Raw genomic sequence first — 57,671 nt, 5'->3', positions numbered from 1 at the left:
GCGACGCCATCCAGCAATTCTTTGGCATGCGAATTCAGCTCGGCAGAATCGTATTCGAAGTGTTGGCCTTTAAGGATCAACCTGACCGCGCACCCCTTTGAATCGACCAAAGCACCTTTGACGGTACCGGGACAGGTATCCAAACAATCGTTGACTCCGTCGGCATCCGCATCGAGCTTGCTGCAATCCATCTTTACCGGGGCCGGCGGCATGCGGGTTTCGGACTTAGCCACGTATTTAGGTTTGTCGCCAAACGGAATCACCACGCCCAAATTGACGGTCATATCGTGAAATTCGTCGGTACCCGCTTGGACCTGAGCGTTGAGATTATTGTTGTAGCGATAACGCACGTCGCTGCGTATCAACAGGTGCTCGTTGACTTCATAACTTGCCCCGGCGCCGGCTTCGCCGATGAAACCGACACCGCAATTGGCGGACGCGCAGGTATTCATTCCGCCCAAACCCAGCACCGCATAAGGCGAGAACTTGTCGCGAAAAAGGTAATATTGCACATCTGCCGTACCGCCTGCTAAATCCCAGGGCCCGTTATCGCCGCCGAAACCTTGATAAAAGCCTTTCAATTCGACGTTGAAATGCTCGTCGATCATTTTGCCGACACCAACCCCGCCGCCCCAGCCGTCGGCGGCACGCCTATCGCCGCCGGTATTCACAAACGACGCGAAAGGCGCGACGTACCAGCGAGTATCATCCAATTGGTCTGCGGCCTGTACGAACGGCAACCAACCAGCGCCGACTATCGATACCAGGACCCATTGTTTCTGTTTCAGCATAATGCTTACCTTTGGTTAAATGTAAAAATCGAAATCCTCGCGTCAGATCCTCGGATCGCCAGACCCAACAAACACGCTCGTCTAATTGGGGCAACAGTGACCCGCCCTCAGCATGCGGGCTGCGGAAAAAGCAAGAAATGTTGTTACAAAATCTCGGATGTAGCTTAACGGCAACATAAAAACTGCGTCGGTGCGTTACCGCACATAGCCAAAAACTTCGCGCTCACCCGGTGCTTATACGAGTATGTTCGCTAACGTACCGACGAACTTCGGCGTTGCAGTTAGAGTACCCCACAAAGAATCTAGCAAACCGTTGATTCCGCGCAGGGCTTGACAAGCCCAACGATGCGGGAAGCAACCATTTGCTGTTCATCGCCCCCTCTGCACGGTGGAGGCCGTCGTAAGACTCAATCAGCGATTTCTCAATCGGAGAGCTAATCATGAAACAATTCAGCAAAACGTTAACCGCATTCATTGTGACCCTCGCATTAATCACCGCTGCGGGCTGCGCTTCAACATCTAAGCAAGAGGGAGCCGGCGAATACGTCGATGACAGCGTCATCACTACCAAAGTGAAAGCAATGTTATTCGATGAGCCCAACTTGAGATCGGGTCAGATCAATGTCGAAACCTTCAAAGGTGTCGTGCAATTGAGCGGCTTCGTCAGCTCGCGAGGAGACATCAATCGTGCTGTGGAGATTGCTCGCAGCATCAAAGGTGTAGCGTCGGTCAAAAACGACATGCGACTAAAATAACCCAGGAACCCATTATGGAAACCGTAGATAAAGCATCTAATTTTGCGCATGAGGCGGTCGATAAAATCGCCAGCGCATCCAATCAAGCCGCGGACGCGCTGGAAGAAAAAGGCCAACAGCTGAAAAATGCCGAACAGCGTTTGATGAAAAATTGCCAGGTTTACATCCGCGACAATCCCGTGACTTCTTTGGGTATCGCAGTAGCCGCCGGCTTTGTTCTGAGCCGTTTATTGAGCAGTCGGTAACACCGAACCTTATGCATCCGGATCGCGCCGTCGGCGATGATCGATCTGCAGACGATCCGCCCAGCGAGTTAGGCGGACTCGAGGATATGCAGGCTTTCTGGCAAGAGTTGAGAGGTTTAAGCCACGACCGCCTGCGACTCGCCGCTCTGGAAACGCAACGGGCGGGTTTGAGATTGGTGGACATGCTGGTCGCGGGCGTTATGGCTGCCGCGCTGTTATTCGCTGCCTGGCTGGGATTGTCAGCCGCGGCCGTCTTAAGATTGATCGAAAACGGCATGGAGACAAGCAGCGCCTTGCTGCTAGCCGTTGCCGGCAATTTACTATTGGTATTGATTCTGGCCGCCGCGATCCGGCGTAACAGTTGCTACCTCGCTTTTCCCGCACTCCTCCGCAGTATTCAGACGCCACCGCCGGTTCGAAATCGGTGAGGAAATCGCCATGAAAACAGCCTTCTCTCCCCTAAACCTGAGTAAAACCGCATCGTTGAACGGGCAAATCCGCCATGCTGAGCAGCAATTGTTACGCCGGCAACGGCAACTTGCGAAGGCTTCCGCTAAGTTGGGCAGTACCATCCATCGCCTAATGACTAAACCTACCAGCTTGCTGTTAGCGAGCGGAACCGGATTTATCATCGGCGAATTGACCAAATCCCAAGCGCCGCTAAATCGCGATGCCGCCACCGGCGCAGCTGAAGTTGCCGCCACTTCGACACCGTTGATGGCTCTGCTCAGTCTAACGGCCTCGGTGCATACCCTGTGCACGGCATTGCCGCTGGCCTGGATGATCAAGTCGTTCTATCAACACGCGCCTTCCTCAACCCATCCAACTAGCGACGGTTAGCAACGAATGCGGGCACAGCCAACCAAAAATATATCAAAAATTGTTACCGAAAATTTTCCTTTAGCGACGATGCCATAGTAATCAATGTCCAACCTCGAAAACCAATATCAACGCTCAACGAAAATGCAATAAACCATAGCGACTCGGGGGAAACGGCCCAGATAATTATTCCAAGCAGTATTGAAACAAATCCCGTTACTTTATTAGATAATGGATTAGGAATTTCTGCGACGGATAAAAGAATATTTCTATAAATACCCTGTGTTAGCAAATACCCTACAATTAGCATATTTAAACTACTGCTAGAATTAGTATTACTGGACGCGACAAGCATGCCTGTAATGAAATCCAACACGCCTCCTTGCATATTGAATAGAAATCCTTGAGCATTTTCGGAAGATATCCCATCGATACACCTTAACGCGCCGATAAACACCAAGATTATACCAATAGCGGGCCCCCAGGATGCATCGTTGCTAATCATATACACATTGGGCGAAATGATGCATAACACCGCAATAATAATCCCAACCGCAATCATTGCAAAGCCCTGGATAGTGTACCACCAGGGCCTTGCAGTAAACTGAATCAATTCGGCAGTAATTTTTGACTTAATCATTTGTTAAATACCCATCAAATGCTTGCTTCCTCGAAAATATCCTGTTTGATTTTATCTATTAAAGACAACGATATCCGAGGATATCTTTACTGACGGCTTTTTAACTTACTCTGTTGTCGATTGCTTTGCCATCGGTCAACGCATACCAACCGATTGCAATCCTATATAGCATCCATACTACCGTTATGATCAAAACAAATATGCCGGCTCCCAAAGTAAAGGTAAGCCCGGCTAACGCAAATCCAGCCAATGCCACCCAAGTGGTTTTTATTTGCCACTCGAAATGCGACTCCAGCCACGTACCCTGAACGTCGTTTTTCTTCAAGAAATTTATGGCCACTCCTAACAGCAACGGCAGGCCCGCCAGCATAAAGGTTAATATCTGGCATAGATAGACCGATGCCGTCATTCTTTTTAGGAATTGCATTTTTTCGTCATTTGATTTTTGAATAGACACGTCGCTCATAAATTACCTTCACTTAGATACTCTAGGTTAATCAACATAAAATAGCACTCCATATAAATTAGAGAACCACGAATAACTTAATAACCATCGTAAATTCCGGCGATTAAGACAACCGCAGCTTCGATAAATGCTTCTGGGAGAACGATAGCCGCCAAGTCGAGCTTAGTCTGTACGCCGGCGTACATAATCAGTTTTTAAGGGTTTCCAAGATTAAGCGCTAAGGAACCTCTGATTAATTCGGTATCGCGTATTTCAGGGTCAATTAAATCAATGGCTTGCGCTTCTGTTGATCTTGAAAAACTGAATTAATCAGAGGTTCCCTAAAACAAAATATAGTCAATTCAACTATCGTCATCCGGTTGAATCATAACTATCATGCCAGCCCATTTGTCTGTATCGGTTATGCGTGAATCTGACGTAAACACACATAAACAATAGGTTCAGACAGCCACATAACTTTATTTTGACAATTTGTCGGCGGTATTTCCAAAAAATACAGCGGGAAAAACCCGCTGCAGTTTTTACTATTACTCGAAGCGTCTCTATTGTGCAGATTTCAAGTGCACCACTGCCTCTTCAGCCGCTTTTTTGGCTAAGTCGGCATGGCCTTGCTTACCATGCTCGACCGCTTGATCCAGACTGGCAGAACCCGCATCTAGATGTTCCATCGACTTTTTGACATGCGTTTTTGCTGCCTCGGCATGCTCGGCAATGGTATTTCCATCGGCAGCTTTGGCGGCTGCTTCTGCGTGTTTTAATGCTTGAGCCATGTGCCTTTCGCTTTCAGCTGCAAACGTACCTAATGAACTCAGCGTCAACACGATGCCGGCAAATAAACCTGTAAATTGAGCCATTTTAATTGTCATAATTACCCCTGCGTGGATGTTTTAGATAGCCAACTTTGCAACCTGGAGCGATTAAACAGCCAGACTACCTAGTAAGGCCGGATTAGCGCGCATTTTTTATATCGTCTTTAAGGTCGGCATAACGCGCCCTTACCTTGCCGTCGTTCTTTCGCACCTTTTCTACCATTTCCATACTTTCATCCTCCCAAATTTTACCGACGACATCATTGGTGTTGCCTAAAACCAGTTCCAATCTGCCTTTCAGTTGATTTTTTTTCATATTGCTCTCCAGGTACTGCATAGATCATGACCAAATTAGTCTTGACCGGTATCGGGAAGAATATTGTTTCATCCGATATTAGAAACAGCATATGCTTAAACTGAGTCCTGGTCGGTACGGCAGCGTACATATAGGCTCCAGGGAGTGAAACTCTTAGACTGAGGAATCCGCAACGGCGGGGCCAAGCAAAAGCCGTATCTTGTGCAATTGGCCATCGTCGCTCAGTGCGACGCTGCCAGTGTCTAACTGGCTGAAGCCATCCAGTTCCAGCACTGCGATCCCATGTGTATATCCATCAGGGTTTTCGACGCAAATTTCATAACGGGAATTTCCGTGGTGATAAACCATGCTGTAACTGCGCCAAGCACTGGGAATACACGGATCGAACAACAATCGGTCGGCGCGAACTTGCAGCCCCAACACCCATTCCAGTCCGGCCCGGTAAAACCAACCGGCCGCGCCGGTGTACCAAGTCCAACCCGCACGCCGGGCATGCGGGGCTTCTGCATAGATGTCAGCCGCCAACACATAGGGTTCGCCCTTGTAGGCGAACATGCCGGTGCGGCTGGCGGTGCGCTTAATCGGATTCAGCATGCGCAGCAATTCCCCCGCTTGATCGCCTTCGCCTAGCATGGCGTAAGCAATCACCGACCAAATAGCGGCATGGGTGTATTGGCCGCCGTTTTCGCGAATGCCGGGCGGATAACTTTTGATATAGCCGGGATCGCGTTCGGTCTTGTCGAACGGCGGCGTGAACAATAACAGCAGATCGTCGCCGTGGCGCACCAGATACTCGTGCACCGACGCCATCGCCCGTCGCGCCCGTTCAGGGTCGGCGGCGCCGGAAATGACGCCCCAACTCTGCGCAATCGCATCGATGCGGCACTCGGCGTTGCTTGCCGAACCCAGCGGCGAGCCATCGTCGAAGTAGGCGCGCCGGTACCAAGCACCGTCCCAGCCTTCAGCCTCCACAGCTGCTGTCAGGCGCGCAGCATGCACGCGCCAGCGTCCGGCGCGCTCGGTCTCGCCCAGCCGCTCGGCGACCTCGGCAAATTCGTTCAAGACCGCAATCAGAAACCAGGCCAGCCAAACACTCTCGCCCTGCCCCCGATTGCCGACCCGGTTCATGCCGTCGTTCCAGTCCCCGCATCCCATCAACGGCAAGCCATGGGCACCGGTGGCCAAGCTTAGGTCCAATGCCCGCGCACAATGCTCGAATAAAGTGGCTTGTGCGGTCGATTCGCCGGGATGGAAGTAAGCATCGTCCTGCTCCGTACCCAACTCCGGGCCTTCTAGAAACGGCAGCAATTCAGCCAGCACCCCGGTATCGCCGCTAACCTTCAGGTAATGCGCCACCGCGTAAGGCAGCCAAACCCGATCATCGGAAAAGCGGGTACGCACCCCACGTCCGGTAGGCGGGTGCCACCAATGCTGCACGTCGCCCAGCTCGAACTGGCGAGCGGCGGCTCGTAATAGATGAGCCCGTGCCAGGTCCGGTCTGGACACCACCAACGCCATGCTGTCTTGCAGTTGATCGCGAAAACCAAATGCTCCGCCAACCTGATAGAAAGCCGCTCGCGCCCACATTCGGCAACTCAAGGTTTGATACAACAACCAGCCGTTTAACAGCAAGTCCAGTTCCCGGTCCGGCGTGTTTACTTGCACCGTAGCCAGTACTTGCCACCACGACTGTTTGACTCGCTTAAACAAGCCGGCTACGTCGGTGGCACGATAACGCCGGATCAACTCCACGGCCTGAGCCCGGTCTTGCCCCTGGCCCAATAAACAGACAATCTCGATTCGTTCGTTCGGGGCTAGCTCGATCGCCGTTTGCAGCGCGGCGCAAGGGTCGAGCCCGGCACCCGCTCGGCTTTTCAGCGGTTTGCGGCTTAACAAAGCGGCCGGCGCATCCAAGCTACCGTTGCGGCCGATGAATTCGGTGCGGTTGGCGGTGAAACTCGTCTGCCGCCCGGCTAGATCGGCGAAGGCGATACGGCTGCCGAACTCTTGATCCCAAGGATTGGACGCCAACAAGGCGCCGGTTTCCGGGTCCAGTTCGGTAATGATATGCGGCGCGGTGACGCTACGCGATGCACCTAACACCCATTCCAAATAGGCTGTCAGCGTCAGCCGCCGATTGCGGCCCGAGACATTCGATAAGGTAAGCAGTGATATTTTGACGGGATCGTCCGGGCCGACAAATTGCAACAATTCGCTGTGAATGCCATGGGAAGCATGCTCGAAACGGCTATAGCCTTTGCCGTGCCGTATCAGATAACTGGAATTTTCCACCCGGATCGGCAGCGCTGTCGGCGTCCACAGCTCATAACTTTCGTCGTCGCGCAGGTAAAATACTTCGCCGGGCGCATCGGCCACTGGATCGTTAGACCAAGGCGTTAACTGATTCTCGCGGCTGTTCCCGCACCAAGTACACCCGCTGCCAGACTCGGAAACCATGAAACCGAATTCCGGGTTGGCGACCACGTTGACCCAAGGTGCTGGCGTCCACTGGCCCTTATCCAGCATGATTACGTATTCGCTGCCGTCCTCGCCGAAACCGCCTAGGCCGTTGAAAAACTCAAGCGAAGGCAGCGCCAAGGCCGGCACCTGAGTTTGGCGGACAGACAAGGCTTGCGGGGCGATGAATGCCGATTGCGGGCGGGGGTGCCGCAATAACTGCTCGGCCAAGGTACCCCGATTACTGACCAGCATCACCCTCGCCGCCGTTTGCAAGAAGCGCCGCTCGTCCATAGACAACCGGCCGACCGGCAATACAAAAACCGCCCCCCGGTTTTCATTCTCTTGGGCGGCGCACCGCGCCTGATTCTCCCGAATCATAGTTTCCAGCATGCTTTGCAAGTCCTCGACGTAAGAAGACTCCTTGTCGTTGAGAATCAGCAAATCGGCGGCGAGTCCCTTGATGCTCCAATATTCATGAGCGCGCAACAGCTGTTCGACGAAGCCTCTATCTTCCGGTTCGCTGACTCGCAACAACAGCATCGGCCTATCCCCGGAAATTCCGTAGCGCCAAAGCGCGGCGACACTCAGGGTATTCATTTGTATCCATTTGCCGCCCGGACGCAGCGACGAATCGGCAAAAATCAAGCGATTAGCCAACATCTGAAACAATTGTGCCTCTTCCGGCTTGGTCCGCAAGTGATGCAATTGCACGTGAGCATGGGTCCAGGCCAAGGCGGATACCCGCTCCCAAGCGGTAACGCTGTGATACTTGTCGGCCAGGTCCGCCGCCAACTGACGAGACGCGGCCACCAAAGTGGTGAAGGTCAAATGTTCGGTCGCGCCAGCGGCCACCTTGATTCGGGTGCGCAGGCTGAAGATGGGGTCCAGTACCGAACCCACGGTGTTGCTCAACGGCCGCCCATCCATGACTGCGATCGGCGTTCGCAAACTTTGTCCGCGGCCAACAAAGCGCGCCCTATCGGTTTCGTATTGCAAACCGTCGCCGGTTTGCCGATCGGCCAGCACATGCGCCGCCCACAGTTGCGGATCTCCCGTCGAACGTTGGCGGCGATGCGCCAGCAAGGACCGAGTTTGCGGCAAGTATTCCGTTTGCACGAACAGATTGGAAAACGCCGGATGGGCGATGTCGGCGGCCGGCGGCGCCAATACGATCTCGGCATAGGAGGTGACATCGATTTCGCGCTCGCGCGTACCGTTATTGGTCAGGCTCAGGCGACGGATTTCCGCGTCGTCTTCCGGCGACACCACAATTTCCAAGGTTGTGACGATGGCGCCATCGGTGCGGGTAATCCGCGCGCGATCTTCGACGAATACCACGTCATACTGCTCCGGTTTGGCCACCGTCGGTTGGTAGCCGGCCGACCAGACCTCGCCGGTTTCGCCATCGCGCAGATATAAGTAACTGCCCCAGGCATCCCGCGTCACGTCCTCGCGCCAGCGTGTGACCGCCAGATTCCGCCACAGGCTATAGCCGGATCCGGCGGCGGTAATCATCACCGAATAACGGCCGTTGGCCAGCAGGTGCGAGGACGGCACTGTCGACATCGGCGACGGAACGCGCCGCACCGGCGGTTGCACGGTGTCCTTCATGTCCGACAAGGTTTGCAGCAGCGGCAAGGTTTCAGTATCCGCACCGTGCGGCACACGCTCCTGCAGCAATAAATCTGCCGACTGAATCAATGCGGTACGATGAAAACGGTGCCGCATAATGCCGTCATGCACCACATTGGCAAACGCCACCAGCGACATCCCCTGATGATGCGCCATATAACAGCGCACCAGCGCCACCTTTTGCCCTTCCGCCAAACGGATAGGCGTGTAATCCAGCGCTTCGTAGAAACCGTAACGCCCCAGCGCGCCTTCCCTTTCCAGACTGGCGAAATTTTTCAGCGCGGCATGCGGCAAATACATGGCTGCCAAGGCCGTGGCGTAAGGCGCAATCACCAATTCCTCGCCCAAACCGCGTTTCATTCCCAGCCCGGGCACGCCAAATGCCGAATATTGGTACGTCATGTTCAAATCGCGGCCATTGAACGCGGATTCGGACACGCCCCAAGGGACGTCCCGCTCCTGGCCGTATGCGATCTGCCGCTTCACCACCAACCGGCAAGTCTGATCGATCAGGCTATACCGCGGAGTAAAGGTGACTAAAGACGGCATTAAATATTCGAACATCGATCCCGACCAGGACAGCAACACCGTGCCATGAGCGGCGCGGGTGACCCGACGGCCGAGATGGAACCAATGCATGCTGGGCACGTCGCGCTTGGCTACGGCGATAAAACTGGACAGGCGAGCCTCGGAGGCCAACAAGTCGTAATAACTGGAATCGATGACCCCTTCCGCCACCCGGTAACCAATGGCAAACATATGGCGGTCGGCGTCGAACAGAAAGCGAAAATCCATGTCCCGGAATAGCCTCTCCAGTTGCGCGGCCATACTTTCCAGGCGATCGCTCAACTTTGCAGCCAAATCTCCGGCCTTGCGCAGGCCTATCACCGCGGCTTTCAGGTCGGCAGCCGCTATCTCGCCCGCAGAACACTGCACTTGCTCGGCACAATCCCTGTAACTGGCGGCAAGATCGCACAACGGTCTAGCGACCGATATTTGTTGCTTTAATTTAGCAATCGCAGGCGGCGTCTCCTCAGAAGCCGAGCTTGATTGAGCACTGACGGAGAAATGCAGCCACGGCATCAGACCAGCCACATCCTTGGCATGCGAGCTTATGTCCTCGCACAGCAGTCCGGCCCACGCTAGCACCTCGTTGTCGACGCTGTCGCCGCGTTCGGCAGCGTAGGCATTGGCCAGATCGTAAAGCACACCGGCACAAACGTCGAGTTGCCGCCACAGACCGGTCCATTCCTCAGCGCCGTCGGGACGCTGTTTCAGCAACTCGCCCAAGACCAAGCTTTTTTGCCGCAATTCGGTCAAAGTAACCGTCAGAGTGCGCGATTCGTCGTCGAGATGACGCAACGCACTTAACAATAAATGGTAGGTGTCGGCCACGCCGGTGAGCGCTATGTTTAAATCCAGCGGCCTTTCCCGCATTTCCCGGCACGCTTGCGCTAAGGTCAACAGATGGCCTGCCAGGTTGCCGCTATCCACGGTCGACAGGTAACGCGGTTCCAGCATGTGCAGATCGCGGGTGTCGTACCAATTGTAAAAATGGCCGTGTAACCTAGGTAGCGCCGATAAAGTCGATAATGTGGCTTCCAATCGTTCAACGCTATCAAGCAACCCCAACCAGCCGAAATCCCGCGCCGCCGCCACCGACAATAAATAAAGTCCGAAGTTTGTCGGTGAACTGCGATGGGCGACCACCGGTTCAGGATCTTCCTGAAAATTATCCGGCGGCAGATAGTGGTCCTCCGCCGTGACAAAAGTGGAAAAAAAACGCCAGATCCGTCTGCCGTATAGGCGTAGTTGCACACTATCTTCGGGAGTCAGGCTTTCCGCTTTGTCCAGCCTGGGCGGCAAACTCAAGGCACGGGCAACAACCGGCGCCAGCCACCACAACAATAAAAATGGCCAAGCGTATCCTATCGCGACCGGATTGCACAGCAACACCAGCGCCGCAGCCGCCATCACCACCGAGGACGAATGACTGAGCGGCCGGATCAAATTTTTAAGTGCATACCCCGCGCCGGCTTTTGCCTGCAAGGCGGTGACCCATTTCAATAGTTTACGGCGGGTGATAAACAAACGCACCAGCGTGGTCGCAATCGCGTCGGCCATCAGCCAAGCTTGTTGCGCCAGCAAAGTCAGAGCCACCAAACTGTTGCCGCAAGCCCAAAGCACGTTTTCCCCAGCTCCGCGCAGATGCGTGCTTAAAGAGATACCGCGCCGGGGCACGCTGCAACAACCTGCTACCGCTAAAATTGCCGGAAATGCCAATGCGGCCAACACAAATCCTACAAGCGGCCATAACGGCGCATCCGGTATAGCCCAACTCGCCACCAGAGCGGTGAAGGCAGCCGGTGCCGATAACGAACGGCGCAAATTGTCCAGCATCTTCCAGCGGCCGATCATCGGCATCCCTTGCCCGGACGCACCAAAAATCCAGGGAAGCAGCTGCCAATCGCCCCTCACCCAGCGGTGTTGCCGCGACGCCGCCACTTGGGTGTGGGACGGAAATTCCTCGAAAAACTCGATATCGCTGACCAGTCCGCAGCGCACGTAAACGCTCTCGAATAAATCGTGGCTGAGCTGGGTATTGTCCGGCACTCTGCCGGCCAATGCCGTTTCGAAACTGTCGACATGGTACAAGCCCTTGCCGCTATAGGTGCCCAAGGAGAACAAATCCTGATACAACTCGGATACCGAACTGGAGTAGGCATCGGTACCGGAAGCGCCGGCAAAAATCTGATGAAACAGCGAGCGTTCCTGGCGTTGCGGCAGGGTCGGCGTGACCCGCGGCTGCAGAATGCCGTACCCTTGCACGACGGTCCGGCTGACGGGATCGAACACCGGCCGATTGAGCGGGTGCGCCGCCACCCCAACCAGTTGGCTGACGACCCCCATCGGCAGTTTGGTATCGGCATCCAGGGTAATCACATAACACACGCCGGATGGAACGCTTGCCGGTTGACCGGCTGCCGGTAAAAACGAGGTATCGGTCGCACCGCGGAGCAAGCGGTTAAATTCATGCAATTTGCCGCGCTTGCGCTCCCAGCCCATCCACTTGCCCTCGCTGGCATTCCACAAGCGTTTTCGGTGGAATACAAAAAATCGCTGTTTAGCGTATTTGGCGTTCAATGCTTCCACACCGGCCAGGGCTACGGCCAACAGCCGTTCGTCGCCGTCTAGCTGCTCCCGATCGGCATCGACCCAATCCGACAACAATGCAAATCGCACCTCGCCCTCCGGATTGGCCAGATAACGAATTTCCATTTGCTCGATTTGCTGCCGCACCCCGTCCTCGCTGACGAACATCGTCGGCACAACCACAAAAGTGCTTAACGCCTCAGGGACGCCGTCGGATAATTCGAAGCGCGGCATATGGCTGGGCGGCAGCCAGGCAACGATGAGTTGATTCATCACCCCGATTGCGATATCCGAGGCCGGAAATGCAAAAACCAGAGCCAGCAAACTCAAACTCCAGCCAGGCAGACCGGCCGCAATTGCCGCGCTGATCGGCAATGTCAGCAGCAAAAAGGTCAGCAACGCCAAGCTACCGATATAAGCCAAGCCAGCGTGCGCAACATAGCGGCGTAACAAGTGTTGCTTAAACGTTGGCTGATATTCGACGTCCATTTCGAAACCGTAGCGCCCGGCGCCTATCAGGTAATAACCGGGTTCCAGTCGGCGTTCGTCATCCGCACCTTGTGCCGCCGCCACCTGAATCTTGTCCATCACCCGGCGCGCAATCTCCACTTCTGAACGCGGCGAATGTTTGGCCAGTTCTTCAACCGCATGCCGGTAGCGATCGCGGGTCAAAAAATCCATCGTCGCGTATCCTTCGTGGCCGCGCAAACAAACATCGACCAAACTGACTTCCTCGACGAACCTGGGCCAATCGAAGGCGGAGATGCCGCGCATGCTGGTAATGATGTTGCGAACGGTCAGGTTATCGGCAATCTGCGCCGCATGCTCGCGATGCACGATGTCGTCTAGACTGACGTTCTGCAGCTTGAGCCAGTCATCCAGAAAATCCAGAGAAATCGACACAGAAGGATGCGGATCGTGCGAACGCAGCAGCAATTGCACCGCAAACGCTTGGCGCAGGGACTCGACCGGCAGTTCTGCGGAAGGAATGGGCGGATCGGGCCGGTCGCTGTGAGCGAGAAGATTTTCCACATAATCGACGAATTCGTCCGCCAAGCGCCGACCGTGTTGCGACCGCATGATACTAACGGCCAAACGGCGCAGATTCTCGACCAGCAATACTCGCAAGGTAATCGGTATGGCCCACAGCTCGCCGAGCGTGAGCGGCTCGACGCCTTGATAGGCCCTGACAAACAGCGTCAGCAATTCCGGCGTAAAACGGCTGTCGGTGTGAGCCACCAACGCCCAAGCGATGCCATAGACCCGCGGATAGCCGGCTAGCACGCCTTCCGCCAGCTTCGGTAGTTCCCGCGCATAGCTTTCCGGCAAATCGACATGAATGTCGCTGACCTGCTCTTCGATGACATGAAAATTATCCAACAACCATTCTGCGGCAGGCGTGATGGCACGTTGCTCGCGTACCGCTCTAGCCACCGATTCATAAGCCTCCAACAAGACCTGGGCATTCTCGCGTACCCGTGGAATCAATTTTCGGCCGTTTTTCAGACTGGTGATTTTTTGCGCTCGCGCGAGGCTCACCGCATGTTGCTGCAAACGCTCGGTATTGAACACCTCGAAACGAATCGGCGTTTCTTCGCCGCCCGGATGCTCGCTTCTAACATACCGTCTTTGCTCTCGCCGTTTGGCCATCGCTTGATTCTCCGCATCTAAATCGTTCTATTGCATCGGAATTAACGGCGTCCGGATTTCGGCGCCTCGATTGAAGGCGTCAAGACCTACAAAGCCGGCTGGCTTGACTGCCGTCAAGCGTAGCCATTGGAAACACAACCCGGTAGAGCCTAAATCTTGCCTAGCACTAGCAAAATCAATACAACGATCAACACCAGCCCCAAACCGTTAGTAGGCCCGTAACCCCAGGCACGGCTATGCGGCCATACCGGAATAACACCGAGCAACATCAGGACAAGAATTACCAGCAAAATAGTGCCAATTGACATCATGGATCTCCATTGAAAACAAAAAGAAAAAAGCCGATCCCCCAAACTCCAGCGTTGGTTTTTGGCAGGTTGCCCCTTCAACGATGGATGAGTCCCAAAATACCCACAACGATCAAATACACCGCCACGAAATAATTCAAAAAACGGGGAATCAGCAGGATTAACACACCTATCACCAAAGCCAGTAAGGGTTCTATCGCTAGATTCATGAGATATTCTCCTTAACAAAAACACGGTCAGAGCTTAGCCGCTGGCGACTATTAGGTCTGTACGCTAGCGCTCACACGTCCTCTAAACCGACAGTCTGAATCGCGTGTTTGCAGCCTGATCAGAATCCTTAGTTCTTTAGCCTGTTAACACGGCATCACTTCAAGGCCTTGATCAAGGCCTCGAACTGCGCGCGCAACGATTGATCGTGCGGTGAGACCGGCGGAATGACTCGATCGATTTTCAGCAACTGATAAACCGCGGTTTGCGCCGCTCGCACCGAATACTCCACGGTAAACACCACATCCTCTGCAATTTCGACATACTGGCTGATGAAGCCGAGATTCTTTGAGCCGCGCGGCACCGGCAGCGGTCTATCGTTGTGGCTGCGGGGCATGAACATGCTGGTGATGTAAGGCATACGACAGGGAATGCAAATGGCGGTGGTGAAAATTTCCAAATCGAAGCGCAGATGGCCGCAAAGTTCCAGCAGGATTTCCCCGCCGCTGCAGTCAGCCATGGGCCTGGCGACAAAATTCCCTATGCGGTCCGGAAATAGTGCGTAACCCCAGAACACCTGCACATTAGGCGGCTGATTCGGAAAATGCGGTTGATGGGCTAGCACAACCGACATCAGCCAGTTCGAATCCTTGAAGGTCACTAGGCCGCCGGTGCCGGGTTCGTTAGCGGTGAACTGTTGCATCAGTGCGAAGAAGTCCGGATTCTTCAACGTAACGGTGAACGATGCCCAGCAAGATTGGGCAATACAGCTATTGAACGCCTCCGGGTTACCGAACTGCGGCCGGCCTTTTGCCAGTTTTTCCCAGAGCGTCCAACCTCCGCTATCGGCCTTGGTCAATTGCCTGGGCGGGTTAGTCATTGAACCCACGGAGGAAGCGTCGGTCATCGAACCGTTTTGCAGGAAAACAATATCGCCGTTCTTCACGGCAATGAGTTCACGCTTGCCGTGGCGCAGGCTGTGTATGCCGGTAACGATGAATTCATCGTCTTCGGTCTTGTGGTCGAGATCGATTACTAGGCAATCGGGATAAAACCGCACCCCATGGTTTTTCAGCCAGGACTGCAACGGCGCCACCAGCGAATCGAATTGGTTATATACGGTGCGTTTGACGCCGGCCAAGGTTTCGATGCGGGTGAATTCCAGCATGAAACGGTGCAGATAGCGTCTGAATTCGACAGCGCTGTGCCAAGGCTGGAAAGCGAAGGTTGTGGACCACATATACCAGAATTCGGTTTCGAAAAAGCCGGGCGAAAGCCAATCGGTAATGCAGGTCGCCGCCAATGCCTCCTCGTTAGCTTGGCTGAGTTTCAACAGTTCGATACGATCCTGCATCGAGAAGCCCATAGATGAGACCGGCACTTTGGCTCGATGCTTATCGACCAGTCTTGCCATCGAATGCGCCGCGTGTTTTTCGTTGAATTCAACGGTTTCGTCGAACACCGCCTTGTCGGCCTGGTTCAGCGAGGGAATCGATTTAAAGAGATCCCAGGTACACTCGTAATTGTCGGTGGTCAACATCCGGCCACCCCGCATGGAATACCCCTTAACCGGATTGCCGGCGCCATCGAGACTCCCGCCCAGCTCGGACCCGGCTTCGAGAACGGCGATATTGCCGCCGGGTAGCTTGGCGTCGCGAATCATGAAAGCGGCGGCGGCCAACGAGCCGATGCCGCCGCCGACCAGGTAGGCCTTAACGTTGCCGTGCATAGTTTCTAGTTCCTTAATTGAGGAGGGTTACAGCGCGTCTGCGGTTCAATCGCAGCATGTCACGCAGGCTAGGACTTGGGATTACTCGATGGCGGACGCAAGTGTCGACGTTTCTGCAGCCCCCCCCAGCACCAATTCGCGCCAAGCGGCTTTCTGCGGCATCAACGGCGGCATGGCTGCGAACCCCGGCTCCGGCGTCGGCCTGGCGACCAATTGTTCGAAATCTCGGGTTACAACGCCTCCCTTGCGGAAGAAAGCGTTGTAGATAGCCCAGTTTGCCGGATTGCGGGAAGCATCCCAAGGGAAACGGCGTACCATTGATGCCAAGCTATAAAATCCGTCATAGGTGTTCAGGTAACCGCGATAGAGTTGCTCGGCCGATAACCCTTCCGGTTTGAACACGATATGCGATTGATCGTATTTGTCCCAATCGAAGGAAACGATCTGCTTGCGCCGCAGCATTTCGAACCAGTTGATGGTTCCGGGATACGGCGTCAACAGCGAGTAGCCGCATATATCGAATTTGGCGTCGATGTTGAATTTCAGGGTTTCCTCGAATACCGACGGCTCGTCGCCTGCAAACCCGAACATGAATAAACCCAGCACCATAATGCCGTGACGGTGCAATTTCTCAACCAAGCCGAAATAAGCGTCCGGATCATTCTGACACTTATGCACGTTGCGCAAGGTTTGCTTGGAAATCGATTCGAAACCAATCGACAACATGAAACAACCGCTTTCCGCCGCCAGCTCCAACAGTCGTTCGTCGTGCGCGTCTCGGCTGTTCACTGCCGCCTGCCATTTCAAACCGCGTCCTTTAAAAGCCCGCATGACTTCCATCGCGCGTTTCGGCGTGCCGAAAAAGTCGGCGTCGTTGAGCAGAATCAGCCGCTCTTCGATATGCTCGATTTCGGCAATAATGTCGTCGACCGGCCGGTAACGAAAGCGCAGGCCGTACATAGTCGGCTCCGCGCAAAAAGTACAGCCGTGATGGCAACCGCGCGAGGTTTGCACAAAGCCCTTGTTGATGTAGCGGGCGCTCTTCAACAAGCCCAGGCGAGGATTGGGCATATCGACCATCGAATGCAGGCGTTCGGACTTGTAGATACCTTGCAGGCGTCCATGTCGCAGATCGTCCAGCACATCGGACATAACCAATTCGGCTTCGCCGACGACGACCGCATCGGCATGCTTCAGCGCTTCCCTTGGTAAATAGCTGACATGCACCCCTCCCATGATCACCGGAATACCGCGGGCTCTAAAAGCGTCGGCAATTTCATAGCCGCGATTTACGTACGAGGTCATTGCAGAAATCCCCACCAAATCGACCTTAAGATCGAAATCGATGGGCTCGATATTTTCGTCGGTGACAATAATGTCGTATTCGTCTTCAGGGATCGTGCCCGCCACTGCCAGTAAACCGGCCACCGGCGAATAAAGCGCTTTGCCGAAAAACATAGGCCGCGTGGCAAAGGTGTCCGCCCGCGGGTTGATTAAATGGATACGCCCGGTTGCTGCCATGGTTTCTCCTGCAGGTTTACGATACTATCGGTCCGACTGATCGCCGGGTTGTGCCGGCCAAGCAAACGAAAGCGAAGTTTGTCGTTGACTACCGACATTTACGATTTTCGCAATGCTATGGCCGTTATGATCAGCTTCCACGCTGTAATGGCCGGGGCTGAGTTTGGCGAACAGCATGGGGCCGTCCGCTACGGTTTCCATCACGGTATGACCGCTCTGATCCTTGACCACCACTTGGACGTCGCTCAGATAATTTCCAGTGCCTTTTTCCGCAAACAGCAAGAGCAAGTTGTAATCGGCTCGCATCACTTGCATCGCTTCCCGTTCCCTGTAGCCAATCCCGCCGCTGACGAAGCGCACTTCGCCTTGGATTTGAGGACTTAGCGGCGGATCTTCCGCAAACGCAAAAAAGCTCAGCATCAACCACGGAACAATAAATTTTAATTTCATCGCAATACTCCTTGCTTGTAACAAAAAGGCAGCGGCTTCTACTTTTCAGCACAGTGAACCGGTGCTACCGATGTCGGTTTCGCGCATTAAGCCGAGGCAAAATCGGCATCGGATCGGTCGCAGGCGGCACGCCGTCGTGTCCGCAAAGCAAGGAGACCGCCGGCAGACATAGGCCGATGCCGAACATCGATTGGGAAAACCCGGGAAGGTTAAGGTTTGCCATGATTGCTTTCCTTCTAAATAAATCGATTAACGCAATCGCCACGTTGCTTTGTCGAATTGTCGAACCCGCAATTTTCCGAAGAATGCCGCGACGATTGACTCTGCCGCCGGTTACGGTTTAGCCTAAAACTCCAGAATATATAAACTCGATTACCTCGCTTGAAAATCAAGCGCTTTCGCTAAGTTTCGCGGATAATTAGACGCCTTCCGACAACCGAACACAGTTCGCTAGCGCACATACCCCGTGAATTGAGCGAATTAGAGTTGAGCGAAGACCAGCGATAGGCGGCAAACTAATCCGTGGTGACTTCCGACTACCACCATCACTCTTGGGTCGAGACTAAAAGAGAACGCAACATGAATTTACAATGGGATGGCATCGAAAGGCGTAAAGCATTGAGAAGCAAAGCCGAAGCTCTAGTTTCCAGTTTATCGCCCGAAGAAATGAAGGCCAAACCGGCTGAAGTTCTGGTACACGAACTGCTGGTCCACAAGATCGAGCTGGAAATGCAAAACGAAGAGTTGCGCAATGCGCACAACGCCTTGCTTGATGCACACGATCGTTATCTAGACCTTTACGAATTTGCGCCCGTCGGTTACATCACCATCGACCGGACAGACTGCATCGACACCATCAATCTCTCCGGATGCGCATTGCTTGGCCTGGAGCGCGACAAACTGATTGGGCAACGTTTCTCTAAATTTGTTGCCTCAAAGGACAGCGACCGATGGATTCAACTTGTTGCGGACATCATGGAATCCGGCGCAAACGAAAAACGAGCGGTTGGCCTGGAAATGAAACGAGCCGACGGATCTAATTTTTATGCTCATCTGGACTGCCTACACCGCATCCCCTCGAACGAACCGCCGACTTTGCGAATTGCGCTGACCGATATCAGCCATAGCAGGCAAAACTAGAAATAATCCAGCGTACGCCCCGAGCCGCCGCAACTCGACGGTAGCCTGAAAGACGGGCTTTGTCGCAAATTTACACCAAGTCGAACACGCGATGGCCTTCCGGCAAATTTATCCTGCTAAAGCCAATAAGCTAGCGGTAAGCCAGAATGCCGATTGGCGACAACTGCCCCATTCGAGTCAACCGGGCGGTTTCAACTGCCGTTAAGGTAACTTCCGCCGAATAAAGCGCTTGCAATCTAACATCGGAAGCGTGAGCTTTTTGATGTGTCGACGATCTTGCTCGATGCGATTATGCAGAGTTATGACCAGAAGAATGTCGATCAGAGATCCGATTGATTAGAAGTAACCGAATATTCCTGTCGAGTAATTCCGCCTCGTTGGGACTGCTTTTTTAATAACGACGCAACTCGGTAGACTGCAATGCTCAATAGCTTTTTCAAAAAATCGGGTGGCAGCTTCTTCGTCTTATGCTGAGACACCATGAATTCCAATGTGTCGCCGAATTTATCAATCGCGATAGGAAACGACTTAGCGAACGTAAAATGACCCTGCGTAAAGGATAAAGTCTTTCGTAGAGCGAGTGCCGAGGAAACTAATCACGCCATGACCCTACTTCAATTCTGACTGTTTATCCAAGTTCAGCGGCAAATTTGCTAGAAAACCATATTGATCAGTGAATTAGGCACGTTTTTCGGTTGAAAGCATGGTCTAAGGAGCTTCTGAAAAATTGCTGTTTTGAGCGCTAGGGAACCTCTTAAGAACTACCGTTTTGAGCCCCTGTAAATTCGAAAACTAATCAAAAAATTCAATAATTGACCGTTTTTTATCAAAGCAGTCGTTTTTTCTCAAAAACACGCCCATTTCTGGGCCTATTTTCAAATGCCAGACGCCATGAGGCAGCGACGTTCATAAGCGTCACCCCGAAGCACATTGGCAATCGCGGTCAGAAAGGTCAGACGAGCAGTGTTTTTGGCTAAGCCACGATAGCGATTCTTGGCATAACCAAAGCGGATTTTGATATCCCGGAACACGTGTTCGACCTTGGCCCGGCGGCTGGCCAGTTCTCTGGCTGCCGCGCGCAGTAACTGAGCCTGCTCGCTGTCGTCGTTGCTTAGCTTACGCAGTTTGCCAGGGCGCATCGCAACCACGCAGGTCGGTGGATTGTCGGCGGGCATCTCCGGGCGCTTTTCCAAGCCCTGATAACCGGCATCGCCGTGGACAAACTGCTCTTCGCCGTGCAGCAAGTGGGCAGCTTCAGCTACGTCGCTGACGTTGCCTGAGGTGACCTTGAGCGTATGCACCAAGCCGGTTTCGTGGTCAACGCCGATATGAAACTTGCTGCCAAAAAACCATTGATTGCCCTTTTTGCTGGCATGCATTTCCGGGTCGCGCGACTGGCTTTGGTTTTTGGTCGAGGTCGGGGCGGCAATCAGACTGGCATCGACGATGGTGCCGGCTTTTAGAAACAGCCCGCGATCCGCCAGCGTTTGGTTGATGGCCTGGAAGATTTGCTCGGTATGCGCAGAAAAACCGCGGCGACGAGCTGAAAGTTGCCCGATTAAGATCTTGGCGGCGTTTTTTACAGTAGTTACGGTTTCCGCGTTGTCGCGGTAACCTCAAAACTGCTTGGACGCCGCCGGTCTCGGGTTAAACCCGGATGAGGAATTCCCTGCCCGGCAGCGATTGCCGCCGCGAGGCCGGTTACAGACAGCTTCGCTTTTTACTCTGAAAGTCACGCGGATGCCGTCCAAAACACTAGCGATAGAACAGCGTCGACTTTCATTTGCCGGGGCGATGCCGTGCCTTCATGAACGTTAGGACTGCGATTCTGTAGGAACTCGACCTGCGCGAACACCACTTGAAAGCCATGACGATAGACGGCAGAACTTGCCTGTTCAGTCGGCGCACGCAACTGGCGGCCCTTTGTAGCCTTTAAACTGCAAAAGCCGGAAATCCTGCTCATCCGCCGGGTGGATTATTCAATCCGCTCGCCACGTTTTGGCTTACCGGTAGCTTGGTTTGAAACGTTTAGGACGGGGTGTATATCCTATCCTGTTCAAGTGAACCAATCCAAAATCTTAAGCCTGGCCTCACAAGCCACCAACTCCCTACGACCACTCTCTACGCCTCTTACAACCCCGATCCGATTGCCGATAGTAGCCCGCATCATTGCGAGAAAATGGCCTTGGCATAAATTGCAAACACCGGCAGTCCGGCATTGAACACGGCGATGGCCGCAATCCGGCCGATAGTAATTTCGCGCCAAACGCCCCGCAGACTCCGGTCGATGTGGGAACAGGCCAAATATTCCAACCGCCAGACCGCAAAACAGTACATGCCGGTAATGGCAACGCATATCAAGGCCAAAACCGTTTGGACACAACCGTTCGAATTCTGTAAAAAACGCAATTTGTCGCCCAATGCGAAACTAAAACCCAGCCCCTGCATCACCGCAAAACCGGTAACGATGTTGGCGATACTCCACAATTCTTTTACCAGATCGGCGGTATCCATGAGTCAACGACCACTGTAACGGCGTTGCAAAATCAACGTGCCCAACATGCCGGACAAAAACAGCCAGACAGCAACCGGTACCGGCACGGCGGACACTTGTCCGGGGCTGACTGCCCATGCGTAGCCCTGGTCGCTCTTATAGCCGTAGCTCTGGACGCCGCCGTAGGTATAGAAGGACCATGCGAAGATAGGGTCGGACGCATACTCTATATCAGACCAGTACCCAGAGGTGTGTACGTTGCCGAAAAGGCCTGTGGAACCGGTGGTATCAAAGAGTGTGCTGGTACCCAGAATTCCGTAATTAGGCTGTTCACCTGCACCGCTGGTGTTGTAGTAGGCTGTTTTGCCCAACTCGTCGTAATACAGCTTGGCCATCTCACCCGTGGCCGTATTGACGTTGGAGCCGCAGTCGGTGCCGCTAAAGGCAAGATCGCAACCCGCGCTGCCAGTGTCGATCATGGTTGGTAGGCGCCACTGGTTGCTCCCACCGTAGCTGATACTGTTCAGGTAGTTGACATAGGCTTGGGCCCCAAACCAGCTAACTCTTCCGTTTGTCGTGTCGAAGTCAGCACTGGCGGACAGGGTGTGGTAGCCGCTGTTAGATGGGGTATCGTAAACATTGGGCGTGTCGTTGATCTTGCCGCCGGGTACCGAGGCAATCACAGCGTTGACGAAGGCCGAGGTGCCGCCGGCATAACTGTCGGCCAGGGTTTGGAACAGATTGCCGTCTTTGGTCCAGCTGATATCAAAGCTGCCGCTTTGCATGCGGACAAAGTCCACGCCGTTGGCGGTATAACTGGTCAGGCTGGCGTGGGCGTTGAAGGCGGTGGCGCTGAGTAGTGCGCCAAGTATCATCAGGGGGCGTTTTATTTCCATGGTTTGCTCCTTGTGGTTGTTGTCAAAAATTGATTTCGTCCATGGCTTAAGAACCTTGCCGTTAGCGGTTTCGCAAGGCTAATGTGCCGAGTATGCCGGATAGGAACAGCCAAGCCGGCAGGCAACGGCACGGCGGCGACATCGCCGTCGCGCACGGGCCAGGCATACAAGCGAGGGAATTGGGGGTTCTTAAACGAACTCCATTGGCTGCCGTCGTTAAAGTCGAAAGTCCACGCGGTACTATTTCCCAAGCCGAACAAATACTCGGTTCCGGACCAATAATATTGCTGGATATTGCCGAACAAGGCGTAATCGCTGTCGTGCCGGGTGCTAATCGGTTGCGAGGCCATGCCGCCCAGTTCCTCGTAAAACAAGTGTCCCATTTCGCTGGTTTGAATGTTGTAACCGCCGTATTTAATTGCAACTTTCCTTAACTTTGAACTTAATATACGACTTTGAAAGATCGTCCTTCCAAGTAGTTGCATTCATATCTAGGGGGTAGTCCGGCAAGAGCACAGATTTTAGTTTTTCCCGGACATGCTTGTAAACCTGTAAATATTCTTCTCTATTCTCAGGCAATCTAACAGTGCCATCATTGCAATAATATATATTCTTATAGTCATCTTTACAAAGGCCGTTTTCCTTATCTTGTTCTTTTTTATCATGTTTCTTATCGTAATCAGCATCAATTTCCGATTTAACAAAATCATAAAGTGAATATATTTTATCAGGTTTATTTTTTTTGGCTGGCACAACTGGCATAAGGCGAAAAGAGCCCTCAAACTCAAGCTCAGCGCTAAATTTTAAAAGTATTTTTTCCCAGAAAAGCTGTTCTTCCGTTTTATTAGTAACCAAATCAACTATTTCTTTGCCAAGATAATCAGTAGTTGCGTTAAGAAATCCCTGTGCCGCAAACCACCCGGCTTTAAATATACTTTGTGAACCAATATCAAGTAAGGCTCGTTTAGTCGGTATCCCATGGACGGTATAAAGCCGAAAAGTAACGTCGTAAGGTGTATCTGCAATGCCGTCGAAAACAACTTTATCATTGGCATCAATGGGTAAAAAGCTAAATGACTCCTGATCGAATTTTATGCTGGATATTTTAAAACTACGCTTCTCATTGAAAGGATTTTCCGAATCGCGCCCTATTACATCTGTTATTAACCAAAGATCGCGCCCGCCTGTCCAATTATACAATTTGTTTTCAAAAGCCGTTATTCCTCGATCAAATTCGAAACCAAAATACAACTCTGTAGATCGGTGCAAAAATCCAACGCGCATTGTTTCAAGAGATATGCACACCCTTTTATTTCGCTCCACTCCTATTGCATTTGCCTTTTCAGTAAATGTATCTCCACTTTCATTCTCAAGGAGATATGCCCGATAATGTCGGTGTGCATTGCATGAAGTTAATGCCAATGAAAATATAATTATAAATTTTAAACTACTTATGTTCATAATTTTCTACAAATCATAACAAAATCATGTGAGGAATCAACACGTTGAGGCCCGTTATTGCCTAGGTATCAATAAAATATCAACATTTTAAGCATGAACAGGTGGCAAATAACCGATATTGAACAAAACAAAGATGAACGACATGAAACTTTTTTAAAAAAATTATTTTTCATAATATTTTTCAAAAATTATCTGTACAGAAGAGATACAACTCTAAATAAAATTACTACCGTTTATTTATAACTATGTTTTTTCTGTAATAAAACAAAAAATCTCATAATAAGCGCTTAACAATAAATCGCCATGCAGTAGAATAGCAGGGTTTTGAACAGAGCGATAACTAAAGGAATGCGCGTAAAACCGATTGAATTGAGCGAAACCGAACGAGAGCAACTCCAAATAATCGTCAAGAAAGGGAGTGATTGGCGAGAGCGCGAACGGGCGCAAACCATCCTGATGTTATCCGATGGTCAAACAGTGATTGCGGTTGCCGCGCATCAGGGTGTAAAGCCGGAAGCGATTCGTGAGCGGCGGCGGAAGTGGTGGAGAAACGGGCTAGCGAGCTTACCGGATCAGCCGCGCAGTGGTGCGCCGAGTAAACTGACGGACGCGAATCGCAATCAGCTCAAAGGCTGGATTGAGGCAGAACCATTGACCTGTCGGGCTCTGGTCAGTCGACTGACGGCGGAATGCGGCGTGACGATCAGTGCCGGTACGTTGCGAAACGAGTTGAAACGCATGGGCTATGTCTGGAAGCGCACGCGCTATAGTTTAAAAAAAAGCGAGATCCCGAACGCTTCGAACAAGCGAGACACGATATCGCAGAACTGATTAAGCAAGCGGAAGCCGGTGATATCGAATTGGCGTATGTGGATGAAGCCGGATTTGCGCCGCAACCACCGAATCGTTCGGCTTGGACGAAGCGCGGCGAAGTCCATGCCATTACCGCTAAGCGCGCGCAGCGCATAAATGTGATCGGCGCGCTGCTGTCATCGGGGCGGCTACTGTTGACCCAACTTTGGCAGAGCGTAAATGGTCTGTGGTTCTTTGGCTTTCTGATGGCGTTGATCGAACGCGTCAGCAAGCCGATGGTGGTGATTTTGGACAATGCCTCCATTCATACCGCCAAAAAGCTGAAACCTTATTGGGATTTATTGGAAGAGAAAGGCATGCGATTTTATTTTCTGCCTCCCTACAGTCCTGAATTGAACCGAATCGAATTGCTGTGGCATAAGATGAAATATGAATGGCTGCCTTTCAAAGCATATACGCCGGATGAACTGGAACAGGCCATTGAGGAAATTGGCCGTGGATTTGGCTCTAAATACACGCTAACTTTTTGCTAGGCGCTTACACATCCCCCAAATGCAGGATGACAAGCCGATAAAATCTTGTTAGCCACCAAATACCTACGCTAGAATCGGTTCGCGCAACACATTCTTCGCGACCCGATAATACGAACGACAAAGGGGGCGGTATGAGCCAAGAGGCCGAGTACGACAAATTGGTGGGGTTGATTTATGAAGCGGCCCTGGAGCCTGAACGCTGGCAGGCGGTTTTGTTGGAGTTTTCCGACTGGTTTGACGCAGCCGGCACTACCTTGTGGGTGCACGATTTCGGCAGTCGCGGAGTGCATGCCGAAGACGGCGCGGAAAGTTTTCGTTTCGTGCGTTTTGATTCCGACTATCTTGCCAGTTACGCCGACCATTACACGTTGACTAACGTGTGGGTTGAGAATGAACGATTATTGCAGGAAGGCGTGGCGGTAACCTCGTCGATGTTGTTCGACGACAATTTATTGCTGAGAACCGAGTATTTCGGCGACTGGCTGCGTCCGCAAAATCTGTTTTACGCCATCGGCGGCATCGTTGCCAGAAACGGCGAACTCGCGGTGAAACTCAGCGCCTTGCGCTCCAAACACAAAGGCCCTTATTCCTACGACGATTTGGCCTGGTACGCCCGCCTGCTGCCGCATCTAAAACGCGCCTGCGAACTGAACCAGCGCCTGGCCGGCGAGCGCTTGGCGTCCGAAAACCGGCAAACGGTCAACGGCACCGCTCAAGCCGTGTCGGGTTTGTGTATTTTGGGTTTGTCGGCCAACGGGCGCTTGATTTACCTGAATCAGCGCGGCGAATCCTGGTTACGCGAGGGACATTGTTTGACTTTGCACCACGGCGGCCTGCACGCCTTGGATGCCGACAAGGACGCGGTATTGCAAGCGGCGTTGAGAAATGCGGTAAGCAGCCGCAAACCGCAACACCTGAATCTGGGTGCGGGCAACGGTTACGCCCATTGCTGCCTGACGGCGATTCCGGCTCCGAGTTTGGGCAATCCCTTGCTGCACGATCAACAAGTCGCCTTGATCGTGTTGATCGCGGCCGGCCCGCAACACAGGGTGGCAACGGTTAGGCAATTGATGGAGCTGTTCGGCCTGACGGCGGCGGAGGCGCGGGTTGCCCGCGCATTGGCGCAAGGCGAGGACGTCGATACTTACGCCAACGCCGAAGGTTTGAAAAAATCCACGGTGCGTAGCCATTTGAAAGCGGCGATGGAAAAAACCGGCACTAACTCGCAACGGGATTTGTTGCGGCTGGTGTTGTCGGTGCCGGCGGTGAGGGACAGATGACGGTTTGGCGAAATGCCCACCTATGCTCAACGCAAGATAAAGTGGCCTTGGAACCTCCGGAGGCTTCCGTAGCTTTTCGACACATTCCAATGCCGCTCTCGCCAACAATCCGAAGCGGAAGGCATGACGCCACTTTGACCACAGCGATACGCTGAATGGCGTATCCGGTGTAAACAGGATGTAAACCTTCACAGCCAAGCAAGCCACGACGCCAACAAAACCCGGCTGTACGGCGACCGCCGAGACAGCGTTGTCGCCACCGCCGCAGCGCCGACACCAATACCGCCAGCCCTTACGGCAAATCCAACGCCACCCGCGGCCAGCGCTTTCGCCGCAACTGCCGGCGGCGTCGCTTAAACCACTCTATCCGGCAATTCCCGCCCGGCGAAAAACGCTTCCAGGTTAACCGACACATTCTCGTCCATGGCAGTGCGGGTGGCAATGGTGGCGCTGCCCAAGTGCGGTAGCAGCGTGGCGTTCTCCAAACTTAGAAATCCGGGATGCAGCTTAGGCTGGTTCTCGTAGACCTCCAGGCCGGCCCCGGCAATCCGTCCGTCTATCAAGGCTGGGCTGTCCACCACGTCGCCGCGGGCCATGTTGATCAGATGCATGCTCGGCGTTGATAAAGTCGCGGCGATGCCTTTGGTTTTCAAATCGTTGGCTCTAATTTGCGACAAATTAAACTTGCCGCGACAATTCATGGATTTCAGCGTGCGATTAATCAAGCGGTCTTTTATGCCAACCTTGGCGCTACTGGAAGCATGGCTAGGGTGTTGCGAACAAGGCGTAGGCTAGGCAAAATTTATCCACCCTACCTAAACGACGAACAACGTAAGACACGTTATTAACGGTAGATTTTGTAAAAATGTACAAAACGGCTTCGGCAATGAATGACAGAGTATCCAAGGCAGTCAGAAGCGGCATCATGACCAGTGTAAAGAGCAAAAACACCGGTCCGGAAGTACAAATCAGAAAAATGCTGCATGCGCTCGGATACCGTTATCGCCTACATAGAAAAGAGTTGCCCGGCTCGCCCGACATCGTCTTTCCCGGCAAGCGTAAAGCAATCTTTGTGCATGGGTGCTTTTGGCACGGCCACGATTGCAGGTGGGGAAAATTGCCGAAAAGCAATATCGATTACTGGCAATCGAAAATAAGCGACAATATAAGCAGAGATACGAGAAACCAAGCCGCTTTACGGCTTTTGGGATGGAGCAGCCTTGTCGTGTGGCAATGCGAGCTTCGCAACTCCGACGATTTGAAAACTAAGTTAGTTCGTTATTTAACGGATAGTGAAGGATAAATACGTGCCAGAAAAAAGACCTATCGCGATCGACTTATTCGCCGGCGCCGGAGGCTTGAGCCTCGGCTTCGAACAAGCCGGTTTCGACGTTATGGCTGCGGTCGAAATAGACCCCATTCATGCTGCCGCCCATAAATTCAATTTTCCGCACTGCGCGGTTTTACCTAAATCGGTCGTCGGATTGAGCGGCCGAGAGATCAGAAAGACGGCGAAAATAGGCAATCGAAAAGTCGACGTCGTTTTCGGAGGACCTCCGTGCCAAGGTTTTTCGTTGATCGGCCAAAGAGCGTTGGACGACGATCGGAACGCGCTGGTCAGAGAATTCGTGCGTATAGTCGTCGAACTCGACGCCTCCTACTTCGTTTTCGAAAACGTTAAGGGACTTACCGTCGGCAAACATAAACGATTTTTGGAAGAACTGATAGAAACTTTCGAAGCGGTTGGGTACGAAATACGAAAGCCTTGGAAAGTGCTGAACGCTTCCTTCTACGGAGTACCCCAGGACAGGGAACGGCTCATTCTGTTGGGAGCCAAAAAGGGACTGCCATTGCCGGAATATCCTATGCCTATCGTCTCGCCGGCCGGCAAGCCCGCGATTAATTTACCGATCGGGCCATCTTGCGCCGATGCCTTAGGCGATTTGCCGGAAGCCGAAGATTACGAACATCTTTCGTTTAGCGACGAAGTCGGCCAAGCCCGCTGGGGCAAACCGAGCGATTATGCGAAAAAAATGCGTTGCCTGGACGAAGACGCCTGGGGATTCGGCTATGTCAGGAAGTGGAACGCCGCCGCGCTGACTTCGAGCATGCGCACCGTCCATACCCCCATATCGAGGCGCAGATTCGCGGAAACCGAGCCCGGCCAAGTGGAACCGGTATCGCGTTTTTTCAGATTGCCGCCGCAAGGCGTATCGAACACTTTGCGCGCCGGCACCGATTCGGCCAGAGGCGCTTTTACCAGTCCTAGGCCCATCCATTACGCAAAGGCGCGATGCATTACCGTTCGGGAAATGGCCCGTCTTCACGGTTTTCCCGATTGGTTCCGCCTTCACGAAACCAAATGGCACGGTGCGCGGCAAGTCGGCAACGCGGTACCGCCGCCGTTGGCCAAGGCGATCGCCGGGAGCGTCGTCGATACGTTGGGCATCAAACTTGCGCGACCGAAAGAGATCCTCGATCTCGGCGATCCCGCATTGCTTAAAATGGATATGTCCAAAGCTTGCGAACACTGGGGAATACCCAATCCGATCGGCAAACGCGATCGGAAAAGCGGGGCGACCAAGCGCAGACAACGCGATATCGAAATGGAACATCTCGCGCCGACGGAAGAACTGCATGGCTAAACGACAAAACAATTCCAATCGATACAAAGCCTTAATCGAGAAAATTTTCTTCGACCTTTACGAAGCCGATTCGCCGGAACTATTTTTCGATAGAACCGAATTGGAATCGGCCGCCGCCGCGTTGAGCATCGATTTGCCGAAAAACCTCGGCGATGTGGTTTATTCGGTTAGATATAGAACCGCCATGCCCGAATCTATTCTCGCTACGCAACCGGAAGGGATGGAATGGATTATCGAAGGCGCCGGTCGGGCCCGTTACGTGTTCAAATTGGTGAAAATCAACCGCATCGTACCGAATCGCGAACTCGTCACGATCAAAATACCCGATGCGACGCCGGAAATCGTATCGGCTCACGCCTTATCCGACGAGCAAGCGCTTCTGGCCAAAGTCAGATACAACCGGCTGATCGATATTTTTCTCGGTCTCGCTACCTATTCCTTGCAAAACCACTTGCGAACCACCGTACGCGGCATAGGTCAGATCGAAATAGACGAAATCTACGTCGGCATCGATAGGCATGGAAGACAATACGTCATTCCAGTCCAAGCCAAAGGCGGCAACGACCAGTTGTCGGTGGTCCAAACCAAGCAAGATATCGCCTGCTGCGCCGAAAAATATCCCACGCTTGTGTGCCGAACGGTCTCGGCCCAATTCATGAGCGAAGACTTAATCGCCATCTTCGAATTGGGACTCGAGGACGACGAGATTAAGGTCGTCGACGAAAAGCACTACCGTTTGGTGCCGGCCGACGAGATTTTGCCGGAAGATCTCGTCAGATACGGTTATCGAAATTAACGCCTCCAAGCCGTGACTTACTTGCACTCGCTAAACGCCAGACCATCCCAAATCGACCTCACCCACGGCGGCGGCGGCCGCGCTATGGCGCAGTTGATCGAGCAAATGTTCATCAAGCATTTCGACAACGACTTGCTGAATCGGCGCAACGATCAGGCTTTGTTCAACGTGCCGGCTGGGCGCTTGGCGATCAGTACCGACGGCCATGTGATTTCGCCGTTGTTTTTTCCGGGCGGCGACATCGGCTCGCTGGCGGTGCACGGCACGTTAAACGACGTGGCGATGTCCGGCGCCAAACCGCTGTATCTGGCGGCGGGTTTCATCCTGGAAGAAGGCCTGCCGCTGGCCGACCTGGAACGCATCGTCGCCAGCATGGCGGCGGCGGCCAAGGCCGCCGGCGTGCCGATTGTGACCGGCGATACCAAAGTGGTCGAGCGCGGCAAGGCCGACGGCGTGTTCATCACCACTACCGGCGTCGGCCTGGTGCCGGACGGCGTCGAGATTTCCGGCGACTGCGCCGCTCCGGGTTGCGCGGTATTGCTGAGCGGTTCGATCGGCGACCACGGCGTGGCGATTATGGCCAGTCGCGAGAACTTGCAGTTCGAGACCAGCATCGTTTCCGACTCGGCGGCGTTGCATGGTTTGGTGGCCGATATGGTGAACGCGGCGCCGAGCGCGATCCGCTGCCTGCGCGACCCGACCCGCGGCGGCTTGGCGGCGGTATTGAACGAATTGGCCGGCCAGTCCGGGGTCGGCATCGTGATCGACGAAGCCCGGATTCCAGTCAAGGCTCAAGTCAAGGCGGCCTGCGAAATTCTCGGTCTCGATCCTTTATACGTCGCCAACGAAGGCAAACTGGTCTGCATCTGCGATGCCGATGCGGCCGAGACGCTGCTGGCGGCGATGCGCCGGCATCCCTTGGGCAGCGCCGCCGCCATCATCGGCGAAGTCGTGGCCGATCCGCACCGTTTCGTGCAAATGACCACGGCTTTCGGCGGCCGGCGCATCGTCGATTGGCCGGTAGGCGAGCAACTGCCGCGCATCTGCTGATGGCGGGCAAGGCCATCCGCGCCCGCGGCGTGGTGCAGGGCGTCGGTTTTCGGCCGGCGATTTGGCATTTGGCGCGGCGCTGCGGCCTGACCGGCGAGGTCTGGAACGACGGCGAAGGCGTGATGATTCATGCCTTCGGCAACGCCGAGGCTTTGGAGCGGTTTATCGCCCGGATTCCGCGCGAACTGCCGCCGTTGGCGAGGTTGGACGCGCTGGAATGCCGGGATTTGAATCAAGCCGCGCCGGACGAATTCCGCATCGTCGCCAGCCGGCGAGACGGCATCGCCACGCCTATCGCCGCCGACGCCGCCACCTGCCCGGAGTGTCTGGCCGACATCGCCGATCCAACCAATCGCCGCTACCGATATCCCTTCACCAACTGCACCCACTGCGGTCCGCGCCTGTCCATTGTCCGCGCCGTGCCTTACGACCGCGCCAACACCAGCATGGCGGCCTTTGCGATGTGCCCGGACTGCCAGCGCGAATACGACGATCCGGCCGACCGCCGCTTTCACGCCCAAGCCAACTGCTGCCCGGTTTGCGGGCCTAGCTTGTGGCTGGAAGCGGCCGAGAACAGCAGCGAACCCGCGTGCGGCGCCACCGGCAGCGAAACTAGGATGGTTCCGTTCGCCCCGAGCATTTCGAAGGCTGCAGGGGACAATTCACGGCCCCAAGTCAAGCCGCTGATGCTTCGACCAGCTCAGCACCAACGGCCTGACGCAAAGGCATTGGCGCCGGACGTGGGCAGCATGGACGATGTGATCCGGCAAACTGCCGAATTGCTCCGCCAAGGCCGCATCGTCGCCATCAAAGGCCTGGGCGGCTTTCATCTGGCCTGCGACGCAACTAATGCCGCGGCGGTGGACACCCTTCGCCAACGCAAGCGCCGTTACGCCAAACCGTTCGCGCTGATGGCCCGCGATTTAGCCATGGTGCATCGTTTTGCCGCAGCCGACGCGGCCGAAATCCTTGCCCTGCAAGACAGGGCTGCGCCTATTGTGCTGCTGCGCGCCCGCGGCGAAGCGCTGGCCGCCGGCGTGGCGCCGGGCGACGCCAAACTCGGCTTCATGCTGCCTTACACGCCGCTGCATACTTTGTTGATGCAGGAGTTGCACGATCCCATCGTGCTGACCTCCGGCAATGTCAGCGACGAGCCGCAATGCACCGATAACGACGATGCGCGGCAAAAACTGGCCGGCATCGCCGACTTTTTTCTGCTGCATCAGCGCGACATCGTCAACCGGCTGGACGATTCGGTGGCGCGGCTGATGGACGGCGAGATCCGCCTGCTACGGCGGGCGCGCGGTTATGCGCCGCAGGCGTTGCCGTTGCCGCCCGGTTTCGAGCAGGCCGTGCCTGTGCTGGCGATGGGGGCCGAGCTGAAAAACAGCTTCTGCCTGCTCAGACCCGGCCAGGCCGTGGTCAGCCAACATATCGGCGACCTGGAAAATGCTGCGGTACAAACCGATTACCGCCACGCCATCGAGCTGTACCGGCAGTTGCACGGCTTCCGGCCCGAACGGGTTGCGATAGACCTACACCCCGGCTATCTGTCCAGCCAATACGGCCAAAGCTTGGCGGCAGCGGACGGCTTGCCCTGCGTAGCCGTGGCGCATCATCACGCCCATTTGGCCGCCTGCCTGGCCGAACACGGCGTGGCGCTGGATGCGCCGCCGGTCTTGGCGGCGATATTCGACGGGCTGGGCATGGGCGAGAACGGCGAACTGTGGGGCGGCGAATTTTTGCTGGGCGATTACCGCGGCTTTAGCCGCTTAGGCCATTTCCAGCCCATTGCGCTGCCCGGCGGCAGCCAAGCCATGCGCGAACCCTGGCGCAATGCTTATGCCCAGCTCCGGCATTATTTGGTTTGGGACGAACTGCTGGCGGAATTCGGCAATCTGCCGTTCTTGCAAGGTTTGGCGAACAAGCCGCTGGCAACCTTGGATACGATGATGGTCAAAAACCTGAACGCGCCGCGCTGTAGCTCGGTCGGCCGCTGGTTCGACGCGTTCGCCGCCGTGCTGGACTTGCACGCCGAGCGAGCCGATTACGAGGGCCAGGCGGCGATTGCCTTGGAAAACCTGGCGGCGGCGGCGTTCGCCGGCCAAATACCTTACCCTGACAGCTGGTGCCCGGAACAAACATGCGGCATTTCGATTTTGAACTGGCGTGGCCTGTGGCTCGCGGTGCTCGACGACTTGCAGCACCAACGTCCCAAGCCGCAAATCGCCGCCCGCATTCATCACAGCCTGGCCGACGCCACCGTGGCCGTAATGGCGCAACTGTCCCAAACCCACGCCGTCGATACATGCGTACTCAGCGGCGGCGTGTTTCAGAACCGCTTATTGCTGGAAATCGTGGCCGACCAACTCCGGGAACGGGGCAAGACCGTTTTAATCCCCCGCCGCTATCCGGCCAACGACGGCGGATTGGCATTAGGCCAAGCCACGATTGCTGCCGCTAACGTCAGCCTCGATTGAGAAAACCCCGAACGAATCGCTTTTGTCCGTTGCCTACCGATTGAGGTTTTCCGCTGCGACAACGGTATTTTCGGCAATCGTCGCCACCCGATTATCCGTTCGCGCCGTCAATAGTTTGTTGCGCCGCCAAAGTGCTAAAGTATCCTACCTGCCGGCATGCGGCGGAAAAAACGAGACCCTTATGCCATCAGACCACACCAAACCTAAAGTCGGGATCGTCGAAGCGGCACAAGGCCCTGTGGTCGACGTGCGTTGCCACTACCTGCCACCGATAGGCCAGGCGCTGGATGTAATCAACGGCGATGGCCGATACGTGCTGGTGATATTTCAGCATCTGGAACCGACGCTGATCCGAGCCATCGCACTGCATTCGGTTTCCGGCCTGTATCGAGGCATGCCAGTTTTCGATAGCGGCGACGCGCTGCAAATTCCGGTCGATCCGTCTTGCCTGGGCCGCATGCTGAATTTGTTCGGCGAGCCGCTGGACGGCGGTCAATCCTTGCCGGCCAAGGCATTCCGCAACATTCTCTCCCCGCCTCCCTTGTTGGCGGATACTTTGCCCTCCAGCAAAATTCTGGAAACCGGCATCAAAGTCATCGACCTGCTTTGTCCGTTCGTGCGCGGCGGTAAAACCGGTCTGTTCGGCGGGGCCGGGGTCGGCAAAACAGTGTTGATGATGGAATTCATGCACGCCGTCGGCGGCAATCGGGGCGTGTCGGTATACGCCGGCGTCGGCGAGCGCATGCGCGAGGGTCACGAATTGTGGCGAGAAATGGCGGATGCCGGCGTTCTGCCCAGAGCGCTGCTGATTTACGGGCAGATGGACGAATCGCCGGGGGTGCGATTTCACGTCGGCTACACTGCCTTGGCATACGCCGAATACTTGCGCGACTCGCTCAATAGCGAAGTGTTGTTCCTGATGGATAATATTTTCCGTTTCGTCCAGGCCGGGAGCGAAATCTCCGGTTTGTTGGGCCGGATGCCCGCCACCGTGGGCTATCAACCGACCTTGTTGACGGAAGTGGCGTCATTGCAAGAACGGATCGTCTCGACCAAATCCGGCGCGATCACCTCGGTTCAAGCGGTGTACGTGCCGGCCGACGACATGTCCGACCCCGCAGTGGCGACCATACTCGGCCATCTAGACAGCGTGGTGATTTTGTCGCGCCAACAAGCAGCCAAGGGAATTTACCCAGCCATCGACCCGCTCCGTTCCGGTAGCCGCATATTGGATCGCCACATCGTTGGCGAGCGGCATTATCAAGTGGCCCGGGCGGTGCGTGAGCATCTTGCCCGCTACCGCGATTTGGAAGACATCATCGCCATGCTCGGCATCGAGGAACTGTCACAGGAAAATCGTTGCATCGTGCAACGAGCCAGACGTCTGCAACGCTATTTGACCCAGCCGTTTGTCACGGTTGCCGACCACACCGGCTTGCCGGGAGTGAAAGTCCCGTTGGCACAAACGATTACCGATTGCGAAGCCTTCATCGCCGGCCAATATGACCGGCTCGACGAAGCAGACTGTTATATGAAGGGTGGAATGCCGGCATGAAAACCTTCTGCCTGGATTTACTGGACAGCCACGGCAGCGCGCGCTTCGAAGACGTGAGGCAATTCATCGGCGCCGACGCCGGCGGCAGCTTCGGCTTGCTGGCCGACCACGTCCCTTGCGTGGCCGTGTTGCGTTATGGCTTGGCGCGGTTTCAAGAAGCGAACGGCGCTTGGCATTATTTAACCATGCCTGGCGGCGTGCTGCGTTTCGCCGACAATCGGTTGACCGTAACCGCGGTGCGTTATTTTCTCGGCGACGATCCCGACCTATTGTGCGAACGTCTGGCAGAAGAAATGACCCGCGCCGATTCCGACATTCATGCCGCGCGCGCGACCTTATCCGAAATCGAGCGGTCGCTGATGCGGCGCTTGGCAGAATTGACCAGCCATGCGGCAGGAGGGTTGTAACCATGGGTTTTCGCCAAAAATTGATCGAGCATACCCGCCGCGACTTGCGCCGGCTGAACGACAAAGCCCAACGCCCGGCAACTTGGCTGGGCATGTTGTTTTACGGCGGCACGCTGGGCCTGCTATTGGCGGTGCCCATTGTGCTGGGAGCCTATTTAGGCCGCTGGCTGGATGGTCTGGCGGAGGGTTACTCGGTGCGTTGGACCGTGAGTCTGATTGTGCTGGGCATCGCGGTCGGCGGCTATAATGTAATTCGCTTCATCCGGAACCATGTTTGAGTCCAACCGGCCGCGCCGAAGGAAAGGATGCAATGTACACCGCCAATCACACTGACGACGTTTCGCTTGGTCTTGGCCCGCTGGCCGTCAACGGCACGGTACTGACCACCTGGGGCGTGATGGCGGCTTTTGCCGCGCTGGCCGTGCTGTACCATTGGTCCAACCGGCACGGCTCCGGTCGGCTGCAAGCCGGCGTCGAGGCGGTAGTGGTGGCCATCGAGGCCGCGATTGCCGAGGTGCTGCCGACAGCGGCAGTGCGGCGGGTGTTGCCGTTCGTCGCGACGTTGTGGCTATTCGTTTTAGTCGCCAATCTGGTTGGACTGATTCCCGGATTGCATTCCCCCACCCGCGACCTGTCCGCCACATCGGCGCTGGCATTGCTGGTATTCGGATCGACCCATTGGTTCGGCATTCGCGACCATGGCTGGCGCCGCCATTTGCACCACTATCTGGAACCCAGCCCTATCCTGCTTCCATTTCACATCGTCAGTGAACTGACACGCACCCTGGCTTTGGCGATTCGCTTGTTCGGCAACATCATGAGCCTGGAGATGGCAGCCCTGCTAGTGTTGCTGATCGCAGGCTTTCTGGTGCCGGTGCCATTGTTGATGCTGCACGTCGTGGAAGCGGTAGTGCAAGCCTATATCTTCGGCATGCTGGCCCTGATCTACATTGCCGGCGCGCTGGAAGGCGCCCCCTCCGATTCCCCATCCTCCCAGGAGCACAGTTCATGACCGATTTGCATTTGTTCAGCCTGATTTCCACCTGCGTGGCCGGCCTAGTCATCGCCGTCGGCACCATGTTGCCGGCCATCGCCATGGGCAAAGCCATTGCCAGCGCGTTGGAGGCCTTGGCTCGCCAACCGGAAGCGGAAAAAACCATCACTCGTACCTTGTTCATCGGTCTGGCGATGATCGAATCGCTGGCCATTTACTGTCTGGTGATAGCTTTGATCGTGTTGTTTCGCAACCCGTTGCTGGAATATTTCCTCAACTGATACCGGTGCGGCGGAGAAACGGCCAATGATGTCATTCGACTGGACAACCTTTGTTCTGGAAATTCTGAACTTTCTGGTGTTGGTCTGGCTATTGCAACGCTTGTTGTACCGGCCGGCTCTAACATTGCTGGATGCACGCCAGCAACGCATCCGCCAGCAATCCGAACAGGCCGAGCAAACCTTACGCGAAGCCGAAACATTGCGTCAGGAATATCAAACCAAACTGGCCGATTGGGATAGTCGGCAGCAGGCCGAACGACACGAGCTGGACGAGGAATTGGCGCGGTTACGCGCCGACGCATTGGATAAACTCCAGCAAACCTTAGCCGAAGAAGAAGCCAAATACCGTAGCCGCAGCCAAAGCCGGATCGCCAGCCGGGAGGCGGCTTTGGCCCGCGAAGCCGCCGTTGCCGCATACGGGCAAACGGCAACGCTGTTGCAGCGGCTGGCTTCGGTGGATTTGACGCTACGCATCGCCGAGGTTTTTCTCGAAGACCTGGCTCAACTGACGGATGATGAGCGGACCTCGCTGTGCAAAGCCGCCGCAATGCTGATCGAAGCCTCGGCAGTCAACATCGCTACTGCACATCCGCTGCCGGAAGCAATGCAGCAACAGTTGAACGGCGCCCTGTCGGTCGCTGCGGAAAAACCGTTACAGTTTAGTTTCAAGCAAGACCCCAGTCTGATCGCCGGCCTGCGGGCTGTGGTCGGCGAATGCCAATTACACGCCAATCTGGCTGACGAATTGGCGTTTTTCAGACGCCAAGCCAACCATGAGCGATAGCGGCAAACCCTACCGATTCGGTTTGCGCCTTTCGGAACGTGGCTGCGTGGCCGGCATCGGCGACGGCATTGCCTGGATCCGCGGCCTGCCGTCGGCGCGCATGGACGAGTTGATCGGCTTCGACGACGGCAGCACAGGCCTGGTATTTCAGCTAGGCAAGGACATGCTGGGAGCAATTTTGCTATCGCAAAGCCGCGGCGTCACCGCCGGCATGTCGGTACAGCATATCGGCCGCAAACTGGAAGTCGGCGTCGGAGACACCTTGCTGGGACGCACCATCGATCCGCTCGGCAATCCGCTGGACGGACTGCCGCCGCTGCAATACCGCCAGTTTAGGCCACTGGAAGCTGCCGCGCCGACCATTGTGGAACGCGACTTCGTTACCGACCCGATCTACACCGGCTGCAAAATCGTCGATAGCCTGATTCCGATCGGTAAGGGCCAACGGCAATTGATCATCGGCGACGACGGCACCGGCAAAAGCGCGCTGACCTTGGATGCGATAATCAATCAACGCGGCCGCGACGTACTGTGCGTGCTGGTGATGATCGGCCAACCGCGCGCCGCGGTCGCCGGTACGGTGGCGACCTTGCGGATAACCGGTGCACTGGATTTCACCGTGGTGGTGGTTGCCGAAGCCAACGCCTTGCCGGGTTTTCGCTACCTGGCGCCGTTCGCCGGCTGCGCCATCGCCGAATATTGGATGCGATTGGGCCGGGATACCTTGGTGGTGTACGACGATTTGACCCGCCACGCCCAGGCTTATCGGGAATTATCGCTGCTGCTGCACCGGCCGCCGGGCCGCGAGGCGTATCCGGGCGACATTTTTTATCTGCATTCGCGCCTGCTGGAACGCTCGACCGTGTTGGCGCCGGCCTGCGGCGGCGGCAGCATGACCGCCTTGCCGATCATCGAAACCCGCCAGGGCGAGTTGTCGGCCTATATCCCCACTAATTTGATCTCGATTACCGACGGGCAAATTTATTTCGAAAGCAAATTATTTGCTGCCGGCATCCTGCCGGCGATCGACATCGGCCGCTCGGTATCGCGCATTGGCGGCAAAGCGCAACATCCCGCCATAAAAGCCGCGGCGGCGCATATCCGCCTGGACTATCTGCAATTTCTGGAACTGGAATTGTTCGCCCGCTTCGGTACCCGGCTAGAGGCCAGCGTGGAGGCAAAGTTGCGGCGCGGCCGATTGCTGCGGGAGATTTTGAAACAAGACCGGCTGCAGCCCTGGTCTGAACAAGCACATCTGGCTTGGTTGCTGGCCTACGGCGACGGACTGTTCGACTCTATCCCGCCGCACCGGGTCGAAGTTGCGCTTAATGCACTAGTAGCGAATCTAACCGCGTTGAAACTGGACGCGCCCAAATCGCAATGGCTGGCGGCCTTGCGCGACGTTTTCGACGGACTGTCGTGAGCCAGCGCCGGGAAATCGAGGCGCGTTTGGCCTTGTACGAAGATTTGACCGGAATTCTGGGGGCGATGCGCAGCTTCGCTTTGGCGGAACTGCGAAATGTCAACCAACGCGAGCAAGCCCAACACAAGGTCATGACCGCAGTACGCAGCGCATTCGACGACCTCGCTGCCGACTGGGCGACACAGCCCGAAGCCGCAGTTTCGTCCGCCAACGACATTGGGCTGTTATTCGGTTCGGTGCGCGGTTTCTGCGGCAGTTTCAACGAAGACGTGGTAGCCTATTGGCGCGACCGCGCTAAGGCCGACGGCCCGCTGATTCTCCTGGGAGAACGCTTACACGCCTGGTTCGACCAGCGCCCATCGATCGTGAAACTGGCCGGCGCCGAAAGCAGTATGACCGCTTACAATATCATCGACCCAATCTTGGATGCCATCGAGCAATTGCGAGACGAACACGGTTTCGGCCTGGTTGCCTGCTATCGCGACGAAGATGGCGCGCGGAGTATCCGCCTGTGGCCCTTGCCCCATACCCGTGTCGACAGCGCCAAACTATCGCCGCTAACATACGCTCCACCCGCCCAGGTCGCTGCGCAAGTGGCGGAACACTATCTTTACCACAGTCTGCTGGCATTGCTGTTAAACGCTATCCGGGTCGAAAACCATATGCGTTTATTACAAATGGAAACGGCGTTGCACTATCTGGATCAGAGCGGCGAGGACCTGCACCGCCAACGAAATCGGCTGCGCCAGGAAGAGATTGTCGAAGAAATCGAATTAATGCTCAGTAGGCGCTAATCGCATTTTCATCCCGGCCCTTGCTTCGATTTTGTCGGCTCACAAAATACATAATTCGCCACAGGCGGGGGGTGCACGCTCCTCTCAGATCGCCCCGACCATCGCAGTATATGGCGTGAACCGCCCCAGGACCTGAGGCGCCGCTTTGAAAAAGCCTGGCCAAATCTACGAGAAGCGCAAGATTGAGGCCGTATACGGGGCAGTCTGCTGCCTCGCGCCATCCAGGCGCTCGCACTGGGTACGCCGCTGGCCTCCATACCCGCTCCCGGCGGGTTGGTCTTTGCGGTCTTTCTTTTGCCCGAGCACAAATTAGTCTGGAGAACATTTGCACAACCGATAGGCTGGCCCGCAAGTCGAAAACCAGGGATGGTTTTCGTAACAGAAAGAAACTCGCCTGTCGGGCCGAGACACGACTTTCGCAACGGCTTTACGCAGCCTTTCCTTGTTATTTGAAATGCTCCGGTTTAGGTAAAGAAAGTCAACCAGTCCAATCGGACAAAGCCGAATTAAACCCCCATCATCCTAACCAGAAGAGTCGAGTCGTGAAAAATCCGGTTTGTCCGAAGTTTGTCGAAGGATGAACGGGATTTTAAAAATACCCCGCCGGTGAGTGTGTTACAGACCGTCCGCACTTAGACTTTGCTCGGCACGAACGGTCTATAACACATGGCAACTGCTCTTTGTAGGCTCATCAATAGAGCCTGCTAATAACGGATTGGAAGCTTCTCAACCGCCCACCCCGCATTTCGCAGCATTCCGAGGTGGACTAAACCCGTCCTCGCTCGCTGTTAGAAAAGTTCAGGGCGAGTGACAACGGTATGCCCGAACCCGGTTAACGTTAAAACAAACCGCTGATCACGCCGTCGTCGCTGATGTCGATGCGCTCGGCGGCCGGCACTTTCGGCAGGCCGGGCATGGTCATCATGTCGCCGGCAATGGCGACGATAAAGCCCGCCCCGTTCGCCAAGCGCACTTCGCTGATCTCCACGTTGTGGCCGGACGGTGCGCCCTTGGCGTTCGGGTTGGTGGAAAACGACATCTGGGTCTTGGCCATGCAGATCGGGAAGTGGCCGTAGTTAGCTTGCAAGGCCTTAATGTCGGCCATGACTTTCGGGCTGGCGCTGACGCTGCCGGCGCCGTAGAGCTTGGCGGCGATGGCTTCGATCTTGTTCCAAAGCGGCAGTTCGTCGTCGTAGACGTAATTGAACGCAGGTTCCCGATTATCGACGATTTGCAAAATCTCCTGCGCCAGGGCTTCCGCCCCTGCTCCGCCCTGCGCCCAGTGTTTGGCGATCACGCATTTCGCACCCAGCGCTTCGCATTGACTTTTCAGCCATTCAATTTCGGCGTCGGTGTCGAAGGTAAAATGGTTGATGCTGACCACGCACGGCAGGCCATAGTGGTTTTGGATGTTGCTCAGATGCCGTTCCAGGTTGGCGAAGCCTTTTTCCAAGGCGGCCGGATTTTCCCGGTTTAACTCGTCCTTGGCCACGCCGCCGTGGAATTTCAATGCCCGCACCGTGGCGACCAGCACCACCGCCGACGGTTTCAGGCCGGACATGCGGCATTTGATGTCAATAAATTTTTCCGCGCCCAAATCGGCACCGAAGCCGGCCTCGGTTACCACGTAATCGGCCAGTTTCAACGCGGTTTTGGTGGCGGTGACGGTGTTGCAGCCGTGGGCGATGTTGGCGAACGGGCCGCCGTGGATAATGGCCAGATTGTTTTCCAGGGTTTGCACCAGATTCGGCTTGATCGCGTCTTTCAATACCGCCGCCATCGCGCCGTGGGCGTTCAAATCGCTGGCGTAGACCGGCGTGACCTTGTCGGATTTGTAGCCGATGACGATGCGGCCCAGACGCTCCTTGAGGTCTGCGCGGCTGGTTGCCAGACAAAGAATCGCCATCACTTCCGAGGCGACGACGATGTCGAAGCCGTCCTCGCGCAGATAACCGTTAGCCGCGCCGCCCATGCCGACCACGATTTTGCGCAAGGCGCGGTCGTTCATGTCCATCACCCGCTTCCACTGGATGCGGCGCGGGTCGATGTCCAACTTGTTGCCGTGGTTGATGTGGTTGTCGATCAAAGCCGCCAATAGATTATGCGCGATGCCGATAGCATGAAAATCGCCAGTGAAATGCAGGTTGATGTCTTCCATCGGCACCACTTGCGCATAGCCGCCGCCGGCCGCACCGCCCTTGACCCCGAAGCACGGGCCCAACGACGGCTCACGCAAACAGATAATGGTTTTTTTGCCGACCCGATTCAGCGCATCGCCCAAGCCGACCGTGGTGGTGGTTTTGCCTTCGCCGGCCGGCGTCGGGCTGATGGCGGTAACCAAAATCAGCTTGCCTTCGGCGTTGCCTTGCAGACTATTCACATATTCCAACGAGATTTTGGCCTTGTAGTGGCCGTATGGGTCCAAGTGTTCGGCCGGAATGCCGAATTTTTCGCCGGCCAATTCGATGATGGGCCGCATCTTGGCTTGTTGGGCAATTTCTATGTCTGACATGACGTTTTCCGTCTCCTTAAACGTAACACACTATTAGCGGGCCGGCCGCCAACCGCGCGCCAGCGGCAGCCGCGACGGAAAGGCCGGAAAAAACGCTACATTTTAACGTGTTAGCTAGCGGCGAATAAAACAAATTCGCGACCGTCGCCGGCAAGCCGGCGTGCAGGCAATCGGCTACAATGCGCCGCTTTACACTGCGAACGGGAAAGGTAACCATGCAAACCAGCGAACGGAACACTTGCCACTGGTGGTTGCCGATACTGTCCGGCGTATTCATAGGCACCAGCTACATTCCCTTCCCGCCCTGGGCTTCGGCCTTCGGCATGCTGCCCTTGTGGCTGTTTTGGCAACAGCAAACCCGCTGGCAACCGGTCATATGGTCCGGGGTGCTGACCAGTTTCGTGTATACGCTGATCGGCTTTAACTGGGTTACCTACACCCTGCACGAATTTGCCAAGGTCAACTGGCTGCTATCCGCTGTCGGCATGGTCTTGTTTGCCTTGTTCGGGCATTTGTTTTTGCCGGTGGCGGGCGGTTTGTGGTTTGGCTTGAGGCGCCGCTGGCCTATGGAGCGTTGGCAATCGTTCGCCTTGATGGCCTTGTTGACCGCCTTGGTCGAATACCACCTGCCGATGCTGTTCAAATGGAATTTCGGCTACAGCTGGTACGGCGCCGGCCTGCCGTTGTATCAATGGGCGGAAATCGTCGGTTTCACCGGCTTGAGCATGTTGACGATAGTGGCCAACCTGCCGTTTTTGTATGCCTGGCTCAACCGCAAGCGCTTGAGCGGCAAACTGGCCTTAGCCGGCATCCTGACCGTTTTCGCCGGGTTGAACGGCGGCGGCCTGTGGTTGCAGCAACGTCTGCCGCAACCGGACAACGCCGCCAAGGTACTTTTGGTGCAAGCCAACATCGGCAATTCGGAAAAACAAGCGATGGAACATGGCAAAGCCGGCTACCAGGCCGCGATCCTGACCGAATATTTCCGCAGCACCGACCAAGGCCTGGCCCGACATCCGGACGTCGATTTCGCCATGTGGTCGGAAACCGCCTTTCCGTCGCTGCTCGGCGAGCAGTATCAACACAACTTTTACGCCGAACTGTTGGGCGAATTTTTGCGCAACCGCAATTTGCCCTTGATTACCGGCGCCTACGGTAAAGATGCCGATGATGCCATCACCAACTCGCTGTTCGCGTTAGACGCTAACGGCCGCCTCATCGAACCGCATTACAGCAAAACCATCTTGTTGGCCTTGGGCGAATACATTCCCGGCGCGAAGACTTTTCCTTGGCTGAAGAAACTTTTGCCGATGGTCAGCGAATTCGGCCGCGGCCCCGGGCCTACCGTGTTGCTGCAACTGAACGGCTACAAAATGGGCCCGCAAATTTGTTACGAAAGCCTGTTTCCGGAGTTTTCCAAAGGTTTGGCCGATTTAGGCGCGCAATTCATCGTCAACGTCACCAACGACTCCTGGTACGGCACCTGGCAGGAACCCTACCAACACCTGTACATGACCTTGGCGCGCGGCGTGGAATTTCGCCGCCCGGTATTGCGGGTGACCAATACCGGCATTTCCACCGTGGCGCTAGCCGATGGCTCGCTGCTGGAACAATCGCCGTCCGACGCCCGCTGGGCCAACGCCTACCGGGTGCCGTTCGTCACCGAACCACAGACGACTTTTTACCAACGGCATTTTTATCTGATGCCGGAGTTGTTGTGGGGTGGGCTGTTGTGCCTGCTGGGATTCGTTACGTTCCAAGCACGAACCACCGGCTACCGCCGTTAGCATAGCGCTCGATACTCCGCCACCCTGCTACTGCTGCATCATTCCGGCCGTGGCCGCCAGTATGCCGGCCGGAAATATGGGCAACATCCGGCGGTGATGGAGATGCAGCAACGCATGAGTCGCAAGGGAAATTGTTGGGATAACGCACCGACGGAACGTTTTTTCCGCAGCTTGAATACGAGGCCTTACGGCAAATCCAACGCCACCCGCGGCCTGCGCTTTCGCCGCAACTGCCGGCGGCGTCGTTTAAACCACTCTATCCGGCAATTCCCGCCCGGCGAAAAACGCTTCCAGGTTAGCCAGCACTTTCTCGCCCATGGCGGTGCGGGTGGCAATGGTGGCGCTGCCCAAGTGCGGTAGCAGCGTAGCGTTCTCCAAACTTAGAAATCCGGGATGCAGCTTAGGCTCGTTCTCGTAGACGTCCAGGCCGGCCCCGGCAATCCGTCGTTCGCGCAAGGCGTCTATCAAGGCTTGGCTGTCCACCACGTCGCCGCGGGCCGTGTTGATCAGATGCGCGCTCGGCTTCATCAAGCGCAAGCGCTCGGCGTCGATCAAATGCCGGGTTTCGGCGCCGCCCGGGCAATGCAGGGATACATAGTCGCATTGCGGCAGCATCTGTTCCACGTTATCGCAGCGTATCGCTTGCAGGTCCGCGACGGTGGCGGGATCGGCCGGGCTGGGTTTGACGTATAAAATTTTCATGCCGAAACCGTGGTGGGCTTTTCCGGCCATGGCTTGGGCGATGCGGCCGAAGCCGATCAAGCCCAAGGTGGCGCCGGTGACGTCGCTGCTCATCATTTGCGTCGGGCACCAGCCGCTCCAGCCTCCGGATCGGACCAGCCGGTCGCCTTCGGCGCCGCGCCGGGCGGACATCAATAACAAGGTCATCGCGATATCGGCCGTACTTTCGGTCAATACGCCCGGCGTGTTGCTGACCGTCAGGCCTTGTTGCCGGGCGGCGGCGATGTCGATATGGTTGTAGCCTACCCCGAAATTGCCCAGAATTTTGCAACGCTTGTCGGCCACGTTCAGCACCTCGGCCGGCAGGCTGTCGCAGACGCTGGGGCAGACCGCATCGTATTGCTGCAAGGCTTGTTTCAGTTCCTCGGCGCTGAACGGGTGATCGTCCGGATTCAGGGTTACCTGGTAGCGCTGTTGCAGTTTCAGTTCAACCGATTCCGGCCAGCGCCGGGTGATAAGCACTTTGGGTTTCGACATTCGGACTCCGTTTGGCCTGGGAAGAATGAGGTCGCTATTCAGCAGCTACCGAAAACAGCCGATTTACCTGCGCTGCAGCGGCAGAGAGACGAATAGTTGCGAATAAAATGCGGCCAGTATAAAGCAGGCTGCAAGCGCTTGTACCGTGACCTTTACCGGCCGGCTTGTTATAGTTGGCCGGTTTTGTTTTTGATCGGATCGATTCGGAGCCCAGTATGTCCAGCTTTTTTTCCAAGTCGCGCATCACAGCCGGAGCGGGATACAACCGGTGGATGGTGCCGCCGGCCGCTCTGTCGGTGCATTTATGCATAGGCCAGGCCTATGCGTTCAGCGTATTCAACGACCCCTTGACCAAGGTAATCGGCATCAACTCGTCCACCCCGGACGATTGGAAGCTGACCACCTTAGGCTGGATATTCAGTTTGGCCATCGTGTTTTTGGGGCTGTCGGCCGCGTTCGGCGGCAAATGGCTGGAGAAAGTCGGGCCGCGCCTGACCATGTTCGTCGCGGCTTGTTGTTTCGGCGGCGGCTTTTGGGTGTCGGCCTTGGGTGTTTATTGGCATCAGATCTGGCTGATATATCTCGGTTACGGTGTGATAGGCGGCATCGGTTTGGGCTTGGGTTACGTGTCGCCGGTGTCTACCTTGATCAAGTGGTTTCCCGACCGGCGCGGCATGGCCACCGGCATGGCCATCATGGGTTTCGGCGGCGGTGCCATGATAGGCGCGCCTTTGTCGGTACTGCTGATGGATTGGTTCAAATCGGCCGAATCGGTCGGAGTGATGGAAACCTTTATGGTCATGGGGGCCCTGTATTTCGCCTCTATGCTGATAGGCGCGTTGACCATCCGCATACCGCCGCAAGGTTGGCAGCCGCAGGGTTGGCAGCCGCCGCAAGTGGCTAACAAAATGATCACCCGCAATCACGTGCATATCGACCAGGCGCTGAAAACCCCGCAGTTTTATTTTTTGTGGCTGGTGTTGTGCTTGAACGTCACGGCCGGCATCGGCGTGTTGGGACAGGCTTCGGTGATGATACAAGAAATGTTCAAAGGCGCCGTGACCCCGGCCGCCGCCGCCGGCTTCGTCGGTCTGTTAAGCTTGTTCAACATGGGCGGACGGTTTTTTTGGTCGTCCGCTTCGGACTATCTGGGCAGGAAAAACACCTATTTCGTATTTTTCCTGCTCGGCGCCTGCTTATACGCCGCGGTGCCCGGCATGGGGCAAATCGGCAACATGGCGATGTTCGTGCTGTTGTACGCCTTGATCATGAGCATGTACGGCGGCGGCTTTGCCACCATTCCGGCCTATCTGGCCGATATTTTCGGCACCTTGTACGTCGGCGGCATCCACGGCCGCTTGTTGACCGCCTGGTCTACCGCCGGGGTGTTGGGGCCGGTGCTGGTCAACTATCTGCGCGAATTCCAAATCGAACAAGGCGTAGCGAAAGCGGAGGCCTATAACGTCACCATGTACATCATGGCCGGTATTTTGTTGCTGGGTTTCGTCAGCAATTTGCTGGTTAAGCCGGTGCACGAAAAACACCACATGAAACACGGCGATTTCGACGAACTGGACGGTATTTATCCGGCCGACCAACATTAAGCGAGGCGGTTATGCAAACCGAAAAACCCAAACAAACTTCTCGGCTGGCCTTGCTGGTGTTTTGGCTGTACGTGTCCATCCCGCTGCTTTGGGGCATTAGTTCCACCCTGAAAAAAGCCATGGCGCTGTTCGATTAGCCTAAGCCTGCAAAAAGCTATTCCCGCGCCGGCAGCGGTTTGTGCACCGAGGATTTGGGCGACCTAAGCCGGTTTGATTTTTCGCTACGAGTAGGGTTGATTGTTAAGGATGATGCGGTGGTTGTGGCGACGGTGATGCAGCTGCAAGAGAGGCTACGAAATATGTATAACGGGATGCCTTAAGTCCTATTTTTACATGTATGCCGGCTCTACCCGTCATTGGCTTCCAGCAAGGCCTGTAACGCCAACCGGCCGGCGTCTGCTTGCCGGCTATCCAGCCAAACCGGACGAATCCGACTACCCGCCACTAGCCGTTCCGCCGTTTGTCTGTCGGTGGTTCGATCGAAAACGATCACCCAGCAGCGTAGGTGCTTAGCGCCTGCCAGTACCGACAATTCGTGGCAACAGCCCAAGCGTTGCGCGCTGAAACCGCGTAAATCCATCAACACCCGGTCGGCGCGGCCGAGTAAAGCCATCAACACCTTTTTCCAGGTGTGGTCGAAACAAAAAAACTCGTTCACCCGAAACCGGCCGTCGGCATCGGCATTGCTAGCCAAGGCCTGCAATGCGGCGCGCAAGCTTGCTTCGTCATCGATAAAACGTTCGCGCAAACGGCCTGCCATGAATGCGAACAACTCGTCCGGCTCCAGATTACGCAACGCCAAATCCTTGCCGGCAATCAACAGGGTGTGGCCGCCGTAGCGCCAGCGCTCTATCACCTGATCGAACAAATGCTCGATGTCGCGGTCGGCGCGAAAAACCCGCAACACCAGCAAACCAGGCACCGGCCCGGTTGGGGCTAAACTGCGCCGCAGGGCCGTCACCGCAATCGGCATCAACCCGAATGCAGCCAGTATCCAATAGGACGAGGCACCCACGCTATGACTGAGGCGCATCGCCTGAAACAACAATACGATCAGCCACAAACCGCCTATCAAGTACCAGGGTTCGGAAAACGCTTGCCGCCGATACGCGCCGGCCAGCCAACGCGCCGAGCCGCGTACAATCGGATAGGCTAATAGCCAGGGCGCCAGGACGAATAAGGCAAACACCCCCTCCGCTCCCAATAACAGCGGCAAATCGGCTGCCCAGCCTTGCAAACCCTGCTCCAGTCCGCCGGCCAATACCTGCAAGCCGGCTAGCGACGACAGGCACAACAAAAACAACAACGGTATCAAATACGGCCCGCTGCTGCGCAATGTGGGGCCGGTGAATACAAACACATAAATCAACAACGGAGCTTGTTCGGAAAGCAGCCAATACACCACGCCCAGGAAGGGTTGTTCCGCAGTGGAATTGGCCATCACCACCGCTGCAACCAGGGAAAGATAAAATACAGACCAAACGCTAATTTTGAGCCGTGACCAACGCTCCAACAAGCCGATGCTAGGCACCAACGGCCAGGCGTAAACCAAAACCAGGGTCGACCAGCGCCGCCAACCGAACTCAGCTTGGATGTAAGCTGCTTGCACTATTGCGGCGATCACGCCGGCAAACGCCAACGACAACAGCACGATAGCCAGCCACAAGCGAAACCGGGCGAAACGAATGCCCGGCCCTAAATCGACAGCGCATGGCACAGCCGGCGCCGAGGCGAAATCGGCAGACGCAGAAGCCGCGGCGTTTTCGTCCGGCGCCAAACCGCTTTGCATGCATTGCAACAGCTTGGCGGTATAACGGTGAGCTACGACTAAGCTCACCAACCAGGCCAACAGCATGGCGGTCAACAAGGCGAAAAAAATTTGTCCGTCTAAATTTGCCATTTCGGTGCCTATTGCCGCAAAAATCGACGGGCCGGTTTATCCCGGCCGCGATGCGTTACTAATACGCCGCACATTGTTGCTGCCGACTCAAACCGCGGGATTTCGCAACCCGGCATATTCGCTCAGCAGCGCCTGCAATTTGTCGGCTTGCTGGACGCGGGTATCCTGCATCCACTCGGCAACGTTCATCGCCCGGCATTTGCCGTCCCAGTCCGCAACCGCTTGGCTGTCGCCCAAGCCCAAGGCCGCTTCGTACAATGACGCCAACACCCAATATTTTTTATTGGCGTCTTCGGTGCAGTCCAGCAACTTGTCCGCATAGCGGATGACTTGCTTGCGGATGCGTTGCGCTAAGATAAAGTCGGCGACGGCTTCGTCCGCATTGCCGCTTTTCAACATTTGTACTGCACGCAGATTCAACAAAAACGCCAAATTGATGCCGTTGTAGTGATCTTGTTTCAGAAAAAATCCACGCTCGTAAGCCGATATGCTTTCCGCCAAGCATTCGGGGTGGCCGCACTCTTCCCACAAGCGCTTATGCACGGCGCCCCACAAGCCCAAGGTTTCCGGATTATTGGAGGAATCCGGCGACAACTCGCGCAAAATCTCCTGCGCGGCGTGCAACGCTTCCACCACGCTTGGCTGCTTGCTTTTATACGTCGCTAATGCGAGTTGCTGCAGCACGAAAGAATCGGCGGGCCGCACTTTTCTAACTTCTTCCCAAAAGAATTTGGCGGCAACAAAATCGCTCGCCGCCATCTTCTGCATGGCGGCGTCCAGCATGGCTTTTGCGCTGCCGGCCGCCGAGTCCCCGCCGCCGTCGGCAGCAGCCGCGGCCGGTGCGGCCGGCGTCACCACCGCAGTTGCTACCGGCGGCTGCAACTGCGGCAAATAGGTGTAAACCGGGCTGTCGGTCTGCGGCTTGCCCGCGATGGTTTGTATTGCCGCCTTCAGCTCGGCCATCATTTTTTGCGCTTCCCGAAACCCGATTTCCTCACCCAAATGCTTGTAGCGGCGGATCACGATATGCGACAAATCGAACGGGTTTTTAAAGCCTTCCTCGGCCAGCACGATGGTGGTGTAGGGCTTTAATGCGTAGCGTACGCCCAATTCGAAGGCGGCGTTGACGTTGTACGTAGACAAATCGGCGATCACCACGTCGGCGTTCAGCAGCCGTTCGTACATCGGCACGTCTATGGTACCGGCATGCACGATCTCGTCGGCGCGCACACATTGCAACCCGGCCGACTCCACCGCCATCTTGATGATTTCGTAAGACGCGTTCAAATCCAACACCCGGCCGTCGGTGTAATCGGTTTTCTTACCGAAACCCTGTACTACGAAACATTGTTTAGTCATTACACAAACCCCTTGAAATGCGCCGATTCCACGTGCAGCTTGGCATATTCGATGCCGACCCGGCGAATGTCGCCCATGTGCTCTATCGAATCCAAAGTTTGTACGTTTTCCGGCTTGACGTCGTTAAGACCCAGCGCGTCCAAACCGGCGCGGGACACCGAAGGATCGTAGCGCAAGTAGGTGAACAACTTGGGTCCGGTAAAATTGGCTTCGCCTGCCTTCACCACCATGTCGCCGATCTCCCGGTCTATAGCCGCGCCGTGCCGGCAGGCGCCGACGGTGCGGCACACCATGTCCCAGCCGGCCGAAGCCGCGTTCATCAAGGCGCCGGGCACGTTTTGGGCAAAATGGATGATGTTCAAATCGTCGACGCCGGTTTTCTTATCCAATACCTTGGCCGCACCGCCGGTACCAACCGAAACGATCAGCAGCTTGTCCTCGCCGGTGGCCCAATTGATCTTGTAAGGCGCGGCCGTCGCCATTTGGAAGGCCAAATAGGCCGGGTTGTTGTAGGTCGTCACCCCGCCGTCCACGAAAATAAAGTTGTATTCCTCCGGCGTACCTTCGGCGAAGGTGACCACTTCCGGCGGAAAATAGGTCGGCGCGGCGGTGCTGGCCCGCACCAGCTGCCACAAGGGCAAATCCAGATTGCAATCCTTGCGGCTGCGGTCGTTGTACTTGGCCAAGGGGTTGTTACACACCGGCCAGGGCGAATCGGTACTGTGGTTGCGCATGACCATCATCAGCAAGCTGCGCAATTTCTGGCTGCCTAGCGTGGCGTTGCTTTCCACCAGCTGATCGTCGAACGCTTTCTTCAGCAAGCGGGCCAAAGGCTCGTCGTTGTAGCTGAAACGCAGGCGCTTCAGTAGCGAGGTTTTGTCGAACATCTGCTTGCCGCTGTCCAGATAAAACTGGCGAATCTTGTCGGTGGACATGCCGCTGGCGATACAGGCGGCAATAATCGCCCCGGTACTGGTGCCGCAGACGAAATCGAAATAATCGGCCAACACGAAATCCGGACCTTTACCCTGGGCAACCCGCAGCTGATATTCCAACTTGGCCAGAATTTCCACGCTCATCAAACCCAGAATCCCGCCGCCGTCGCAGGCGAGTATTTTCTTAGGTCCTGGCGCTTGCATGCGTTCTAGGATGGATTGACTCATGGTTATTCCTCATTACGGTTTGAAAAAAAGGGTTTAACGATACCAATAGCGATCAATTGCACGACGACGCAAGCAAAGGCCATGGAGACCAACAGCCATTTGAGCGCCGCGCAAACCGTCGTCACATACACCGTGTTCAAATCCGCGCCGAAATCCAGCATGCGCAACATGCCGATATTTTCCACGGCATCTAAGGGCGCGCAGGCCAGCACGGTATAGGCCATGCCATTGCCGATTTTTCTTAGCCCCGGCGGGCCATTTGCTGCGAGCAACCAGCCGGCAATGGCCAGCAATAGCGGATAGGCCAGCAAGAAAGCGAAATCCAGCCAGATGCTAGTACGGGCGACGGCTTCCAACCCGGCCTTGCGCCAGCTCCCCATAATTCGTTCGGCGTTTTCTATGGAACCGGCCAGTTCGAACTGAAAGATCCCGACACCGGTGCCGCTACCTTTCAAAATCTCGCCCATGGGCGCCAGGACAATCATCAGCACGATATTGGCCGCCAGCAAAAAAGCTAACAACGACCAAAGCGCATTGTTGGGTATCCGCATGACAGCTGCGTTACAGATTTGCATTCGAATCGTCAACCCAAACTCGCCACATCCACCGCCTTGTCCGACAAGCGTTTGGTTTCCAGAAACCCGTCGCGGCGGGCGCGTACGCCGTGTTTGAATTTGTCGGCGATGCGTTCTACGGTTTCGTCGGCGATGGCTTCCAGGATGTCGAACTCCTGCATGCCGGCTCTGTGTACTTGCTGGTAGATTTTTTTCAAGCCGCCGTCGCCGAACTGGTTGGCCACGTCCAGCATAAAGGCGATGCCGCGTTCGGAACGGATGTCGGGCGCATAACCCTGAATACCCGCTAACGAACTTTTAAATACCTTGGTTGCGGTTTGCACCTGAGCTGTTTGGAATACAGGCTGCACGGTAGCTTTCTCGAATCGATCGGTCCAAGGGCGCGCGATTAAGTTGAATTTGTTGTTGGTGGTTTCACCGGTATTCGAGTTTACCCCGCCGCTGGGGCGGCTGACGTGAGCGATCAAGCCATCGGCTAAATTGGCATCGCCGTCCCCAAAGATGTCGATATACAACTCGCGGTCCGCCGCCGAAAACGCTTTCAGAATTTCCGGCAAGCGACCGGGCTTTTGCGCCCATTGAATGATGCCGTAAGACAGCCCGGCTTTGTCGGTATTGAGATTCAGAGCGCCGAATTTGCCCACCCCTTCCATTTGCGCGACGATGCCCAGCACTTTTTGCATGCCTTGATAAGCGATGCCCAACACCAAGCTCAAATACACCTGGGAGATGCAGGGCTTGACCGCCGGCACGCTCAGCAATTTTTCCAAGGTGGCAGCGTCGACGTCGCCGCCGGCCGGCAAGCCCTGCCGGCCTTGAAAATCTTGTACAGCGGCTAGGGTTTTACTGCCGAAATTGCCGTAGCTGCTGGCCAGGATGTTGGGCATGCCTTTGAAACCGTGGCCGGACAGCAAATCCTGTATCGCGCCGACGCCGTCGCCGACCGCTTCGCCTTTGCTTAATGCCGCGCTATTTTTGCCGCTACGCAGATCGTCGATGCGGGCGATGCCCGACAACAACGGACCACCGGCGGCAGCGGGTTTAGCATCGGCCAGCGCCGCCGGTTTAGCCGGTGCGGCTGGCGGAGCGAGCGGAGTTTCGGCTTTTACCGGTTGCGGCTGGTCGGTCAAACCGGCCCACAAATAAGCATCTTCGGCGGTTCGATACCACACCGGGTTGCCGCGCAAACGTTCGCCGCGCTCGGTAAAGCCGATCACTTCCAAATCGCTGCCGGCGGTCAAGGTACGCAAGACGCGAGCACGGGTGCTGGGCTGAGCGTCGCGCAGATTGGCATTTTTAATGATATGCACGAAGCGGGTGGCGAATTCGGCCGGCGCGGCAGCCGCTTGCGCGGCCAGCAGTTGCAGCAGTTTGTCGCGCTGAAAGCCGGCTCCCGTGCAGTTTTTGGAGGCGCGAATCTCCGAATGCAACACCACGTGCTCGGCGTCCATGGCGAGATGCCACTGCTCGGCAATTTCATTAAGCAATTGGGCAACGCTTGCATATTGGGCGTCGCTCCATCCCGCGCCGGCCGGCACCGCGGCTGCCACGCCTATGGTATGCAAATTGGGGTTGACCCCGCGCCGCACCCCGTTCCAGCTGGGGCTTACGATGACTCCGGCGTGAAAAGCCGTGTCGTGTTCGTCCACGTATTGATGCACGCTACCGTCGTCTGCGACTACATAGTGGCAGGATTCGCCGGCTTTGGGGTTGGCGAACAAACTGTCAGTATCCTGCAGGCTGGGATAGGCGTGAATCACCACGGCCGAGGGCGTCAGGCCGCCCCGGCCTTTACGAAAATTTTCCGGCGCGCAAGGCGTCCATTGTTTCAGCATGACTACCTCCTAGCCCATAATGCCGCGTTCGCCGCTCAATGCCGCGTCCGCGGGGTTGGCCGCTTTCGCCTTACCGCCGCCGGCCTGAGTTTGTGCGCTCTCGCGCACCAGGCGTTGCGCGTCGTCTTTACCGGCCAAAGTGCCGCGCAGTTTCAGCAGGTTTTTCAAGGCGCTGTACCAAAACGGCGCCCCTAAACTGACCAGTACGATGGACAGCAAAATGCCGAATAGGCTGACGTTTTCCCAGTTTTTGCACCATTTGACGTTGCCGCGCCCGACTACGTTGATCAGGCCGGCGTCTTGCAACATGCCGACTTGACTTTTTAAGGCTTGGACGTCCACGCCGCCCGCAGCGGCCGCGCCGGCTTCCGGCTGTTTGCCCTGCATTTCTTCTGCATTGAGTGCGATAGCCTGACCCACTAACTGCGCGCGCAACTGGTCGTCCATCGCCAGCCGATTGATCACGTCCAGCGTATCCAGCTGCGCCGCGCAGACCACCAGCACCGAACACAGCACGGTGATGACGCGGGTGCTGGCGGTAAAACGGTCGGCCACCCGGTCTATGGTTTGGTCGAACCAGCTGTTGACCTTGGCCAGCAACTGGCTGCCGGCTTCCTGCAGCATCGCCGCGCTATGCCGGGCGCCGGCGGCCATGTCCGGATTGGCTTTTTCCAATTGCAAAGCAAACTCGCGCACGTTATTCAAAGTGCCGGCCGGATCGTCGATGCCGTTTTTCTTGAGCACCTCGAACAGCGCCGTTTGCACCGCCGGGGTAAACACGTTGTCGTCCAGTCCGAAGTTTTGCCCCTGCGATAAATCCAGCAGCATCGCGGTAAATTCCTCTCTATGGATGGTATCGCCCAGCTTCACCCCCAACAGCGGTATGCTACGCAGGTGGCTGATCATCGGGTGGGTCAATACGGTAATGGCCACTTTGTCGGCGATGTCGCGCTGTAAAGCCGGATCGATTTGCTGCAGTAAATCGGCCAAACCGCGCGCCAGGTGTTTGCCGCGGGTATTGGCCAGATTGGTCACGAATTGGGTGAGGACCGTCACCACCATGCTGGCAATCAACATCACCACGCTGAGGCCCAATAACACGTCTATGGTTTTCAACATTAGATAAAACTCCTTCAAATGAGACTATCGACTCGGGAATACGAGTGAATCGAGGCTGGATCACACGCGTAACAACCGTTCCCAAAAGCTAAGCGCGCCGCTAACCTGCCCTGTCTTCCGCCGCCGGTTCTTGGCTAGTCGCGGCCGCTGCCGGCAAGCCTAACAAGCGCTGCAACCGGCCTCTTTGTAAAAACCAGCGGTCGAACAGCAACAGATGGATTTTAGCGACCACATACCCGGCCACGGCAATACCCAACTTAATCAGGAAACTTTCGGCTTCGGCTTTGGGATTGAGCCAACGCAATGCAGGCGCTACTATCGTCCCTAATAGGGATGCTATGCCGACGATGACTACGGTCGCGTTGATCGTCCAGCTGGTACCCCACAAAGCGATTAAGCCTTTGATCAAAAAATAAGCCGCCACCAGACCGAGCGCTAGTGCCGCGACTTTCAATTGCGGAATCAAATGCCAGGCTTTGAACGCCAGCTTGCCGGCCACGTCCAGTTGCTTGACCAGATCGTCGCGTTGCGCGGATGGTTGTTTTTTGTCTTGCCCTAACAGTTTTTCCAGTTTTAGAAATTCCCAGTTACCCCGCTCGGCTTCGATGTCGAATCCGCCCCAACGGCCAGCTTTGCCGTCTTTGCGGTGCTGAGCGTCCAAATCCCGCAGCTGCCTGTCGGTCATCAGATAACCGCTGGCCATCAGCGCATAGGCTTCCACTTCGGTGAAGGAATCCAGGTCGGTGCGAATCGCGGCGATTTTGCGCTGCAGGTCTTTGGCGATCCGATAATCGGTGAGGCCGCTATCGTCGCTGGGTGTTATGTCGTCCGGTAGCCAATCCAGCGGCTGCGGCACTAAACCTTTTTGGGTGTGCACGAAAAACAAGCCTTGCAGCGCTCCGCTGTCCAGCCGGCTTGCCATATCCTGGTATTCGGCTTCGCGTATCCGGTCTTGCAATACCGATACGGTACGGAGCAGCACGCCGGCCGGGTCGCCGGCCGGTTGATGCGAATCCGCCATCTGGCCGCTGGCGTCACTGCAGAAAATCAGGGTACAGCCCTCTTCCAGCAGACCCTGCACGCCTTGGTTATCGTGCACGCCGCCGTCGACCAATTTCACCGTGCGGTCCTGAAACAATCCGTCCAATACCAAGGGCTCGAACAAGCCGGGTACGCAAGACGAAGCCGCCGCCGCATAGCCTAGCCGGAAATGTTGCAAATCCTCGCTGGGGGCTTGGTGGTAATACAAGCGCCGATAGCGCTCGTTGCAATCGATGTCCAACGCGGTCGGCGGTTCGCCCATCCAGCTGGCGGTAAAAAACCAGCTATGCCCGGAGTTCAGCGAGGTGGTGTTCAACAGCAGCATCGGCACCTTGGCTCGCCGCCGCCAGTTGTGGAATTTCAACTTGAAATCGGCCGATTGAAATCTGCCGTGCTTGGGAGTGACCAATAGATCCGGCATCTGCCGCGGTGCGGCGTCCCTGCCGTCTTTTACTTTCGAATACAGATGCTTTTCGTACAACTCGCCCAACTTATGGCTGCGCGTATAGGTTTTCTTGAACAAGCGTTTCGATAGCCTCGAATTGCCGAGTACCAGTTGCCCGTTCACTTTCCAATCGCCCAAGGCCTGCATGCGGATATTGCTTTCCACCCCGCGCAGAAAATCCTGCTGCAATTTGGCGACCAAATCGATGTAATCCTGACGGCACAAAGTCTTGCTATCGTCTTCCAGCAAACGCTGTACTTCCAGATAGTACTGGGCGCCTAAAATGCTGCCGCCGGATACGCTGGACAACACTTCGACGCTACGCAAGGCGTCGACCTCGGCCAGACGGGCCAGCAAACCCAGGTGAAAAAACGAGGCGCGAAAGCCGCCTCCGGACAAAGCCAAACCGACCTTGCCGCGATGGCAGGCCAGGGCTTCGGCGGTGTCGGCACCGAGCAAATGACTGAGGGTTTGCCAGGCCTCGTGCCATTCTTCGGTCTTCTGTCCTTCCGCCGGACTGGGAATGCCTTTTTGACGGGCCAGTTGCACCCATTGCCGGAAGGTGGTTTGCAACATCCATTCGTCATGCTCGGCCTTGACCGCTTTGTCCAAACATGCTGCGGCTTGCGGGTATTCGCCCAAACCGAAATGTATTTCGCCCAAGGTCACCTGAAACCAGTAATCCTTTTTTAATTTCGCGTCGGCTTTTAACGCGGCGTCCAGGGTGACTTTAATTCTTTTGCGCAAATCGGCCGCTTCGCCGCGCAAACGCAGCGCGTCCGCCGATGGCAAGCCGCTACGGTTTTCCAAGGCTTGGGCGCGGGCGGCCAGAACGTCCAGTAAGTAACAGGCATTAGCGCCGCCGTAACAGCCGTCCGCCGTCAGATTGCGCTCGTAAGCGGCCCGGTAAAACGCCAAACTTTCGAACACATGCTCCAATTGACCTTTGCATTCCCATAAACGCTTATATACAGCTCCGCCCAGAGACAGCGTTTCCGGATCGGCGGTGTTAGCATCGCGTAGTTTGGCTTTTTCCAGGTAGTTTAAAGCAGTCTGCAAGCGGGTTTCGGTGTGCAATTCTTCGTCTTTATAAGTACACAAAGCCAGTTGTTGGATAACCCAGGTTTCGCTTGCCAGCTCCTTGGGAACTTGTTCCAGTGCCCGTCTGGCGTCGCCGAAGCGGAACTGGGCCTTTAACGCCTTGATCTGTTGCTTTAACGCCGTCAGCGCGCTGTTTTCTTGATTGTCGTCAGCCATAGACTGGGTCCTCCTACGCTATTGTTATTGTGGGGTGGTGGAAAACGCGTCCGGTGCGAACCAGATTTCGAATTGTCCC

51 protein-coding genes and 1 pseudogene (2 of these 52 running past the window's edge) are annotated in these 57,671 nt (G+C 55.7%); 25 read left to right on the top strand and 27 right to left on the bottom strand.

Annotated elements, in window-relative coordinates; genetic code table 11:
- On the bottom strand, positions 1 to 791 hold the 5' portion of the coding sequence (locus F1E05_RS08965) for an OmpA family protein (protein ID WP_150047971.1). The gene continues 256 nt to the left of window position 1, outside the view; the window shows 791 of its 1,047 coding nt (coding positions 1-791); its start codon is at positions 789 to 791; the stop codon falls past the left edge of the window.
- A 440-nt stretch (positions 792 to 1,231) separates the two neighbouring features.
- Between F1E05_RS08965 and F1E05_RS08960 the strand changes: the two genes are divergently transcribed.
- Genes F1E05_RS08960 through F1E05_RS08945 form a run of 4 tightly spaced genes read left to right on the top strand, consistent with a single transcriptional unit; the run spans position 1,232 to position 2,631 of the window.
- A complete protein-coding gene (locus F1E05_RS08960; protein WP_150047970.1) occupies positions 1,232 to 1,546 on the top strand; it encodes a BON domain-containing protein in 315 nt (104 codons plus the stop codon).
- Positions 1,547 to 1,560: 14 nt separating this feature from the next.
- Positions 1,561 to 1,791 carry a DUF883 family protein gene (locus F1E05_RS08955; RefSeq protein ID WP_150047969.1) on the top strand — a complete coding sequence of 77 codons (231 nt, stop codon included), beginning with the start codon at positions 1,561 to 1,563 and terminating at the stop codon, positions 1,789 to 1,791.
- 11 nt (positions 1,792 to 1,802) lie between these two features.
- Positions 1,803 to 2,219 carry a phage holin family protein gene (locus tag F1E05_RS08950; protein WP_150047968.1) on the top strand — a complete coding sequence of 139 codons (417 nt, stop codon included), beginning with the start codon at positions 1,803 to 1,805 and terminating at the stop codon, positions 2,217 to 2,219.
- A gap of 10 nt (positions 2,220 to 2,229) precedes the next feature.
- Positions 2,230 to 2,631: a hypothetical protein gene (locus F1E05_RS08945; RefSeq protein ID WP_150047967.1), complete on the top strand. Its 402-nt coding sequence runs from the start codon at positions 2,230 to 2,232 to the stop codon at positions 2,629 to 2,631.
- Between the two features lie 43 nt (positions 2,632 to 2,674).
- Here F1E05_RS08945 and F1E05_RS08940 read toward each other — a convergent pair whose 3' ends face one another.
- From F1E05_RS08940 to F1E05_RS08895, 10 genes are all read right to left on the bottom strand, one after another.
- The gene (locus F1E05_RS08940) at positions 2,675 to 3,250 is read right to left on the bottom strand and encodes a hypothetical protein (RefSeq protein ID WP_150047966.1); all 576 of its coding nucleotides are present in this window, start codon (positions 3,248 to 3,250) and stop codon (positions 2,675 to 2,677) included.
- A 100-nt stretch (positions 3,251 to 3,350) separates the two neighbouring features.
- A complete protein-coding gene (locus F1E05_RS08935) occupies positions 3,351 to 3,716 on the bottom strand; it encodes a DUF4870 family protein (protein WP_150047965.1) in 366 nt (121 codons plus the stop codon).
- Between the two features lie 542 nt (positions 3,717 to 4,258).
- The gene (gene smbP / locus F1E05_RS08930; RefSeq protein WP_232056829.1) at positions 4,259 to 4,582 is read right to left on the bottom strand and encodes a small metal-binding protein SmbP; all 324 of its coding nucleotides are present in this window, start codon (positions 4,580 to 4,582) and stop codon (positions 4,259 to 4,261) included.
- A gap of 82 nt (positions 4,583 to 4,664) precedes the next feature.
- Complete coding sequence (locus F1E05_RS08925) at positions 4,665 to 4,841, bottom strand: CsbD family protein (protein ID WP_150047964.1); 177 nt, start codon at positions 4,839 to 4,841, stop codon at positions 4,665 to 4,667.
- A gap of 153 nt (positions 4,842 to 4,994) precedes the next feature.
- Complete coding sequence (locus F1E05_RS08920; RefSeq protein ID WP_150047963.1) at positions 4,995 to 13,736, bottom strand: GH36-type glycosyl hydrolase domain-containing protein; 8,742 nt, start codon at positions 13,734 to 13,736, stop codon at positions 4,995 to 4,997.
- Between the two features lie 149 nt (positions 13,737 to 13,885).
- On the bottom strand, positions 13,886 to 14,044 hold the full coding sequence (locus F1E05_RS08915; protein ID WP_150047962.1) for a DUF3309 family protein: 159 nt from the start codon (positions 14,042 to 14,044) through the stop codon (positions 13,886 to 13,888).
- Between the two features lie 77 nt (positions 14,045 to 14,121).
- A complete protein-coding gene (locus tag F1E05_RS08910; RefSeq protein ID WP_150047961.1) occupies positions 14,122 to 14,253 on the bottom strand; it encodes a DUF3096 domain-containing protein in 132 nt (43 codons plus the stop codon).
- A 155-nt stretch (positions 14,254 to 14,408) separates the two neighbouring features.
- Positions 14,409 to 15,980, bottom strand: coding sequence for an oleate hydratase (locus tag F1E05_RS08905; RefSeq protein WP_150047960.1), 1,572 nt, complete (start codon positions 15,978 to 15,980; stop codon positions 14,409 to 14,411).
- 81 nt (positions 15,981 to 16,061) lie between these two features.
- On the bottom strand, positions 16,062 to 17,501 hold the full coding sequence (locus tag F1E05_RS08900) for a B12-binding domain-containing radical SAM protein (protein WP_150047959.1): 1,440 nt from the start codon (positions 17,499 to 17,501) through the stop codon (positions 16,062 to 16,064).
- Positions 17,502 to 17,525: 24 nt separating this feature from the next.
- Positions 17,526 to 17,951, bottom strand: a complete 426-nt coding sequence (locus F1E05_RS08895; RefSeq protein ID WP_150047958.1) for a carboxypeptidase-like regulatory domain-containing protein — start codon at positions 17,949 to 17,951, stop codon at positions 17,526 to 17,528.
- A 579-nt stretch (positions 17,952 to 18,530) separates the two neighbouring features.
- Here F1E05_RS08895 and F1E05_RS08890 point away from each other — a divergent pair.
- Positions 18,531 to 19,091, top strand: coding sequence for a PAS domain-containing protein (locus F1E05_RS08890; protein WP_150047957.1), 561 nt, complete (start codon positions 18,531 to 18,533; stop codon positions 19,089 to 19,091).
- Positions 19,092 to 19,966: 875 nt separating this feature from the next.
- Here the strand turns inward: F1E05_RS08890 and F1E05_RS08885 are convergent.
- The 5 genes from F1E05_RS08885 to F1E05_RS08865 form a co-directional block, all read right to left on the bottom strand.
- A complete protein-coding gene (locus F1E05_RS08885; RefSeq protein WP_408631336.1) occupies positions 19,967 to 20,599 on the bottom strand; it encodes an IS5 family transposase in 633 nt (210 codons plus the stop codon).
- Between the two features lie 658 nt (positions 20,600 to 21,257).
- Positions 21,258 to 21,605 (bottom strand): hypothetical protein, encoded by a 348-nt coding sequence (locus F1E05_RS08880; RefSeq protein WP_150047956.1) that lies wholly within the window; start codon positions 21,603 to 21,605, stop codon positions 21,258 to 21,260.
- Between the two features lie 3 nt (positions 21,606 to 21,608).
- On the bottom strand, positions 21,609 to 22,481 hold the full coding sequence (locus F1E05_RS08875; RefSeq protein ID WP_150047955.1) for an Lcl C-terminal domain-containing protein: 873 nt from the start codon (positions 22,479 to 22,481) through the stop codon (positions 21,609 to 21,611).
- Positions 22,472 to 22,864, bottom strand: coding sequence for a DUF1566 domain-containing protein (locus F1E05_RS08870; protein WP_150047954.1), 393 nt, complete (start codon positions 22,862 to 22,864; stop codon positions 22,472 to 22,474). Before F1E05_RS08870 ends, F1E05_RS08875 begins: the two co-directional genes overlap by 10 nt.
- A gap of 31 nt (positions 22,865 to 22,895) precedes the next feature.
- Positions 22,896 to 23,942 (bottom strand): hypothetical protein, encoded by a 1,047-nt coding sequence (locus tag F1E05_RS08865; protein WP_150047953.1) that lies wholly within the window; start codon positions 23,940 to 23,942, stop codon positions 22,896 to 22,898.
- Positions 23,943 to 24,290: 348 nt separating this feature from the next.
- Here F1E05_RS08865 and F1E05_RS08860 point away from each other — a divergent pair, with 348 nt between their 5' ends.
- The 3 genes from F1E05_RS08860 (at position 24,291) to F1E05_RS08850 (ending at position 26,568) form a co-directional block, all read left to right on the top strand.
- Entirely contained in the window at positions 24,291 to 24,773 is a 483-nt protein-coding gene (locus F1E05_RS08860; RefSeq protein WP_150047952.1) for a helix-turn-helix domain-containing protein, read from the top strand.
- Entirely contained in the window at positions 24,761 to 25,288 is a 528-nt protein-coding gene (locus F1E05_RS08855; protein WP_150047951.1) for an IS630 family transposase, read from the top strand. The genes F1E05_RS08860 and F1E05_RS08855 overlap by 13 nt, the downstream gene beginning before the upstream one ends.
- Positions 25,289 to 25,419: 131 nt before the next feature.
- The gene (locus tag F1E05_RS08850) at positions 25,420 to 26,568 is read left to right on the top strand and encodes a helix-turn-helix transcriptional regulator (protein WP_150047950.1); all 1,149 of its coding nucleotides are present in this window, start codon (positions 25,420 to 25,422) and stop codon (positions 26,566 to 26,568) included.
- Positions 26,569 to 26,921: 353 nt separating this feature from the next.
- Here F1E05_RS08850 and F1E05_RS08845 read toward each other — a convergent pair whose 3' ends face one another.
- Positions 26,922 to 27,269: an NAD(P)-dependent oxidoreductase gene (locus F1E05_RS08845; RefSeq protein ID WP_150047949.1), complete on the bottom strand. Its 348-nt coding sequence runs from the start codon at positions 27,267 to 27,269 to the stop codon at positions 26,922 to 26,924.
- A gap of 185 nt (positions 27,270 to 27,454) precedes the next feature.
- On the opposite strand from F1E05_RS08845, the gene F1E05_RS08840 reads away from it, so the two are divergent.
- The 13 genes from F1E05_RS08840 to F1E05_RS08780 all read left to right on the top strand — a co-directional run bounded on the left by F1E05_RS08840 (position 27,455) and on the right by F1E05_RS08780 (position 39,777).
- The gene (locus F1E05_RS08840; protein WP_150047948.1) at positions 27,455 to 27,871 is read left to right on the top strand and encodes a very short patch repair endonuclease; all 417 of its coding nucleotides are present in this window, start codon (positions 27,455 to 27,457) and stop codon (positions 27,869 to 27,871) included.
- A 4-nt stretch (positions 27,872 to 27,875) separates the two neighbouring features.
- Positions 27,876 to 29,213, top strand: a complete 1,338-nt coding sequence (locus F1E05_RS08835) for a DNA cytosine methyltransferase (protein WP_150047947.1) — start codon at positions 27,876 to 27,878, stop codon at positions 29,211 to 29,213.
- The gene (locus F1E05_RS08830; protein WP_150047946.1) at positions 29,206 to 30,009 is read left to right on the top strand and encodes an endonuclease; all 804 of its coding nucleotides are present in this window, start codon (positions 29,206 to 29,208) and stop codon (positions 30,007 to 30,009) included. Before F1E05_RS08835 ends, F1E05_RS08830 begins: the two co-directional genes overlap by 8 nt.
- A gap of 12 nt (positions 30,010 to 30,021) precedes the next feature.
- Entirely contained in the window at positions 30,022 to 31,059 is a 1,038-nt protein-coding gene (hypE, locus tag F1E05_RS08825; protein ID WP_150047945.1) for a hydrogenase expression/formation protein HypE, read from the top strand.
- Positions 31,059 to 33,539 carry a carbamoyltransferase HypF gene (gene hypF / locus F1E05_RS08820; protein ID WP_232056828.1) on the top strand — a complete coding sequence of 827 codons (2,481 nt, stop codon included), beginning with the start codon at positions 31,059 to 31,061 and terminating at the stop codon, positions 33,537 to 33,539. The genes hypE and hypF overlap by 1 nt, the downstream gene beginning before the upstream one ends.
- 181 nt (positions 33,540 to 33,720) lie before the next feature.
- Entirely contained in the window at positions 33,721 to 35,094 is a 1,374-nt protein-coding gene (atpD, locus tag F1E05_RS08815; RefSeq protein WP_150047944.1) for a F0F1 ATP synthase subunit beta, read from the top strand.
- The gene (locus F1E05_RS08810; RefSeq protein ID WP_150047943.1) at positions 35,091 to 35,501 is read left to right on the top strand and encodes a F0F1 ATP synthase subunit epsilon; all 411 of its coding nucleotides are present in this window, start codon (positions 35,091 to 35,093) and stop codon (positions 35,499 to 35,501) included. The genes atpD and F1E05_RS08810 overlap by 4 nt, the downstream gene beginning before the upstream one ends.
- 2 nt (positions 35,502 to 35,503) lie before the next feature.
- Positions 35,504 to 35,779: an AtpZ/AtpI family protein gene (locus F1E05_RS08805; RefSeq protein ID WP_150047942.1), complete on the top strand. Its 276-nt coding sequence runs from the start codon at positions 35,504 to 35,506 to the stop codon at positions 35,777 to 35,779.
- Between the two features lie 32 nt (positions 35,780 to 35,811).
- A complete protein-coding gene (locus tag F1E05_RS08800) occupies positions 35,812 to 36,513 on the top strand; it encodes a F0F1 ATP synthase subunit A (protein ID WP_150047941.1) in 702 nt (233 codons plus the stop codon).
- The gene (locus F1E05_RS08795) at positions 36,510 to 36,776 is read left to right on the top strand and encodes a F0F1 ATP synthase subunit C (protein WP_150047940.1); all 267 of its coding nucleotides are present in this window, start codon (positions 36,510 to 36,512) and stop codon (positions 36,774 to 36,776) included. Before F1E05_RS08800 ends, F1E05_RS08795 begins: the two co-directional genes overlap by 4 nt.
- Before the next feature lie 25 nt (positions 36,777 to 36,801).
- Entirely contained in the window at positions 36,802 to 37,560 is a 759-nt protein-coding gene (locus F1E05_RS08790; RefSeq protein WP_150047939.1) for a F0F1 ATP synthase subunit delta, read from the top strand.
- On the top strand, positions 37,550 to 38,983 hold the full coding sequence (locus F1E05_RS08785) for a F0F1 ATP synthase subunit alpha (RefSeq protein ID WP_150047938.1): 1,434 nt from the start codon (positions 37,550 to 37,552) through the stop codon (positions 38,981 to 38,983). Before F1E05_RS08790 ends, F1E05_RS08785 begins: the two co-directional genes overlap by 11 nt.
- Positions 38,980 to 39,777 carry a F0F1 ATP synthase subunit gamma gene (locus F1E05_RS08780; protein ID WP_150047937.1) on the top strand — a complete coding sequence of 266 codons (798 nt, stop codon included), beginning with the start codon at positions 38,980 to 38,982 and terminating at the stop codon, positions 39,775 to 39,777. The genes F1E05_RS08785 and F1E05_RS08780 overlap by 4 nt, the downstream gene beginning before the upstream one ends.
- 838 nt (positions 39,778 to 40,615) lie before the next feature.
- Here F1E05_RS08780 and F1E05_RS08775 read toward each other — a convergent pair.
- Positions 40,616 to 42,289 (bottom strand): formate--tetrahydrofolate ligase, encoded by a 1,674-nt coding sequence (locus F1E05_RS08775; RefSeq protein WP_150047936.1) that lies wholly within the window; start codon positions 42,287 to 42,289, stop codon positions 40,616 to 40,618.
- A gap of 215 nt (positions 42,290 to 42,504) precedes the next feature.
- On the opposite strand from F1E05_RS08775, the gene lnt reads away from it, so the two are divergent.
- Together lnt and F1E05_RS20875 are read left to right on the top strand one after the other, a co-directional pair.
- The gene (lnt, locus tag F1E05_RS08770) at positions 42,505 to 44,076 is read left to right on the top strand and encodes an apolipoprotein N-acyltransferase (RefSeq protein WP_150047935.1); all 1,572 of its coding nucleotides are present in this window, start codon (positions 42,505 to 42,507) and stop codon (positions 44,074 to 44,076) included.
- A gap of 33 nt (positions 44,077 to 44,109) precedes the next feature.
- Positions 44,110 to 44,250, top strand: a pseudogene (locus tag F1E05_RS20875) (IS3 family transposase); the annotation flags it as partial.
- Between the two features lie 72 nt (positions 44,251 to 44,322).
- Here F1E05_RS20875 and F1E05_RS08760 read toward each other — a convergent pair.
- Positions 44,323 to 45,294: a 2-hydroxyacid dehydrogenase gene (locus F1E05_RS08760; RefSeq protein ID WP_150047934.1), complete on the bottom strand. Its 972-nt coding sequence runs from the start codon at positions 45,292 to 45,294 to the stop codon at positions 44,323 to 44,325.
- Positions 45,295 to 45,509: 215 nt separating this feature from the next.
- Here F1E05_RS08760 and F1E05_RS08755 point away from each other — a divergent pair, with 215 nt between their 5' ends.
- Positions 45,510 to 46,898: an L-lactate MFS transporter gene (locus F1E05_RS08755; protein WP_150047933.1), complete on the top strand. Its 1,389-nt coding sequence runs from the start codon at positions 45,510 to 45,512 to the stop codon at positions 46,896 to 46,898.
- 11 nt (positions 46,899 to 46,909) lie between these two features.
- Positions 46,910 to 47,035, top strand: coding sequence for an MFS transporter small subunit (locus F1E05_RS20730; protein WP_269473501.1), 126 nt, complete (start codon positions 46,910 to 46,912; stop codon positions 47,033 to 47,035).
- A gap of 209 nt (positions 47,036 to 47,244) precedes the next feature.
- Here the strand turns inward: F1E05_RS20730 and F1E05_RS08750 are convergent, their stop codons facing one another.
- The 8 genes from F1E05_RS08750 to F1E05_RS08715 all read right to left on the bottom strand — a co-directional run.
- Entirely contained in the window at positions 47,245 to 48,798 is a 1,554-nt protein-coding gene (locus tag F1E05_RS08750; protein ID WP_150047932.1) for a hypothetical protein, read from the bottom strand.
- 87 nt (positions 48,799 to 48,885) lie between these two features.
- Positions 48,886 to 50,157: a TRAFs-binding domain-containing protein gene (locus tag F1E05_RS08745; RefSeq protein ID WP_150047931.1), complete on the bottom strand. Its 1,272-nt coding sequence runs from the start codon at positions 50,155 to 50,157 to the stop codon at positions 48,886 to 48,888.
- Positions 50,157 to 51,320, bottom strand: a complete 1,164-nt coding sequence (locus tag F1E05_RS08740; protein WP_150047930.1) for a patatin-like phospholipase family protein — start codon at positions 51,318 to 51,320, stop codon at positions 50,157 to 50,159. Before F1E05_RS08740 ends, F1E05_RS08745 begins: the two co-directional genes overlap by 1 nt.
- Before the next feature lie 2 nt (positions 51,321 to 51,322).
- Complete coding sequence (locus F1E05_RS08735) at positions 51,323 to 51,871, bottom strand: hypothetical protein (RefSeq protein ID WP_150047929.1); 549 nt, start codon at positions 51,869 to 51,871, stop codon at positions 51,323 to 51,325.
- Positions 51,872 to 51,903: 32 nt separating this feature from the next.
- Positions 51,904 to 53,730 (bottom strand): N-acetylmuramoyl-L-alanine amidase, encoded by a 1,827-nt coding sequence (locus tag F1E05_RS08730; protein WP_150047928.1) that lies wholly within the window; start codon positions 53,728 to 53,730, stop codon positions 51,904 to 51,906.
- A gap of 9 nt (positions 53,731 to 53,739) precedes the next feature.
- Positions 53,740 to 54,849, bottom strand: a complete 1,110-nt coding sequence (locus F1E05_RS08725; protein ID WP_150047927.1) for a hypothetical protein — start codon at positions 54,847 to 54,849, stop codon at positions 53,740 to 53,742.
- Positions 54,850 to 54,949: 100 nt separating this feature from the next.
- Positions 54,950 to 57,592: a patatin-like phospholipase family protein gene (locus tag F1E05_RS08720; protein WP_150047926.1), complete on the bottom strand. Its 2,643-nt coding sequence runs from the start codon at positions 57,590 to 57,592 to the stop codon at positions 54,950 to 54,952.
- A gap of 24 nt (positions 57,593 to 57,616) precedes the next feature.
- Positions 57,617 to 57,671, bottom strand: partial view of an nSTAND1 domain-containing NTPase gene (locus F1E05_RS08715; protein WP_150047925.1) — the final stretch only. 1,763 nt of this gene lie beyond the right edge of the window; the window shows 55 of its 1,818 coding nt (coding positions 1,764-1,818); its start codon lies off the right edge, out of view; its stop codon occupies positions 57,617 to 57,619.

The sequence above is a fragment of the Methylomonas rhizoryzae genome, assembly GCF_008632455.1.
GTDB lineage: Bacteria > Pseudomonadota > Gammaproteobacteria > Methylococcales > Methylomonadaceae > Methylomonas > Methylomonas rhizoryzae.
Note: the sequence above shows the minus strand (reverse complement) of the source record. Positions and strands in the feature narration are given on the sequence as shown.

Excerpts from the sequence above, each read along its gene's own strand:
- F1E05_RS08810 (WP_150047943.1), top strand. The coding sequence starts at position 35,091 with ATGAAAACCTTCTGCCTGGATTTACTGGACAGCCACGGCAGCGCGCGC.
- F1E05_RS08750 (WP_150047932.1), bottom strand. The coding sequence starts at position 48,798 with ATGGCAAATTTAGACGGACAAATTTTTTTCGCCTTGTTGACCGCCATG.
- F1E05_RS08960 (WP_150047970.1), top strand. The coding sequence starts at position 1,232 with ATGAAACAATTCAGCAAAACGTTAACCGCATTCATTGTGACCCTCGCA.
- F1E05_RS08940 (WP_150047966.1), bottom strand. The coding sequence starts at position 3,250 with ATGATTAAGTCAAAAATTACTGCCGAATTGATTCAGTTTACTGCAAGG.
- F1E05_RS08935 (WP_150047965.1), bottom strand. The coding sequence starts at position 3,716 with ATGAGCGACGTGTCTATTCAAAAATCAAATGACGAAAAAATGCAATTC.
- F1E05_RS08840 (WP_150047948.1), top strand. The coding sequence starts at position 27,455 with ATGAATGACAGAGTATCCAAGGCAGTCAGAAGCGGCATCATGACCAGT.
- F1E05_RS20730 (WP_269473501.1), top strand. The coding sequence starts at position 46,910 with ATGCAAACCGAAAAACCCAAACAAACTTCTCGGCTGGCCTTGCTGGTG.
- lnt (WP_150047935.1), top strand. The coding sequence starts at position 42,505 with ATGCAAACCAGCGAACGGAACACTTGCCACTGGTGGTTGCCGATACTG.
- F1E05_RS08745 (WP_150047931.1), bottom strand. The coding sequence starts at position 50,157 with ATGACTAAACAATGTTTCGTAGTACAGGGTTTCGGTAAGAAAACCGAT.
- F1E05_RS08775 (WP_150047936.1), bottom strand. The coding sequence starts at position 42,289 with ATGTCAGACATAGAAATTGCCCAACAAGCCAAGATGCGGCCCATCATC.
- F1E05_RS08895 (WP_150047958.1), bottom strand. The coding sequence starts at position 17,951 with ATGAAATTAAAATTTATTGTTCCGTGGTTGATGCTGAGCTTTTTTGCG.
- smbP (WP_232056829.1), bottom strand. The coding sequence starts at position 4,582 with ATGACAATTAAAATGGCTCAATTTACAGGTTTATTTGCCGGCATCGTG.
- F1E05_RS08730 (WP_150047928.1), bottom strand. The coding sequence starts at position 53,730 with ATGCTGAAACAATGGACGCCTTGCGCGCCGGAAAATTTTCGTAAAGGC.
- F1E05_RS08955 (WP_150047969.1), top strand. The coding sequence starts at position 1,561 with ATGGAAACCGTAGATAAAGCATCTAATTTTGCGCATGAGGCGGTCGAT.
- F1E05_RS08910 (WP_150047961.1), bottom strand. The coding sequence starts at position 14,253 with ATGAATCTAGCGATAGAACCCTTACTGGCTTTGGTGATAGGTGTGTTA.
- F1E05_RS08950 (WP_150047968.1), top strand. The coding sequence starts at position 1,803 with ATGCATCCGGATCGCGCCGTCGGCGATGATCGATCTGCAGACGATCCG.
- F1E05_RS08760 (WP_150047934.1), bottom strand. The coding sequence starts at position 45,294 with ATGTCGAAACCCAAAGTGCTTATCACCCGGCGCTGGCCGGAATCGGTT.
- F1E05_RS08890 (WP_150047957.1), top strand. The coding sequence starts at position 18,531 with ATGAATTTACAATGGGATGGCATCGAAAGGCGTAAAGCATTGAGAAGC.
- hypF (WP_232056828.1), top strand. The coding sequence starts at position 31,059 with ATGGCGGGCAAGGCCATCCGCGCCCGCGGCGTGGTGCAGGGCGTCGGT.
- F1E05_RS08905 (WP_150047960.1), bottom strand. The coding sequence starts at position 15,980 with ATGCACGGCAACGTTAAGGCCTACCTGGTCGGCGGCGGCATCGGCTCG.
- atpD (WP_150047944.1), top strand. The coding sequence starts at position 33,721 with ATGCCATCAGACCACACCAAACCTAAAGTCGGGATCGTCGAAGCGGCA.
- F1E05_RS08845 (WP_150047949.1), bottom strand. The coding sequence starts at position 27,269 with ATGAATTGTCGCGGCAAGTTTAATTTGTCGCAAATTAGAGCCAACGAT.
- F1E05_RS08875 (WP_150047955.1), bottom strand. The coding sequence starts at position 22,481 with ATGGAAATAAAACGCCCCCTGATGATACTTGGCGCACTACTCAGCGCC.
- F1E05_RS08805 (WP_150047942.1), top strand. The coding sequence starts at position 35,504 with ATGGGTTTTCGCCAAAAATTGATCGAGCATACCCGCCGCGACTTGCGC.
- F1E05_RS08915 (WP_150047962.1), bottom strand. The coding sequence starts at position 14,044 with ATGTCAATTGGCACTATTTTGCTGGTAATTCTTGTCCTGATGTTGCTC.
- F1E05_RS08850 (WP_150047950.1), top strand. The coding sequence starts at position 25,420 with ATGAGCCAAGAGGCCGAGTACGACAAATTGGTGGGGTTGATTTATGAA.
- F1E05_RS08795 (WP_150047940.1), top strand. The coding sequence starts at position 36,510 with ATGACCGATTTGCATTTGTTCAGCCTGATTTCCACCTGCGTGGCCGGC.
- F1E05_RS08725 (WP_150047927.1), bottom strand. The coding sequence starts at position 54,849 with ATGTTGAAAACCATAGACGTGTTATTGGGCCTCAGCGTGGTGATGTTG.
- F1E05_RS08830 (WP_150047946.1), top strand. The coding sequence starts at position 29,206 with ATGGCTAAACGACAAAACAATTCCAATCGATACAAAGCCTTAATCGAG.
- F1E05_RS08790 (WP_150047939.1), top strand. The coding sequence starts at position 36,802 with ATGATGTCATTCGACTGGACAACCTTTGTTCTGGAAATTCTGAACTTT.
- F1E05_RS08945 (WP_150047967.1), top strand. The coding sequence starts at position 2,230 with ATGAAAACAGCCTTCTCTCCCCTAAACCTGAGTAAAACCGCATCGTTG.
- F1E05_RS08740 (WP_150047930.1), bottom strand. The coding sequence starts at position 51,320 with ATGAGTCAATCCATCCTAGAACGCATGCAAGCGCCAGGACCTAAGAAA.
- F1E05_RS08865 (WP_150047953.1), bottom strand. The coding sequence starts at position 23,942 with ATGAACATAAGTAGTTTAAAATTTATAATTATATTTTCATTGGCATTA.
- F1E05_RS08880 (WP_150047956.1), bottom strand. The coding sequence starts at position 21,605 with ATGGATACCGCCGATCTGGTAAAAGAATTGTGGAGTATCGCCAACATC.
- F1E05_RS08920 (WP_150047963.1), bottom strand. The coding sequence starts at position 13,736 with ATGGCCAAACGGCGAGAGCAAAGACGGTATGTTAGAAGCGAGCATCCG.
- F1E05_RS08755 (WP_150047933.1), top strand. The coding sequence starts at position 45,510 with ATGTCCAGCTTTTTTTCCAAGTCGCGCATCACAGCCGGAGCGGGATAC.
- F1E05_RS08870 (WP_150047954.1), bottom strand. The coding sequence starts at position 22,864 with ATGGGACACTTGTTTTACGAGGAACTGGGCGGCATGGCCTCGCAACCG.
- F1E05_RS08785 (WP_150047938.1), top strand. The coding sequence starts at position 37,550 with ATGAGCGATAGCGGCAAACCCTACCGATTCGGTTTGCGCCTTTCGGAA.
- F1E05_RS08735 (WP_150047929.1), bottom strand. The coding sequence starts at position 51,871 with ATGCGGATACCCAACAATGCGCTTTGGTCGTTGTTAGCTTTTTTGCTG.
- F1E05_RS08720 (WP_150047926.1), bottom strand. The coding sequence starts at position 57,592 with ATGGCTGACGACAATCAAGAAAACAGCGCGCTGACGGCGTTAAAGCAA.
- F1E05_RS08800 (WP_150047941.1), top strand. The coding sequence starts at position 35,812 with ATGTACACCGCCAATCACACTGACGACGTTTCGCTTGGTCTTGGCCCG.
- F1E05_RS08860 (WP_150047952.1), top strand. The coding sequence starts at position 24,291 with ATGCGCGTAAAACCGATTGAATTGAGCGAAACCGAACGAGAGCAACTC.
- F1E05_RS08900 (WP_150047959.1), bottom strand. The coding sequence starts at position 17,501 with ATGGCAGCAACCGGGCGTATCCATTTAATCAACCCGCGGGCGGACACC.
- F1E05_RS08925 (WP_150047964.1), bottom strand. The coding sequence starts at position 4,841 with ATGAAAAAAAATCAACTGAAAGGCAGATTGGAACTGGTTTTAGGCAAC.